Source organism: Mammaliicoccus sp. K-M42, from assembly GCF_022386375.1.
GTDB lineage: Bacteria > Bacillota > Bacilli > Staphylococcales > Staphylococcaceae > Mammaliicoccus > Mammaliicoccus fleurettii.
Genome location: NZ_JAJNIS010000019.1, coordinates 1 through 43051 on the forward strand (window position 1 = coordinate 1; position 43051 = coordinate 43051).

The window sequence follows — 43051 nt, forward strand, 5'->3', positions numbered from 1 at the left end:
AAGTAAAATTGCTGATAAGAGTAGTGTTAAAAGCAGTACTAAGTAAAATTGCTGATAAGAGTAGTGTTAAAAGCAGTACTAAGTAAAATTGTTGATAAGAGTAGTGTTAAAAGCAGTTCTAAGTAAAACTGCTGATAAGAGTAAACATAAAAGTAGATTTGATTACAAATTAGAGCTTAAGACATAAATATCCTAAAACTTTAAAAAGAGCAGAAATTCATTATTAAAATTGAATTTCTACTCTTATTTTTTTAAAATCATTCACACTACTTCCGACTAGTGTAAATATAGCTACTCATGCTTACACTTCTCTCAACTTGTGTAAATATAGATACCTTTGCTTACACTTCTCTCTACTTGTGTAAATATAGATACCTTTGCTTACACTTCTATAGAGATGTGTAAATATAGATACCCTTGCTTACACTTCTATAGAATTGTGTAAATATAGCTACTCATGCTTACACTTCTATAGAATTGTGTAAATATAGCTACTCATGCTTACACTTCTCTCAACTTGTGTAAATATAGATACCTTTGCTTACACTTCTATAGACTTGTGTAAATATAGCTGTTCTATAACTAAGAGGCTGAGACAATTAATTTGTCTCAGCCTCTTAGCATTGTATTAAAATAGATATTGTTAACGATTTTGTAAGTGCTGACGCCTGAGGGAAAAGTATGTGTGAGAGACTACAGGCTTGAGCCATACCCCTAGGCAAGCATGCACGAACAAAATCGTAAGATTTTATAAAAAAATAGGCTAGCATGCACATACAAAATCGTAAGATTGTTATAAAAATAATTATTAGTAATGATTTAAAAAATAAGCATATCACTGTAAATTTTAAAAATCAGTTAAGTGATATGCTTATTTATTTTGAGTTAGGAAATATGTTCCTGTTATATTGATTTTTTCTTTTTGTAATTCAAAGCAAAGTAAGTCCCATAGAATAATGCTAAGAATAAAAACATTAAACTAGATGCATAAATTGTATAATAGACATCTCTAAATACTTCTGATATTAAGCCACCTATAAGAGGCCCAATCATTGTACCGAAACCTTGAACACTATTGAATACGCCCCATGTTTCTTCTTGAACTTTACTATGAATATGTCCTGCCATAAAAGTGTTCCAAGCTGGTAAGAGTAAGCCGTATATTGTACCTATAAGCAATGCTATTAAAAGTACGATTAATAATTGAGTTAATAGGGTTAATCCAAAAATAAATGAACTATAAGCTAAGAAACCTACGAAAATTATAATATGCGTAAACGTCTTAGAGTGCTTATCCATTAATTTTGAGAAGAACAGCATTGATATCGTACAACCAATTCCACCAACAATGAGTATAATTGTATATTCTAAAGTAGTTACACCCATATGTTTTGTTGCATACGTAGGTAATATTGGTACAAGCATACCTATTGCAGATCCTTGCAAGAATATTCCTGGGAATAGTAGTAAATGACGTCTCGTTACTTGAACAATTTCTTTGAATTGTTTTTTGACTGATTTACTTTCGTAGTTAGTTAATTGAACTTTAACAAAATAGAACAAAATCCAAGCAACTAACACGCAAACAGCCATCATAAATGTGAATCGAGTCGGATGCAATTTGAATAGTAAGTTCATAAAGATCATACCTGAGAGCATACCGACTAACCAACTAAAATAAACATAGCCCATCTGTTTGCCTCGTGATGATTCACTTACACTTGATAACATAATGACCCATATGGGACTTACAGCGATACCAAGTAATATTGCACTTAATATAAATATCACTGGTGTTGGTATAAATATAATTAACGCTAAACTAGAAAAGGCTAGTAAAAATCCACAAGTTAAGATAACTGTTGGACCGAATCTTTTTAGAAGAAAACCAATAACAAAGTTTGTTAATGCGTCACTTATAAAATGTAAAGAGATTGCTAACGAAGTAATACCAACAGTCACTTTAGCAGTGGTTGTTGGTAAAATAGGTAAATAACTTAGAATATACATACCTCTAGCAAATTCCATCATGAATAATATGATAAGCATTAACCAAAAATCTTTTTTATAAAATGATTTATCTGATAAAGTATTTGGCATACATAGGAACCTTTCCATAAACTTCATTATATGAAAGTGAGTCACTTAATAATGATAGTAAATCGTTACAAATAGTTTCTGTTGATTTTTTTATATAATTCTCTTCTAGTAATTTAGTCATCTCTTTCAATTTGTTAGGTTGATTCGTAAGTGAAATAACCATTTTAGTGGCTTCTTCCGGTGTGGTTGCAATTTTTCCATAGCCCTTTTGTTCAAAATAATCAGCATTTTCTAATTCTTGACCTGGTGCTGGATTTAAGAATATGAGTGGTAAATGTCTTGAAAATGCTTCAGAAATCGTGATGCCACCTGGCTTAGTAATCATAAGTTGACTAGTTGCCATCCACTCATTCATATGTTTAGTATAACCAAGTATTAAGACATTCTTATTACCTTTAAAATGCGTGCTCAATTCATTCTTTAAAGATTTACTGTTACCACAAATCATCACAACTTGTGCATCTTTAGCATACATATCAATTTTACTTATCATGGTAGAAAATCCAGTAGATACACCAAATGCACCTGCAGACATTAATATAACCTTCTTGTCAGGATCTAATTTGTGTTTAGTTAACCATCGATATCGATCTATTGGTTCTTCAAATTGTTTCGAAATCGGAATGCCTGTAACTTTAATGTCTTTTTCATCAATACCAATAGAATGAATTTCATTTTTTAAATCTTTAGTAGCTACATAATAACGATTTGAGTGTGGTGTAACCCAGTTCTTGTGTAAACGGTAGTCTGTTATAACTGTTGCAATAGGTATATTTAAATTAAACTGTTCTGTTAAAACTGAAACGACTGGTGTCGGAAAAGTTAACAAAATTAAGTCGGGCTTTTCTTTTATAAGTAAGTTAAGTAATTTATTTAGTCCATAATATTTATAGAAACATTTATCAATTTGTTCTGGTCTACTATAGTAGAAGAATTTATACATGTTTCTAAAATATTTAAAGCTGTTTATATACCATTGTTTAGCGATGGAAGTCATAATAGGGTGTGCTTCTAAAAATAAATCATGTTCTATTACAGTCAAATGATTTAAATTCATTTCACCAAATTGTTTCACAATACTATTCGTAACTTGTAAATGACCGTTACCGAAAGAACCAGTAATAATCAATAATTTTTTGTTTTGAGAAACCATTAGACACACTCCGTATTTGTATTTAAATTCTATGATAGTTTAACGCATTTTTCCTCTTTTGTGAAAAGATATAGCATATTATTACAAAAACTACATAGAATCTTTAAACTAATTCAATGTTTCTTTAGTAATTCTTCATCAATTGGATTTTCATCATAATATCATCTATTTGTATATCGAGTAAATACTCATTTATTTTATAATTCTTTATACATATAGTCAAAGCTATAAAATCATTATCATAAAGTGTATAATAAACCTATTGAAAATAAAGGAGAAATAACGATGAACGTTGAGACGTTATTAAATAAAATTAAAATTAAAAAAATATATGGTAATGAAGACCAAGAAGTAGTAGATATTACTACAGATTCTAGAAATGCATTTGAAGGTACAATCTTTGTTGCTTCACAAGGTTATAATGTTGACAGCCATAAATTCATACCAAACGTTGTTGAACAAGGTTGTACAGTAGTTGTAAGTGAGAATTACATGGAACTACCAGATCATGTATTATTAATCGTTGTCAAAGATACATTAAAAGTAGCGAGTATCTTTAGTCATATCTTATACGACTTTCCAAGTCAAAAATTAACTACAATAGGTGTGACTGGTACAAATGGTAAAACAACAATTGCTACAATGATTCATCATTTAACAAGAGGACTTGGAAAAGGAAGTGCTTATTTAGGTACAAACGGTTTTCAAGTTAATGAAAAAATTACAAAAGGTGTGAATACCACACCAGAAACTGTAACTTTAACAAAACATATAGTAGAAGCAGTAAACGAAGAATGTGAAAGTATGACATTTGAAGTTTCAAGTCATGGTTTAGTTATCGGTAGGTTAAGAGGTTTAGAATTTGATATTGCGATTTTTTCTAATTTAACGCAAGATCATTTAGATTTTCATGGTACTATGGAAGCTTATGGACATGCGAAATCTTTATTATTTAGTCAATTAGGACAAGATTATAGAAAAGATAAATTTGTTATACTCAATGCAGATGATAAATTTACGAAAGAATTAATACCAGTGACACCATTTGAAATCTTTACATATGGTATTGATAATGAAGCTGATTTTATGGCTAAAAATATTAAAGAATCAATTAGTGGAGTAGCGTTTACACTTGTAACGTCTTTTGGTGAATATGAAATCGATTCTCCTTATTTAGGTAAATTTAATGTACTTAACTTATTGGCTAGTATTTTAGGTTTATGGGTGCAAGGTTATGATTTATCAAAAGTTGCTCAGGCTGTGCAAACTATGCCACCTGTTGAAGGTCGTTTAGAAGTGTTAGATAGAAAGCTTCCTATTGATTTGATTATAGATTATGCACATACACCAGATGGTATGGATAAATTAATTGATGCTGTTAAACCATTCGTAAAACAAAAACTTATATTTTTAGTTGGAATGGCTGGAGAAAGAGACTTAACAAAAACACCAGAAATGGGTAAAATAAGTTGTCGAGCAGATTATGTCATATTTACACCAGATAATCCTGCAAATGATGACCCTAAAATGTTAACAGCAGAATTAGCTAAAGGAGCGACACATAATAATTATGTAGAATTTGAAGATAGAGCAGAAGGTATTAGACACGCAATTGAAATATCTGAACCAGGTGATACAGTTGTACTAGCATCGAAAGGTAGAGAACCTTATCAAATTATGCCTGGCCATGTAAAAGTTCCTCATAGAGATGATTTAATAGGTCTAGAGGCTGCTTATGAGAAATATGGAGGAAAGCCAAGTGAAGATTAGAGAAAGTCATTCGCAAAATTTGAATTGTAAAGTTTATATATATGAAAATAAAAAAGAAGAATATTTTGTAATATCTATTCCTGATTTGTTTTGGTCTATAAAAGTAGACTATGATTTATACGGAGAATCATTAATTGAGCATCTGTACTTGCATTTATTTAATGTGCTTGATGAAGATGAAGCGAATGAATTAGCGAATAGAATTAGCCAATGGACATCCGAACTATAAGGAGAAATGAATTGTGACGATAAAACAAGAAGTAGAAAGTAGAAAGACATTTGCGATAATATCCCATCCAGATGCCGGTAAAACAACATTAACTGAGAAGTTATTACTTTTTGGTGGTGCTATTAGACAAGCAGGTACTGTTAAAGGTAAAAAGTCTGGGAAGTTTGCAACAAGTGACTGGATGAAAGTAGAACAAGAACGTGGTATTTCTGTAACAAGTTCAGTTATGCAATTTGATTATGACAACTATAATATTAATATTTTAGATACACCAGGGCATGAAGATTTCTCTGAAGATACTTATAGAACATTAATGGCAGTAGACAGTGCAGTTATGGTAATTGACTGTGCAAAAGGTATTGAGCCACAAACATTAAAGTTATTTAAAGTATGTAAAATGAGAGGTATCCCAATTTTTACTTTTATAAATAAATTAGACCGAATGGGTAAAGAGCCTTTTGAATTATTGGAAGAGATTGAAAAGACATTAGAAATAGAAACTTATCCAATGAACTGGCCTGTTGGTATGGGACAAAACTTTTTCGGCATTATTGACAGAGCTGAAAAGACTATTGAACCATTTAGAGACGAAGAAAATATATTACATTTAAATGATGATTATGAACTAGAAGAAGATCATCCAATTAAAAATGACTCACAGTTTGAACAAGCAATTGATGAATTAATGTTAGTTGATGAAGTAGGAGAGCAATTTGATGAAGAAATGCTATTAGCAGGAGAACTAACTCCAGTATTCTTCGGATCAGCTTTAGCGAACTTCGGTGTTCAAAACTTTTTAAATGCATATGTAGATTATGCTCCAATGCCTAGTGGACGTAAAACTGAAGAAGGAGATGTCGTTGATCCATTTGATCAAGACTTCTCAGGATTCATCTTTAAGATACAAGCAAACATGGATCCGAGACATAGAGACAGAATTGCATTTATGAGAATTGTAAGTGGTGCGTTTGAAAGAGGTATGGATGTAACACTGCAAAGAAATAAGAAAAAGCAAAAGATTACACGTTCAACTTCATTTATGGCTGATGATACTCAAACAGTCAATCATGCAGTAAGTGGTGATATTATCGGTTTATATGATACAGGAAACTATCAAATAGGCGATACACTTGTTGGAGGTAATCAAAAATTTCACTTTGAAACGTTACCACAGTTTACACCTGAAATATTTATGAAAGTTAGTGCCAAAAACGTAATGAAACAAAAGCATTTCCATAAAGGTATTGAGCAATTAGTTCAAGAAGGTGCTATACAACTTTATAAGACGCTTCATACTAATCAAATTCTTCTAGGAGCAGTTGGACAACTTCAATTTGAAGTCTTTGAACATCGTATGAAAAATGAATACAATGTTGATGTCGTAATGGAACAGGTTGGTAAGAAAATTGCGAGATGGATTGAAAATGAAAAAGATATAACAGACAACATGAATTCAAGTAGATCAATTTTAGTGAAAGATCGCTTTGATCAATATGTATTCTTGTTTGAAAATGAATTTGCAACGAGATGGTTTGAAGATAAATTCCCTGAAATCAAATTATTTAGTTTGTTATAATTCATAAAACATTGTATAATAATATAATAAAACTAAATAGACCTACGACTTTGTCGAAGGGGAGTAACTTTAGAACTTAAAAATTCTAGCATATTATCGTCATTACGAAACGGAAGTTTCCGGTAATATGGACATACTATAAATGTTAAGTGAGACCTTTGCCTTTAATTAGGCATGGTCTCTTTTGTTTTTTATTAGAAAAAAATGGAGAGTGAATAAGATGGATCCGAGTTTATTTTTGAGTTACGGTTGGGTATTAATCGTATTAATTTTTCTAGAAGGATTGTTGGCAGCAGATAATGCTGTTGTAATGGCGGTAATGGTTAAACATTTACCAGAAGATTTAAGGAAAAAAGCATTATTCTATGGCTTGTTAGGTGCTTTCGTATTCCGTTTAATATCATTATTCTTAATTAGTTTCTTAGCTAACTTTTGGCCAATACAAGCAGCAGGAGCTATATACTTAATTTACATGTCTATTAAGAACTTGATAGACTTCAAGAAACATAAAGACGAAAAAATTAAGACAGCAGATGATATCGAGGGACAAGAAGATTTTACAGAATCAGAATTTCCTTCAGATGGCAAAGGTCATCATAAGTTGAAAAAGAATTTCTGGATGACAGTATTAAAAGTAGAATTCGCAGATATAGCATTTGCTATTGATTCAATGTTAGCTGCATTTGCAATAGCAGTTACACTACCAGCATTAGGTGTAGACTTTGGAGGCATGGATGCCGGTCAATTCGGTGTTATGTTCGTAGGTGGTATGATTGGTGTAATCATCATGAGATTTGCAGCAACATACTTTGTAGAATTATTAAATAAATATCCGAACCTAGAAGCAGCAGCATTTGCTATCGTAGGTTGGGTAGGTATCAAATTATTAGTAATCGTACTAGCACATGATGAAATTAAAGTATTACCACATGACTTCCCACATGGTGTATTGTGGCAGTCAATATTCTGGACAGTATTATTATTGCTAGTTGTGATCGGCTGGATTACATCAGTCCGTAACAACAAAAAAACAACCGAATAACTAGAATGATTTGAGGCTGAGACAATTAATTTGTCTCAGCCTTTCATCTTTTCGAAAAATGAGGTAATTTCAACCTTAGCTAATTCTCAATTTATGATAGTAATTTCTTTAGTTTTCAAGTTATTTAGCTATTTAGTAAATATATGTAAAAATAGGTGTATAATGTAGAGAAATACAATGGTTTTGTGTTAATAATTTTAATATTATATGGCATAATAGATACATTAAGTGTTTAGATTGAGGAGGGCAATAAATGTCACGAAAAAAACATGTCATTCCTAGAAATGAATATAAGAGACAACGACGTGAATTTTTTCATAATGAAGAACGTGAGAAAAGAATTGAACAAGAGAGAAAAGAGAATGAGATAAAAAGAGCAAACGAGTTAGAGTTACAGAAGAAAAATGAATTGCGTGTTAAAGAAAATATGCAAAAAGCTCGTATTGAAAAATTAACTAAAGAAGAAATTAAAAAGCAAAAAGAAGAATCTAAATCACACCCAACGATTGATTTAGATGATGATAGATTAGCTGCTACACAACAAGATCATACGGAAGAAGATATAAAAGCTGATAATAAAAGTGAATTAGATAATGACAAAGTTGATGTAGATAATGAAGAAGATATTCAAGAAATAAATTATAAAAAAGTGAGAAATGAAAGTCATAATAAAGATAAAAAACATGTTGCTAAAGACAATGATTTTGAAACTAATAAGCAACTTGGTGCAATACATGATGAAAAGGTTGAAGAAAAATCTCAAAATAAAAATAATATTTTGAATACTATTTTATCTAAAATTGAAAAACATTGGCCAATAATTGCGATTATTTTAGCCATTATACTAATCTTTATTTTAGTTTGGAGTATCTTCCAAAATGTGAACCCTCCAAATGAAAGTAGAAAGACTATTGAAGAACAACAATCTCAAAAAGGATTCCAAAAACCTATTACAAATGTAATGGAAGCAGTAGAAAAATCTAAGCATTCAGTAGTTGGTGTTTCTCATGAAGATTCTGATATATCTAGCAAGACTGAATCTTCACAAAAAGAAAAAGAAGAAAATAGCGGCGTCGGTTCTGGCGTCGTTTATAAAGTTGATGATAATAAAGCATACATAGTAACAAACGCACATGTTGTTTCAAGCGATAAAAAACCGATTATCACAACTGCAAACGGTAAGAAATATGATGGTAAAGTTTTAGGTACTGATCAATGGTCAGATATAGCAGTGTTAAGTGTGCCTATTGAAAAAGATGATAAATTCAAATCTATTAAATTTGAAGACTCGGATAATTTAATATTAGGTGAAACAGCAATCGTGATTGGTAGTCCTCTAGGTGCAGAATTCCAAAATAGTATTTCTACTGGCGTAGTTTCTGGCTTAAATAGAAAAGTTCCTGTTGATTTTAATGGGGATGACGAGTATGATTGGGAAATTAAAGCAATTCAAACAGATGCTGCAGTCAATCCAGGTAATTCTGGTGGACCAATATTAGATTCACAAGGTAATCTTATTGGTATAGTATCATTGAAGATTGATATGCCAAATGTAGAAGGTATGGCATTTGCTATTCCATCAAACGAAGCAACTGATTACATTAATACTTTAGAAAAAGACGGTGAAATTAAACGTCCTGAACTAGGTATAATGGCTCAAAATTATACTAAATTAAGCTCTAACGAAAAATCTCAAATAACTTTACCTGATAAATATAAATCAGGTATGGCAATAACGGGTGTTACTAAAGATGGTAATGCTGATAAAGCTGGGATTAAGTTTAATGATGTAATTGTAGGCATTGATGATACAAAAATTGAAAATAATCTTGAATTTAGGAAAGAATTATATAATAATCATAAAATAGGTGAAAAAGTTGATTTGAAACTTATTAGAGATGGTAAAGAAACTACTAAAACATTAACATTGAAATAAATAGAGGTGACAATTTGTGTCCATTATAAAATACTTTTTTCAAAAAATGACTCCACAACAAGGTATTGTATTATATTATTTGGGCGCAATCATTGTCGCCTTTTTATTATTGAATTTACCTTATGTTGTTAAACCTGATGTGAAAATTGCACCTGTCGATACGCTATTTGTAGCGGTATCTGGCGTAAGTGTGACTGGACTTACACCCGTTATAATTGAAGATACATTTACAATGTTTGGACAGGCAATAATATTAATTATACTTAATATTGGCGGTATAGGTGTCATGGCGATTGGTACTTTACTTTGGGTAATACTAGGAAAGCATATTGGTTTAAGAGAGCGACAACTCATTATGCTAGATAGTAATTCAAATGCTATGAATGGCGTAGTTAAATTAATATTAGATATTGTTAGAACTATATTAATGATAGAAGTAATTGGAGCGATATTATTATCTTTTTATTTTTATAAAGATATCGGCTCTGTTAAAGATGCGATACATCATGGCATTTTTGCATCTGTATCTGCTACAACGAATGGTGGTTTAGATATCACCGGGGAATCGCTAGCACCATATGCAAATGATTATTTCGTCCAAACGATTATAATGTTACTTATCATGTTAGGTGCAATAGGATTTCCAGTATTGATTGAAGTAAAAACTTATATGCGAAATACGCATCCGAACTTTAGATTTTCATTATTTACTAAAATTGCAAGTGCGACTTATTTGTTCTTGTTCTTATTAGGAACAGTTGTAATATATTTATTTGAGTTTTCAAACTCATTTAAAGACATTTCGTGGCATAAAGGTATCTTTTATGCTATGTTCCAGTCTTCATCAACACGAAGCGCAGGATTATCTACAATAGATCTTGGACAGTTTACTGAAGCAACAAATTTCTTTCTAGGTGGATTGATGTTCATTGGTTCATCACCAAGCTCAGTAGGTGGAGGTATAAGAACAACAACATTTGCAATACTTGTTCTTTATTTAGTCAATTTTAGTAATGGTCGTACGACGATAAAAGCATTTAATAGAGAGATACATCCTTTAGATATACAAAGGTCGTTTGCCGTTATATCATTGGCTTTAGCTATCACATTTGTTGGTGTGTTATCTGTAGTACGATTTGAAGACGGTAAACATGATTTACTTTCAATATTTTTTGAAACAATGTCAGCATTTGGTACATGTGGGTTATCAATGGGGATAACCGATAATTTACAATTAGGTTCGAAAATAGTGATTATGATACTTATGTTCATTGGACGTGTTGGGCTACTATGTTTCGTAGTTATGTTAGGTGGTAAATCAACGCCTGATAAATTCCACTATCCAAAAGAACGAATTCAAATAGGTTAAAAAAACTGGGACAATTAACTTGTCCCAGTTTTTTATTTATATATTAAATATGCTTAACTACAGGTATCATAATAATAAAAGTTGTGCCTTCAGTATTGTTAGCCACGCTTATTGTGCCATCCCAATCTTCAATTAATTTTTTACTTAAATAAAGTCCTAGTCCACTGCCTGAATCTTTTGTAGTAAAGAAGGGGTCAAATACTTTTTGTTGAACTTCTTTTGACATACCTTTTCCATTATCTTTAAATACTAATTTTATTTGTTTTGTATTTGTCTTTAATAGTTGAATTTCTATTGAAGCATTATGTACGTCAGTTAATGCGTCTTTAGAATTTTGAATTAAATTGATCAGTATTTGTTTTAATTGGTCTTCAGATAAAAAGGCATAAATGGGTTCTTCTGGTAATGATAAAGAAATATTTATGTTGTTTTGTTCTAATTCATACTTTGAAAATTGCTCTATATCTTTGATTGTCTGGCTAATATTAACATTTGTGTAAGCTAAGTTTGTTGGTTTACCTAAATATAAGAATTGTGTAACGATGTTATTAATTCTATCTAATTCTTCTGTAATAATATTAAAATGGTTATCTTGCTGGTTTTGATCATATTTCATTCTAGTGAGTTCTATAAATCCATTAATACTCGTTAAAGGATTTTTTATTTCATGCGCGGTATTTGCAGCCAATGTTCCTATTAGTCGCAATTTTTCATTATTTGCTTGTTCGATTAACTTTTCATGTTCTAATCTATCGGAACGACTTTTAAATATTAAAGTTAAAATCGTTAATATTAAGAAAATAACTAAGAAAATAAATATACTTGGTAAAATTACGCGCGTTATAACACTATATTGTCCAGTAATGCTAATTGTGACAGGTAAGTTATTGTAAAAATAAGTGATTGTTTTTGTATGTTTATGTGATTTGCCGACTTGATAAATTTGAGTACCATCTATACCTTGTACTTGTATTTGGAATCTCTTAGCAATTAACTTTATTTCATTTTTAAATGAATTCATATTTATTTCTGCAGCAACAGTATAGTCTTGATTTTTAATCTTTAATCGATTTGTAAGTAATAATGTTTTAGGTCTATCTAGTGATCTCTTTTTGCTACTTAATGTGGATTTTTGAGTAAATGGGAAGTGATACTTATATTGATTAAAGTCTTCTATTGAAGTATAGTTTGGTCCTTTAGAGTCATAGACGATTTGATTTTTATTATTCAAAATATAAATATGATCTATCCAAGTATATCTAGTATGATTATCTTTTAAAAATTGATTAATAAATTTTTCATCGTTACTATTAGATAATATCGTCGTTAAAGATTCAGAAATACTGTTTGATTCGCTTATGAATGTATCGATTTTTAAGTTAATAATTTCTTTAGTAGTATCAAATCTTTGATTAATTCTATTATTATAGTTTTTACTAATGAGTGCACCAATTAATATAGAAACGATAAGTGCAAAAACAATATTTAGTATGATAATTTTATTAAAAGGTTTCATAATATTCTCCTATGTATATATACTCTTAATTGAGTATATTATGATTAACTAATATTGCCAACATAAAATAAAATTACATTATCATTATTCAAATTAGTTTAAAAAGACATATCATTTTTTAAAAATGGTAAAATATAAAAGAAAGAGGGGGAATAGCATTGAATACGAATGAAATCATTACGATTGATTTATTAGCTACTTCTGACTTACATGGTCGAATAAGTAGAAGTGGTATAAGTGGAAATATATTAAAGATGGCTACTTACGTAAAACATAAACGTAAAGCAAACCATCGTGTATTATTATTGGATAATGGTGGAATGTTGTCGGGTTCAATGTTTGCTTTTTATTATGCACAAATTGCACCATACAAAAGAAACCCAATGATTAAAATTATGAATGAAATGCAATTTGATGCAAGTGGTGTTAGCCCTGATGAATTTAATTTCGGCTTAGACTTCTTAAATAAGTCTATTGCCCTAAGTAGATTTCCATGGCTTGCAGCTAATATAGAACATAATAAAACAAAAGAACCATATTTTACGACACCTTACACAATCAAATACGTTGATGGTATTAAAATTGGTATAATTGGGTTTACTTCAAGTGGCTTAATGGAAAATAAAAATATAGAATTCGAAGATGAAGTTATTGTTGGAGAATCAATGGCATCAGCAAAACGTTGGGTAAGATATTTGCACGAAAAAGAAAGTCCTGACTTTTTAATTATGTTATATCATGGTGGGCTAAACACTTACACAGATAAAAATAATTATAGATCATATTATAGTAATAACGCTGAAAACATGATTAAAAGTACAGAAGGCGTTAACGTCATTATTACAGGTCACCAAGAACATGTCGTGGATTTAAAAGTTGCAGAAACTCAATTTATACAACCAGGTAAAGATGCGACTAATATTGTAGATATGTCGATTCAATTTAGAAAAAGAACTAATTCAGTTGAAATTATTGATACATCAATTAAACATGTTGAACTTTCTAGTTATCCAGAAGATAGGGATTTACTAGAGTTAACTTATTTCGACCAAAAAGCAGTACAACATTGGTCGGAACAAGATGTAACGGATATGCCTGTAGTACTAGATTATAAGCAATTAACTGACCTATATATTAAGCCACATAAATTTATTGAGTTAATTCAAAATAGTATGAGTAAAGCATTTACAGAAATAGACTTTATTTGTGCACATATTGGAAACCCATTAGGTAATGGTTTAAGAGGAGAACTCAAAGTAAAAGATATATATAAATCTTATGTTCATACAGATAAACCAGTCAAAATAAAACTGACTGGTATTGAAATTAAACGTATATTAGAAAGAACAGCAACAGCAATGTACAAAGAAGAAGGAACAATAAAGTATAACGAAGAAATTTTAGAGCCAACATTAATGACAGTTTGGAAAGGTTTCAAGTATAAAATTGACTTAAACAAACCTGTAGGAAATAGAGTTGAACTTTATAATATAAATCTAGAAGACAGTTTTAATGTAATCATGACAGATTACTTATTTAGACATGTTAATAAGATTATTTCAGAATCAACATATGAAAGATCTAAAAAAACTGTGATTGAATATATGGTAGAAGAAATAGGGGAAACTAAAGGTAAATTCGAGCTAGAACATGATTTTGAAATTGAATAATAAGACATGTCGAGTTCGAAAGAGCTAGTTGAATATTTCTTAATCGTTAACCGACAAAAAAATAAACAAAGTAAGTAAATAAATATAAAAATTGTTAATATTTGGTATTTTTTTGCGCTGACTCCTTCGGGAAAAGCATGATTCGAAGACTACAGGCTGAGAACATGCCCGCGGAAAGCATGCGCATAAAAAAATGCCGGCAAAGTCTAAGACTTTGTCGACACTCTGAATCCAAACACGGCTGTGTTTGGATTTTTTAACTAAATATTATTACAAGTATAATTATTGCTGCTACTTGAGCGATATATGAAGTTACGATTCTTTTAGTGTAGAAATATAAAGTAGATAATATTAATTGAGCTAAAAATATAAAAATGAATATAGCGAAATTACCTAAATATAAAAATAGTGAACTAGAAGCAAAAGCACTTACAACGATTGCAACAATAGGTCGTGACAATTTAAGTTGTAGTTGATTTTGTAATATCGTTCTAATATAAAGCTCGTGACAAGGTATCGCAATAACAATTGTTACTAACATTTGCCATTTATAAAAAACGCCTGCGTGCATTAATTCTTTTAATAATGATGCATACGATAAACCATTATAAATTTGGGATAATAAAAGTTGAAGTATAACTAATAATACTGCACCAATTAAACCATATCCTATTGATTGTAATAATCGTTTAGACTTAATCTCGCGTTGATAAAAGACATAGCTAATGCCTGCAATCATCATAATGCCAGTATATAAGTACCAGAATACTTCTTTTTCACCTTGCATTAAAAATAAAATAAAGTGAAAAATAATAAAACTCGATATGAACCATATTAATTGAGGATTAATTTGTTTTTTCACTATTATCCCTCTTCAGAAATTATAGTATAACGCTTGTGATTTACTACAGTTTTTTCAGGTAGTTCTAAACTTTCAAAGTTATCCATGATTGTTATGTCTACTATAACTGAGTTTTCATTAATCTTTTCAACTCTACCTCTTAAGCCATCTTGAAATTCTATGATATTTCCAACTTCTGCGATTGTCATGATATTCCTCCTAAATAATACTATGAAATATTATACTAAATAACGGTTCAATTATAAAGTAATAATAAGATATACATCTATTTTATCACAAACATATCATTCATATTATTATTTAAACATATGGTAATATTAAAGTAAGGCAACAAGGGGAAAAATAAGGAGGAAATATAAATGAAATTTGTAAGTAATAATGGAATAAACGATCCAATGATCAATTTAGCAATGGAAGAATATGTACTTACTTCTCTTCCTAAAGATGATAGTTATTTTTTATTCTATATTAATCAACCATCTATTATTGTTGGTAAAAATCAAAATACTATTGAAGAGGTAAATCAAGAGTATGTTGAAGCTAATAATATTAAAGTTGTACGAAGAATTTCTGGTGGTGGGGCAGTTTACCACGATTTAGGGAATTTGAATTTTAGTTTCGTTACGAAAGATGATGAAGATAGTTTCCATAACTTCGCAAAATTTACACAACCTATTGTAGATGCTTTAAATGAAATGGGTGTTAATGCTGAATTATCAGGTAGAAATGATATTCAAGTCGGAGAAAAGAAAATTTCTGGTAATGCAATGGTAAAACAAAAAGATAGAATGTTCTCACATGGTACTTTGATGTTAAATAGTGAAATTGAAGAAGTTGTAAATGCTTTAAGAGTTAATGAAGCAAAAATTAAATCTAAAGGTATTAAATCTATTAGATCAAGAGTTGCTAATATTCAAGAATTTTTAGAAGAACCAATGGATATTGAAACATTTAAACAACGCATACTAACTTCAATTTTCAAACAACAAGGTAGTGAAGAAGTAGAGGAGTACCATCTTACTGATGAAGACTGGGATAATATTAATGAATTGAGCAAAAATAAATATCAAAAATGGGAATGGAATTATGGGAAAAACCCTAAATACAACTTTGAAAGAAGCCATAAATTTGATAGAGGTTTAGTTCAAATAAAATTAGATGTCAAAAAAGGTATAATAGAACATGCAGCAATCTTTGGGGACTTCTTTGGAGTGGGAAATGTAAATGATATTGAAGAAGCTTTAATAGGCGTACAACATCAAAAGTCTTCTATAAAAGAAGCATTAAAAGATATTGATGCATATCATTACTTTGGAGATATAGATAAAGAAGAAATTATTAACTTAATGTTATAAAAAATAAAAGAGACGATTTTTGAATGTTTTCAAAAGTCGTCTCTTTTATGTGGTAATTTTTAAATGATAACTCACGATTGTAAATCCTCCAACTGTATTAATTCTGCACTATATTGTTCAAATAAAGTATTGTTACGATTCAAAAGTGCTTCATCGATTAAAGCCATCAATTCTCGTTTGCGATTTTCACGTAAAGCAGAATCTATAACTAGTTCTACAGATAAATCATTTAAGTTATTAACGAAAGTTTCTAAACTCTGATGCTTAACTTGAGAATATTGTTTCATTTTAAACAACCCCTTGACTTTATTTGTTAAAATTATAGCGTATTTATTTTCTAAATGCAATGAATATTCAGAAATTTTAAAAAAGTAATTCTTTTTAACGAATTTATTGATAAACTAACTTTATAATTACATTATAATTTAGTATTTATAATTTTCAAATTATTATGCTCATAGCCACATTAGTGGGGTGTGATTTATTGTGAAAATAATACTTTGAAAGTTAAACATGAGAATAAAAAGGAGATATTAATATGTATAAGCTAAAAATGTGGGACCATGTTCAGTTGTCAGCTCCAAAAGGATCAGAGGGGAAGGCGAGAAAGTTTTATGTAGATCAATTAGGATTTAATGAAGTTGAAAAACCGGAATCTTTAAAAGGTAATGGTGGAGTTTGGTTTAATATTAACAATATTGATTTGCATATCGGTATCGAAGAAGATTTTATACCTCTTAAAAAGGCACACCCTGCAATTAATGTTGAAAATCTAGAAGATTTAATTGAACACTTAACAGAAGAAAAAATAGATTTTAAGACAGATAATCGATTTCCTGGTGCTAAAAGACTACATTTATATGATCCTTTTAATAACAGGTTAGAATTTATAGAAAAACAATAGAATTTCATAAGAAAAATATTGACTAAGAATTAAATATATATTATATTTAATTCAGATAGATATAAAAGTAAAAAATTATCACTGAGAGGAGTTTGCGATGAAAAAGTATGTAATAAAACAGAATACAATGTATATAAGGGGTATTAAAGTAAATGAACACACTGTTCATACAGAGGTTTCTGAAGCAGGTAAATCACCCTTTATTATCGAACAGAGACCTCAAGAAATTATGAATCATTCCTGTCGCTTTTATGGAGAACATTTTCAAGAAAGGAAATTATTCACTAAGCGACTAACTAGTATTACTAGTAAACCTCCAATTTTAGTTTCTCCTGTAACATCCACTTATTTTTTCTGTACTCATTCCGAAAGATCTGCTGACAACACATGGATTAATTTACTCTATGTTAAACATTTCACGAAATTCAAAGGTAATAAAACTAAAATATTTCTAGAACAAGATCAGTCACTTGTATTCCCAATTTCTTTTCATGTAATTAATCATCAATATTTGAACTGTACATGTTTATATTATAAGAATCATAGAAATAATATTTTTATAAAACAGTTAAATACACCCAATATTGATTTGACGCAAGATGGTTATAGTGTGTTGGATGTTATAAAGATGTATCTTAAAAATCATCATTAGAGAGTCAAAGTGAACATTAACGGAACAAGTGCCACTAAAGTGTAAATGTTCCGTTATTTTTTTTTAAGTTTTCACTTGAAAATATTGTGATGGTTGATATAATAGTACTTGTGCTTGATTAAATCATATTAATCCACAGTAGCTCAGTGGTAGAGCTATCGGCTGTTAACCGATCGGTCGTAGGTTCGAGTCCTACCTGTGGAGCCATGGAGATGTACTCAAGTTGGCTGAAGAGGCGCCCCTGCTAAGGGTGTAGGTCGTTCTGCGGCGCGAGGGTTCGAATCCCTCCATCTCCGTAATTTTTAATAAGTTACATTAAGTAACATTACGAAAACCTTGTTAATTCAAGGTTTTTTATTTTGTCATTCTTTAATTGTGAGTGACATTTTGATATTTTTGGTCACGTCATGGTCACATTTGCACTGATTTTATATAATTGTGACTAAATATGTGTCCACTATAAGTTATTCATGGCATTTCTAAGTTTAATTGTTTCTTCTTTTTCTACTTCTTCTAATAAATGACTGTATATAGATAGGGTAGTAGTCACGTTAGCATGACCTAATCTTTTACTTATATAATGTATAGAAACCCCCTTTATGCAATAAGTAGGAACAATGAGTGTGTCTTATGCTATGCAACGTATAAGCACCAATTTGATTTTCTAAGCAAAATTTATTCAATACTTTTGTTACAGCGTTATTAGTTATTAATCCTTGTCCAGTATTGAAAATGTGACCGTCAATTTGAATTGGTCGTTCTTTTAAACTGTTAATCAAGTATTTCATTTCTTTATCGATAATAGGGATAGTCCTATCAGATGTTTCTGTTTTAGTACTGGGTAAATGTATCACATTATCTTTTGTCATTAGATCACTATATTTCAATTTTTGTACTTCCCCAAATCTCGCACCCGTAATTATCAAAATATATATGAACAAATATGACAATTCTTTTCTACCTGTTACATAATCTTTCAAATTAGCATAATTATCTACGGTCATAAATTTAGTACTTTCATGTTGTGATGATTTAATACCATATGGCTTAGCTTTATAAGTTGGGTCTTTAAATATTAGACCTTCATTAACTGCATCTTGTAATGCTGCTCTTAGACATAAATGTAATTTTTGAACGCTATTTGTAGTTCGTCCATTTTTTCTAGTGTTAAATATAAACCTTCACCATACTCTTTAAGTAATACTCTATATTTCAACTGCGTTAATTTATTAATAGGTAAGTCACCGAACTTTTCTTCAAATACTTCTATAGAAGATTTATAACGTAACATTGATTTCTCTGAAATATGCCCTTCTTTATTAACACTTAACCAACTATTATAGTAATCAACGAACGGAACGTCATTTGTTAAGTTGAAACCTTTTGTTAATTGATTATACAGTTCATTGCCTTTTTCATTTGCTCCCTTTTAGTCAAAAATCTGCCTTTTCGATAACGACTACCATTATATCTGAAATCTTATTTCCATTTTTTACCTCGTTTACTTATATTCATGTTATCTCTCCTCAAAAAATGTAAAAAATAATAAGGGTAGGATCACTACCCTAAATTTTTATTCTCCAGTTGCATATATATTCGTTGCCATCTTCGTCAATTTTAGGAACACCTTGTGATTCTTTAGGTATGGAAGGGTAGAAAGCTGAACCATGACCACCTATTCCTTTTTGAGGTTGTTCCTTTTGAGATTCATCATTAGTAGTTGTTTTAGTACGATCATATTCTTCTTTGCTAATGTCTTCTTGTTTAATTTCTTTGCTAATAGCTTCTTGCTTAACTTGGGATATTGATTGCTGACAACGTTGTTCTTCATATGCAGTATCATTCGTTGGTGTTCTGTGCATTTGGGTATTAAGTGTTTTGCATTTCTCAGATAGCCCTGTTGGTTCTTCTTGTGTAGTATTTTGATTATAAGAAGTTTGATTTTGTAAATCTTCTTCTGTTGAATGGTCAAATTTTTCTAAATCAGATAGTTTATAAATCTTATTGCCTAATTCATTACCAGTATTACCTTGTGTAGCTTTTAAAGTAATGTCGTTATTATCTTCTAGTACATAAGATACAACACCTTTAGCTTTACCATTCTTCTTAATCGTATCTGACATATTCTCGAAGTATTCTGCATATTTACAAGTTGTTGATGTTGGACCAACTTCTAATTTATTTTCAGTATTATCGTTCTCTTGATAAACTTCAATTGCAGCAATCCAAAATGCTTGAGCCGAAAAGTCTTCGTCAGTTTTGTTAGTAGCTTCATATGTGAATACAATATTTTCTTTACCGTTTGTTTCGTCACTTGCATTACGTAATTTAACATCAAGTATTTTTATGCTACCTATGTTCTCATTAACCACTTCATTTTTGAAACCTACCTTATTTTTAGTTGTTTGTAATTTTTCTTTATTTTTAGTTGTTGTTTCTTCTTTCTGTCCACAAACTGATAATGATAGTAATGATACAATTATTAATAATAAAACTTTTTTCATTACTTCCCAGGTATTAGGATAGGACACTTAGCAACATTAGATGTAACGACTAGTGATAATGGTAGAAAACAATTTATATATAGACATAACCATAATAATAGAATGTTTGTAGCCACTCTACACACTGGTGGTTCATGGGAAGAATTAACTCAAACTCAATCAGATACAGGTTGGATTCCATTTTTACTAATAAATGTTGCTGAAAGTAACACAGAATATAATGGTGAAACATCTAAAGGTTTTGATTGAGCTTATAGGATAGTCACAAATGGGAATGTGACAACTAAGACAATTAGATTAAATAGTAGAAAATTAGCACAAGGTCAAATCATTGCAAAATTACCAAGTAACTTATTCCAATATGGTCATTCATTCCCAGTGAGAGTACCGACATCAATTGTTTATTCAGGTGGGTACATTACAATTAGACCTGATGGTGAAGCTAGGTTTTATATAAATGGAGACTCATCAGGCTGGAACTCAGCTACAGGATATATCTATGGTGAATATTTATGGGTAGAATAGAAGGAAGAAAATGAAAATAGTATATTTATTTGACGGTACACCTTTTATAGCTGAGTTAAATAGCGAGGGTGAATATGTTTATCCAAATAATGAGTGGACTGAGGTAGCTCCACCTGAGGGGATATATCACACCTTAACTTTGTTAGTAAGTGGGTATTGGAAGTGTTTAATGACCAGTTTGAGAAGACTTTTGTTGTAATAGGCAATCATGATTATTATTTAATTAGCAACAGTCAGAAGAGAAAATATAAGAATTCTAGTATTTATAGGGCTGAAGAAATGGCTGAAATAATTGAAGATTTAAGCAATGTTATATTTTTTCATAGTGTATACGGAACTGGGGCACTGAAATATAACGGTAAGGTTTTTGCAGAAATTACTATGAAAAGTTTACCTAAGACTGAGGAAGAAAAATCATTCTACCAGATTATAATGAACGATAGTAAATATATAACCTCTACTCCAGAAGTTTATAATACATTTGATTTAACTTCTTACAATTATTTGAGTGATTTGAATATAGATGTGTTCATTAGTCACTATCCATTAATAAGAACATATAGCCATAATAAACATTTGAATGATGGATCATTAGGGAGTTATCTATGTGAAGTAAATGAAATGGCAGCACCAATTAATTTACTTGGTAATGTACATGAAAAAGATCAGTTATACGAAGTAGTTGGAACTAAACATTATACAAATACTTTAGGTTATCCCAATGAAAATTTGAGAAGTGTAATAAGAGAATTAAAGTGTAAATAATACGAAATATACTGTATAAAATTAAAAATCTATAATATTAATAGTTCTGAATTATAACAAATTATTCAATAAATATATGAAATTCACTATTTTTTGTTGAATTCTATCAAAATATATTGTAACGTAATATTATAAAATCGAAATATAAAATATGAATTCGATTTTACAATATTAAAAGGTTTAAAGCATAATAAAATTTCACTTATAAAGGAGGCAATATGTATAAAAAAATATGTTTGTTTTTAATTGTATTGTTAGTTAGTTTCTCTATTTTGTTTTATTCTGTAATAAACTCATTAGGACATAATGTTTTAAGTTTCGACACTAGATTAGACTCAGAATTAGAGGAGATTCTACCACAACAATGGGGGTTTTATAGCAAAAATCCTAGAACTACAGATTTGGTTTATTTTAAAGTAGATGGTAATGATTTACTATACCCTAATGCAAGACTTGGTAATTTATGGGGTATTGATAGGAAGGCAAGAGCTCAAGGTACAGAAGCAGGCGGAATATTTGAAAAACTATCTTCTAAAAATAAGATAAAGAAAACTGATGTTTTTTATAGTGATTTAAAAGAAGAAATTAAACATGAACCATACATACAAGTAAAAAATGATGACACTTTTCAATCGTTAAAAGGTAAATATATTTTCTTCACTGGAGAAATCACTCCATATGCATGGGCAAAGAATACAAATGACCGCTATATTGTTAAAAAATATGTGAAAGTGGATATACAATGAAAAAAATTTATTATGATTTGTACAACAAATTAAAAATTAGTCCATACTCTCCAATATTAGGAGTGGTTAGAAGTGTTATTGCTTTTTCTTTATTATTAACTTTAACTTTAAATTCTAGTAACACATTATTTAAACCGATTTCTCAAGAAACAGATATTATTAATTGCAACTATAAAGAATTTACAGCATTTTGCTCAATGAATCACGATACTTATTTTGATATTAATATAACAAAGTATGTTGTTATCATTTGCTTAATAATGATAATTATAGGATATCTTCCTCAATTAATGGGAATTCTCCATTTTTATATAGCATATAGTGTACAAAATACAATGTCTATTGTTGATGGTGGAGATCAAGTGGCTATGGTAATGACCTTTTGGTTAATGTTAATATCACTATTCGATAACAGAATTAATCATTGGCATAAGAAGTCAAATGGGTGGGAGAACAATAAAGTAATTGGTTGGGGTTTGATTACTGCGCTTAATGTTCAAATCTCATACTTATATTTAAATTCAGCAGTAACAAAAATGAAAAATAAAGAATGGTTAGATGGAAGTGCGGTATATTACTATTTAAATGATAATTTATATGGGCTACCTAGACCACTTTATAATTTATTTGACTTTGCTTTAGAAACTCCAATAGTGGGTCTTATAACTTGGGGTACTTTAATTTTACAGTTATTAATTTTTGCTTCTATATTTTCAAGTTATAGATTCAAAAAGATTGTTTTTTATTTAGCAATATTTATGCATGAAATTTTCGCACTATTTATGGGACTTGTTTCATTTTCAATTGTTATGTTAGCAGTCTTAATTTTTTATTTTCACATTTATGATGACAAAAGAAAAGAGGGAAAATATGAAAAATTATCTTAAATTAATAATAAGTTTAGTAGTTTGCTTGACATTTTGTTTACCAAAAGAAACGAATAAAATGGAAGCAGCTACCCAATATTCTGGTGAAGAACTGTTTTCTGGTATATATTTTGGTGATGGAGAAGTAGGGAAGCTTTTTCCAGAAGTTTGGGAAAAGTCTGACTTGAAAGATTTTAGTAAGAATCCAGAAGTTAAGGAAGCAATTAAGAGTATAATTAGCGAACTAGAAAAAAATGAAAAAGGATATTTTGAAAACTTTAGAAAAACAGTTACGAGTGGCAATCATATTAAAGTGAAAAATCAATTGAATAAAACTAACTCAGATATTCAAAAATTAGTTGAAGCTAGTAGTTCAAATGGAGAAGTTCAAACAGAAGCTATTAAACCGGGATTTGTAGTTGCTCTTGGATACGCATACGTTGGTGTTACTCATATTGCAGCTGCATTAGCCTTAACGGTAGTTGCGGCAGGTACAAAAGTTTATGTTGGGGCTAGTAAAAAAAGAAGTGCAAGTAGTGCAAGTGCTGAAAAAATTGATCAATTAACACAAGACGAGTATGTTAATTTAATTGTTGAGAGGGTTAAATGATTATGCTTGATATAGTAATTGCTATAATATGTATTATCGTTTCGTTATTGTTAGCTATCTATATATCATACTCAAAGAATCTGAAAATTATCGCCTCAATTGATCATGAAAAAATTAAGGCAGAAAATAAAAATAAAATAGCTTATATTTTTTCAATTTGTTTAGTGATAGGAACAATTTTTATTGCGATGGGTTATATAATTAACGATTTCAACTTTTATTTATCTATGTTAATGATTTTAATTGGTTTTGTAATATTAGCAATGTTCTACGTTATTTTCTTCAAATTTAATAAGTGATTTTTTTAGAATTATATTATTTGATATACCTAAAAAATGATAGTATGAAATAAAAAAGGAGTCTTAATTACGACTTCTTTTTTATTTATGATATAAGGAGAAAGAAATTAAATGAAAAACAAATTAATTCTATATGATGCTGATTGTCTAGTATGTAATAGATTTATAGATTTTGTTATAAAAAATGATAAAAGAAATGACTACTATATTATTGATAATTCAAAAGAAACAATTTCTTTTCTACATAATTTTGATATTAAAGTAAAAGATGTTGATTCGATAAGAGTGATTGATGATAATAAAATACTATATTATTCAGATGCTGTGATTGATATTGTTAGTAATGTTAAATATAAAAGATTTAGTTATTTTAAGTGCATACCAAGATTTTTAAGGAATGGTTTATATAAGCTATTTGCAAGAAATAGGAAATATTTTCAAAAAAGTGCATGTAATTTACCATTAGAAAAAGATTTAAGTAAAATTCTTTCTGTAAAAAATGACAGAGAAAAGTTTGAAAAAATACTAGGTAATGGCTCTAAAGCTTTTCAAAAGAACTCTATTTAGAGTAGAAATTTGAGTCATATTCTTTTATAAAAGAAATACATACTAGCCTATGTATGTGAGTTTTCAACGAGTTCGTACAAACTATACAAAACTCCAGTCTAACGGAAATTAGATTGGGGTTATTTTAATTAATTTCTATTAAACAATCTATGTTTATCTTAATTACTTCTTCATCTTTAATTATTTCTAGTTTATTTCGTTCACTATCAATCTTATTAATTTCACATTCGATTGTTTTATAATAATCATTATCCCAATATTTAATTGTTGCTGGTGGGTCATAAATTAATTTTTGTGCTAAGATATTATTTAAATCTCTCTTAGCCATTTCATCTAGTATTGGTTTATCTACTTTACTTTGGTTCTTAATATGCTGATTGATGATTTCATATTGTTGTGGAACACTAGCAAACGGTTGCCACTTAATAACTTTACGACCTTGAGGTATGTTTGATTTTAGATATTGTTTAGGAATCTTGCGATAGTCCGTTTCGTAGCAATAAGGCTCAGGCATACTGGGATTTATCACTTTCATTTTAAACACCTTCTATTTGTTAGTAGTTCTGTTATACGAACAAGTGTTCTATTTTGTGAAGTAATACTATTGATATTATTTTGGTCACAAGTAGGTCACAAAAACACTGTAACAATGGTTGATACAAGGTTTTGAGAATCCCTCCATCTCCGTCATATAGTCTGTAACCGTTATGGTTGCAGGCTTTTTTTGTATGTGTAATGATTTTATAAGTGTATAATGAAGCTAAATATAAACTGAAAAGGGGATTTTTATGAGTGTTAATTTAAAGTTAATGCAAGAGCATGAATTTAAAAATTTTTACGAAATTTCTCTTAAAGAGTATGCGGATGAACAGGTGAAGAATGGCACATGGGATAAAGATGAAGCTGACAGTAAAGGTAGAGCGTATTTTGAAAAATTATTACCAAAGGGTTTGAATACGGAAGGTCATAAAATTTTCAATGTACATTCAGATAATGAAAAAGTTGGTATTTTATGGTTACATATTTTTGAAAAAGATAATACATTGAAAAGTTTTATTTATGATATAAAAATAGAAGAAATACATAGAGGAAAAGGGTTAGGGAAAGAAACGATGCAAGCTTTAGATAAATATTGCAAAAGTCATAAAATTGAAAGCATAAAGTTACATGTGTTTGGCCACAATAAAATTGCTTATTCATTATATGAAAAAATGGGATTTGAAACAACGAACTATTATATGGAGAAAAAATTATAGAAAACAAGTAGCGGAGTGATTGTGTTGTTGAAGTTAAAAGAAGCGCGTAATGTGTATTTAAAAGGTGGAAGTGAAGCTGTATTGTTATTACATTCTTTTACTGGAACAGTACGAGATGTAAAAGAATTGGCGACCTCATTAAATGAAGTTGGATACACTTGCTATATACCAGCGTATAAAGGACATTGCTTAAGTGTCGAGTCATTAATGAAATATAATACAGATGATTGGTGGCAACAAGCTCAGGATAGTTATCAATTTTTAGTAGATGAAGGCTATAAAGATATAAATGTTCTCGGTGTGTCTTTAGGAGGATTAATGTCTCTTAGACTAGCTGAAACGTGTGATATTAAAAAATGTCTAGTCATGTCAGTACCTAATAATCGCACAAGTGCCGATATAAAACGAAGACTATACAGTTATGGGAAAAGAATTAATCAAATTCAAAATTTAGAAACTGAAGAAAGTGAAAGACAACTTGCTTTAATTGATGATTATAATGAAGGTGCACATGTTTTTACGGAATTTATTGAGAATACAATGAAAAATTTGAAATCTATTCAAATACCAATTTCTATAATGTATGGTGAACGAGATCAAATAACTTATCAAAAGAGTGCAGAACATATTTATCGAGAAGTAGGAACGCATAATAAATTGCTTACTTCTTATGAAAAAGCCACGCATCTTATGACACGTAGTGCTGATAAGGACAAAGTAGAAAAAGATATTATCCGATTTTTAAATAATTAATTAAATTATACGAAAATGCTTTATTTTTGTATAAAAAAAAGATTAGTAACGATTTTGTAAAGTGCTGACGCCTGAGGGAATAGTATGCGTGAGAGACTACAGGCTCGAACCATACCCTCTGGCAAATGCACGAACAAAATTGTAAGATAAAAAAATAAGCATATCACTGTAAACTTTAAAAAATCAGTTTAGTGATATGCTTATTTATTTTGAGTTAGTATTTTTGTCCGAGATCGTTTTTTAAATAATTATAAGCCGCCTAATATGCCACTAATATAAACACCAAGTGCTAATAATAAACCAAATATTGTATTTGTTTTACCTGTTGCTGCCATCGCAGGCATCATTGTTTGCGGTGTATCGTTCTTATTAAAGCGACGTACTGCTTTAATTGGGAATGGTGCTGAAATAAGCACTAATAACCATAATATTGATCCATAAGGCTTGAATAATGCTAAGTAAATGACAAACACATATGAGAAAATGTATAAAATAGCCATAGTCATAATTGAAATTCTTTTTCCGACTAAGATAGCATACGTTTTTCTACCACTTTGTTTATCTTTTTCTCGGTCTCTAATGTTGTTAGCTAAGTTGATTAATCCGATTGTGATAGATACAGGTATACTTAATAATGCTGGATAAAAACTTAATGTACCAGTTTGTATGTAGAATGAGATCATTACAATTACGAATCCCATAAAGAAACCGGCGAATATTTCTCCAAATGGTGTCCATGATATAGGATAAGGTCCACCAGTATAGAAATAACCAATAGCCATACAAACGAGTCCGATTGGTATTAATAACCATGTACTTTGCATGCAAATATATATACCTAAAATTACTGCGATTATATAAAATGCTATGGCTAAGTTATATACGGATTTTGGTGACATACCGTTTCGTACAATAGCACCACCAATACCAACAGATGTATGATCATCTAAGCCACGTTTATAGTCGAAATACTCATTAAACATGTTTGTTGCAGCTTGTATTAATATGCTTGCTAATAACATAGCTAATACTACTGAAATTTTAATGGATGCTTCAGCACCTGTTAAAAATATCTTTGATGCCGCTGTTCCTAGCAATACTGGTACAAATGAAGCAGTAAGCGTATGTGGCCTCATTAAATGATAATATTTTTTTATGCCTGAATGCTGTGATAAATTTTGTGACATTTATTTACCTCTTATTTATTAATATTTTTGACAGTATTAGTATATGCTTTCGACATCAATTGGTCAATCACTGTATTTGTGTAATATTTTAATATATATTCTATTTATAAAGTACAATATTAACGCATGTTATGTTAAAAAATGATAAAATAAGAAGATAGATATTTTTCGGAAAGAAGTGGAAATGTAATGGCCTTGAGGACCGATTTGAAGCAAAAAATGATTTCTGAAATCGATGGAAATAAAAATTATATTTCAGTTGAAATTGAGCTTCAATATCAACCAGATTTAATCCATTTATTAAGGGAAGAAATCAATTATATTGGACAACGTTTTTATTACAAGTCAAAAGATTTCAAATTAGAAATGTGTGGTATCGGCTATTTATTAGAAGCTAGATACTCACATTTAGAGCACGATGAAATTTATGAGTATTGGCAAAATATTAAAGAACAGTTAAATACGGTAATTATGCATGATGATAAACATCATTTGAAATTCTTTGGAGGATTTCAATTTTCAGAGCATTCTTTAACTAATGAGTGGAAAGATTATGGAATGAGTCATTTTGTTTTACCAAAATTTTTGATTACAAAAGAAAATGGTCGTTGTTACTTAACATATACTGACGATAACAATAAATTTGATATAGAAAATATTGAACGCATATTAAATGCTATCGATTCAAAAGCTCAAACGGGAGTATTATCAGAACCTTCAGTTGTAGAAAATAAAGACATTCAAAGTGAAGAATGGAAAGATTTAGTAACAAAAGTTGTATCATTGATGAATGAGTCAGTTGCATTGCAAAAAGTTGTATTATCTCGAAGAAGAAAAATTGAATTTCAAGATGATGTTAATGTTGAAGATGCTTTGCAAAGATCTCTTGATAGCAATGAATCTAGCTATTTATTATTATTTGAATCTGGTAAATCACAATTCATATCACAAACACCTGAACAACTTTGTCAAATAGATAATGGCAAATTATATACCAATGCAATAGCTGGAACAATTATTAGAACTGAAGATGAAAGTGAAAATAACAAATTAAAAGCTGAACTTTTAAATGATTCTAAAAATCAATTCGAACATCGTTATGTTGTGGATAGTATTATTCATGATATTCAATCGTTTACTAAACAATTGGAATACGATAAAAAGCCAACGATTTTAACAAATAAACATTTATATCATTTATATACAAAGATACAGGCAGATTTATTATCCGAAAATGTTTTAGAAATCGTAAATCAATTACATCCTACGCCTGCTCTTGGAGGATTTCCAAAGGTAGAAGCTATTAAATTTATTGAGCATGAAGAATTTGGCACTAGAGGTTTCTACGGTGCACCTTTAGGTTATATTGATTTAGATAATAATGGGGAATTTGTTGTTTCAATTCGCTCAATGCTTGTAAGAGGAAATGCAGCAACATTATATTCTGGTTGCGGCATCGTTAAAGATTCGAATGCAATTTCAGAATTTGAAGAAACAGATTTAAAATTCAAACCAATGTTAAAAGCGCTAGGAGTGATGTAGATTTGAGTACACATACTGAAAGTTTAACAAAACAAGTGTTTACATTTGTTTCTAAATTATACGAATATGGTGTTGATGATGTCGTAATTAGTCCAGGGTCAAGATCTACGCCACTTGCGATTGCTTGTGAGAGACACCCTCATATTAAAACGTGGATACATCCCGATGAAAGAAGTGCTGCTTTCTTCGCATTAGGTATAATCAAAGCAAGTCAGAAACCAGTTGCGATCATTTGTACTTCAGGTACAGCAGCTTCAAATTATACACCTGCAGTTTCAGAAGCATTTATAAGTAGGTTACCACTTGTCGTTGTGACGAGTGATAGACCACATGAACTTAGAAATGTTGGTGCACCACAAGCAATTAATCAAATTAATATGTTCCAAAATTTCACTAAGTTTCAATTTGATATGCCTATTGCAGATGAAACTGAAGGTACAATCAATGCAATAAACATGAATATGATAAAAGCTGAAAAACATTTCGTAGGACCACAAAGAGGTCCTGTACATTTTAATTTTCCATTTAGAGAACCGCTTATTCCTAATGTGAAACTTAGAAGATATTTATCTTCTAAGAGAAAAATAGCAACGAAATACCAAAAATCAATTGATTTTTCAAATATACAAACATATATTGAGAAACCACGTGGAATCGTCGTAGTAGGAGATACACAAGGGCAAGATTTATCACAAATTTTAACTTATTCAGCCATTCATAATATACCTATTTTGGCAGATCCATTGAGTAATTTAAGAAAGTTAAATCATCCAAATGTTATTGCTACTTATGATGCACTTTTTAAAGGTGGTTTAAGTATAGAGCCACAATTTATTATAAGAGTTGGACAACCAGTTGTTTCTAAACATTTAAATAATTGGTTAAAAGATGTTAAATGTCCACAAATACTCGTACAAAATAATGCTACACCAGATGCTTATCCAAAAGTACCAACACTTTCTGTAGAGTTAAGTCCAAATGACTTCTTTAGACAGGCACAAGATGTGACGCCAACTCAAAATAAAAATTGGTTAGAAAAATGGATCACTATGGATAAAGAAGCTAGAGCATTAATAGAAAAGTATATTCAAGAAGAAACTGACGAAGGTGCTGTTGTAGGCAGTTTATTGAAAAAAATGTCTTCAAAAGATACTGTTTTTGTTGGTAATAGTATGCCAGTTAGAGATGTAGACACATTCAATTTAGATTCTAAAGCTGAAATTGCAGCTAATAGGGGTGCTAATGGCATTGACGGTGTTGTATCAACTGCTTTAGGGATGTCTGTTTATAAAAAAGTAACATTAGTTATTGGAGACATTTCGTTCTTCCATGATATGAACGGATTAATAATGAGTAAGTTGCATGATTTAGATATTACCATCGTATGTTTGAATAATAATGGTGGGGGCATCTTTAATTATTTAGCACCGAAAGATGAAGCGCCAGAGCATTTTGAAAAATTATTTGGAACGCCTTTGGATTTAGATTTTCAACATGTTGCTCATTTATATGAATTAGGATATGAAAAATTTGAAGATGTGGCTGAGTATAAAAGACAAACTTTACCTCAATTTGGTTCATATTTATATGAAATTTTAACGAATAGAGAAGAAAATACAGAAACACATAGAGAACTATTTGAAAAGATGAAAGGTATACAATATGTTAACTCACCACGTTAAGCAGTTAGATATTGATAAACCTACAATTTTATTGTTACATGGATTTATTAGTGACCATACAACTTTTCATTTAGTTGAAGATGCAATTATCAAACAAGGTATTAATGTGATATCTATAGATTTACCAGGTCATGGTGATGATAAATCAAGTTATGATAAACAATGGTCTATGGAATTTATTGCAGATAAGATTAAAGAATTGATTGCACATCTAGAATTAAAGACGGTCTATTTACATGGATATTCAATGGGTGGACGTGTTGCATTAAGCTTTGCAATTCAATATCCTGAATGGTTAAATGGTCTTATTCTAGAAAGTGCAAGCCCTGGTATAGAAAATAATAAAGATAAGCTTAATCGAATAGAAGTAGATAAAACTAGAGCTGAATATATACAAAATATCGGGATGACAAAGTTTGTAGAAGAGTGGTCACAATTATCCTTATTTGAAAGTCAGTCCATTCTTTCCCATAAAGAAAGAAATCGGATAAAGAAAATGAGACTCTCTCAATCTCCCGGTGGATTGAGTAAAGCTTTAATTGATTATGGAACAGGTGCTCAACGATCTTATTGGGATAAATTAAATGATCTTGATTTACCTACATGTATTATAGTAGGTGAGAAAGATAAAAAGTTTATAGAAATAGGTAAACGAATGCACGAATGTATTAAAAATAGTAAATTTCAAATTGTTAATGATGCTGGGCACACAATTCATGTGGAACAACCAGAAAAGTTTGATACAATAATAATAGAATTTATTTTAGGAGGCAAATTATGTCAAGACAATGGGAAACTTTAAAAGAATATAAAGAAATTAAATATGAATTTTTCGAAGGTATCGCAAAAATCACAATAAATCGTCCAGAAGTACGTAATGCATTTACGCCATTAACAGTACAAGAAATGATTGATGCATTTTCTAGAGCAAGAGATGACCAAAGAGTTGGATCTATTATCTTAACAGGTGAAGGCGACTTAGCATTTTGTTCAGGTGGAGACCAATCAGTACGTGGACACGGTGGTTATGTGGGTGAAGATCAAATCCCTAGATTAAACGTATTAGACTTACAACGCTTGATTCGTGTTATTCCTAAACCAGTAGTAGCAATGGTTAGAGGATATGCAATCGGTGGTGGTCACGTATTGCATATCGTATGTGACTTAACAATCGCAGCTGAAAATGCAAGATTTGGACAAACTGGTCCTAAAGTAGGTTCATTTGATGCTGGATATGGTTCAGGTTATTTAGCAAGAATCGTTGGACATAAAAAAGCTCGTGAAATTTGGTTCTTATGTCGTCAATATGATGCAAAAGAAGCAATTGATATGGGACTTGTTAATACAGTAGTGCCATTAGACAAAATAGAAGACGAGACAGTGCAATGGTGTAAAGAAATGATGCAACACTCACCAACAGCATTACGCTTCTTAAAAGCGGCAATGAATGCAGATACAGATGGATTAGCAGGATTACAACAATTCGCTGGCGATGCAACATTGTTATATTATACTTCAGACGAAGCAAAAGAAGGTCGTGATGCATTTAAAGAAAAACGTCAACCAGACTTCGATCAATTTCCTAAGTTTCCTTAATATAGATAGGGAGTGGGACAGAAATCTAATTTTATAAAAAAGATTTCGTAGTCCCACCCCGGCAAGGATGACTAGGATTGAAAAAGCTTGATATAAGCGCATGTTCAATCCAGTCATCTACTGCCAATACAATGATAAGAGGCAGGGACAATTAATTTGTCCCTGCCTCTATTTTGTTATTATTGATCTTTATAATAAATGCTTCTTAATAACTTGTTCGATTATGGTTGGTATTTCTTCAAAGGCACTTTTCATATTGATTCTTTCAGTAACTTGATGTGCATCTTTTCCAATTGGACCGATATTAATAACAGGCGCACTTATCTCTTTAATATCGTTAAATGGAATAAAGTAAGATTCGTTAAATACGGGTGTTTGGTTAATATAACTTTCAAAGCCTAAATCATCTAGTCGATATTTTGCATAGCTTAAATCACTAATACCATTAAAGAAATATTGTCTTTTAGAAACTCTATTAAATTTAGATAATGAAAGATCACTAACAGTTTCTACTATTTCATCTATGAATGGATCTTCTGATGAGTGTGCAGCTGGATAATAAGGTGGTGCAAAGAATGTAATAACACTAGGGCCGAGTCCTTTTAACATATGCATGAAGCGGTCAGTAATTTCTATTGATTGCGCTCTTTCATCATGAATTTGCTCAATGACTTCTTTTATTAGATATTTAATATGTGCTTCACCAAATTCTTTAATTGCTAAATCTTTTAATTCTTTATAGCTTAAAACATTTATAGATATATTTTTATTGAAACCTTCAGATTTTAATTTATCTTGAAAGGTTTTTTCGCAAATTGATACAGCATCTTTTACTACATCATTAAATATTGTGAAGACATCTTCTGCATTTCTATTAAATAAAAATACATTATATAAAGCAACTGTTCGAAATGGTGTTTGTACATCATAATGGTCTTTAATATCTCGACTCATTAGTGATACTGGAAGTGGTGTCACTTCGTTTTTATAATGTTCTTTAAAAAGATTGCTATATTCCATCTTACTATTGATAAAGCTTTGTATATAATTTGAACTGATGCCATTTAAAGGCTGTCCTACATGTGTTTCTTTACCATAACAAAGTGCAGATGGCATAATTTTACCTATTGTGCCTGAATAAACATAATGGTTATCATCATGTTCTGCTTGTGAAAATGTAGGCTCACTGTTTAAATGTAAAGCTATTTCTAAATTATCTTCTTTTCTAATTTGATTGATTCTTTCAACAGCTTTATGCATGCCTAAAGATTCAACTTCTTCATCTGGAACTGAAACAACGATAATATTGATGTCCCATGACTCTTGTATTGCTTTTTCAATTAAAGACATATGTATCATTAGACCAGGTTTCATATCCATAGAGCCACGGCCAAACAAATAATTATCCGAACTGAGATCTTCTTTAGCATTTGAAGATAAATATTTACCATCTTCACGAAAAATATCTGTTATATTATCCATATCAAATGCTTCACTTTTATATTCACTATAATCGTCTATGCCAACAGTATCAAAATGACTAATACATATGAGCGCTTTTTTAGTTTTTGGTGCTTTATAATATGCAAGTACTGCATGTCGACCATCCCCAGTCGGTTGCAAAATCACTTGTTCATTATTATTTTTGAAATAATCGAGTTTTAAATATTGTTCTTTTAAAAAGTATGGAAATGTTCTTTCGCCTTCTGAATGTGTAATGGAATCATGTTTAACCAAGCTTTTTAATAAATTTCTTCGAGTTTCAAATGTTTGCCATAAAAAGTTCATTGAAATTCATCCCCTTTAAAATAGTTCTTGAATCATTCTTTCCAATCTATTTAAGCCTTCTTCAAGCGCTTTAATGTTGTATGCATAAGAAATTCTTATATATCCTTCACCAATATGAGTGAAAGCTGAACCAGGCACAATTGCAACGTGATAATCTTCAAGTGCTTTCATACAAAATTCATAATCACTTATACCAAATTGAGAAATTTTAGGAAAAATATAAAAAGCTCCTTGAGGCTTTTCGTTCAGAATAAATCCCATATCAATTAAACGTTTATATATGTAATCGCGACGTTCAATATATGCTGAGTTCATTTCTTTAGGTGAGTCAACAGCATTAGTAAGTGCTTCTATTGCAGCGTATTGACTCGGTACATTTGCACAAATACAGTTATATGCATGCACAAATGTCAGTTGTTTCATCACATACTCAGGTCCTAGTAGAAATCCGATTCGTAAACCAGTCATAGAGTGAGATTTGCTTAATCCGCCTAACAATATACACTGGTCTTTAATAGCATCATATGAAGCAAATGAGGTATGTTGTTGACCAAACGTATTTTCAGCATAAATTTCATCACTTACTACATAGATTGGATAATCTTTGAACACATTAACCAGTGATTCAACTTCATATTGATTTAACGTAATACCAGTAGGATTGTTTGGATAATTCAATAAAATGGCTTTAGTTTTATCTGTAATATGAGATTTTACTAATTCAGGTGTTATTTTTAAACCGCTTTGGGTAGTATCTATGTATATAGGTTTAGCTCCTAATAATTCAATTAATGGAACATAGCCAGCGTATACAGGTGAGGGAATTAACACTTCATCTCCTTGTTCAAGTATACCTCTCAACGTAGTATCAAGCGCTTCACTAGCACCATTAGTAATTAATATTTCATTCGTATTAAAATTTGAACTGAATCGGTTTTTATAATAAGATTGGACGACTTTCCTTAGTTCTAACAATCCGGCATTATGAGAATAAGTCGTAAAGTTACGATCAATAGCTTGTTTCATTGCATCTTTAACACTTGTTGGCACTTTGAAATCAGGCTGACCAACTGTTAAGTTAATGACATCATCAATTTCAGGTATACGGTTGGAGATAGCTCTTATTCCAGATACTTGAAGTTGAGATGCAAATTTATTTAATGGTAATTGCATTTTTTTCACCTCTTCAAAACGATAATTTTATTATAACGATAAAAAGAGAACAAATAAATGAATATAGCAAAAATTTTGAAAACGTATTACAATAAGAGAAACATTACAATAATAGGGGATGTTTATATGGTGAACTTAACAAATATGAATCAACGATTAAAGTTATTACTTTCATTAAATATTTTTGAATGGTTACCACATCCAACTTTTGTACTTATACAAAATAATGATGAACAATGGATGATATCGTTTGAAGAAGATTCAATACATATATGTAGAGCAGAAGCTCAGTTACCACATTTTCATCGATATTACTTTGGACAAGATAATCGCCTTATTAAAAATGCACAATTTCATATTAAATTTAAATCAAAAGAAGAGCTCTCACTTGATGAAAGAAAATTTGTTTCAGATTTTATGCAACCAACAGCTAAAAAAGAAAATCCTATATTGTTTATACAATCAGACACACCTTATACTCAAGAGTGGATTGATTATTTAACTTATTTATTAAGTGCGAGTTATGAAGTGTTAGAAAACTTATATAATAATAATCACGAACTAGCACCCGTAACGCATAAACATGTTCAAATACCAGCATATCTATTAAATCAAGAAGATAAATATATCGGAACTATTTCATATGAATCATTACTTAGGTAAAAATTGAATATAGTTTTAACTATAAAAGAGGGTAGGACAAATTAATTTGTCCTATCCTCTTAGTCATTAGGAGCCCCATATTCACACAAGTCAGTAGAAGTGTAAGCAAGGGTAGCCATATTTACATAAGTTGAGAGAAGTGTAAGCAAGGGTAGGTATATTCATACAAGTTGAGAGAAGTGTAAACAAGGGTATCTATATTCACACAAGTTGAGGAAAGTGTAAGTGATTTTTATAAGAAAAAAGAGCAGAAATTCATTTTTAAAAATGAATTTCTGCTCTCAGAGTGTCGACAAAGTCTTAGACTTTGTCGGCATTTTTTTATGCGCATGCTTTCCGCGGGCATGTTCTCAGCCTGTAGTCTTCGAAACATGCTTTTCCCGCAGGAGTCAGCGCAAAAAAATACCAAATATTAACAAATTATTTTATAATATAGATGAAATTTTATTTAGGAGTTGATTCTATGTTAAATAAATCTACTGATAAGCGCGACCAATATGAAATGATTTCTGTTTCTGAATTGGTACCTAAAAATCATTTGTTAAGAAAAGTTGATAAAGTATTAGATTTAAACTTCGTTTATGACCTTGTAGAAGATAAATACTGTTTAGATAACGGGCGCCCTTCTATTGATCCCGTAATATTAGTCAAGATATTACTTATTCAAAGATTATTTGGCATAAAATCAATGAGACAGACTATCAAAGAAATTGAGACAAACGTAGCTTACCGTTGGTATTTAGGCTTCAGCTTTCTTGATAAAGTACCACACTATGGTACTTTCAGTAAAAATTATACAAGACGATTCCATGATACTGACTTGTTTGAACAAATATTCGAGAGAATATTACAAATTGCGATTAAGCATAATTTAATTGACCACTCAACATTATTCATTGATTCAACGCATATAAAAGCTAATGCGAATAAAAATAAATATATTAATCAAGTTGTGAAGAAAGATACATTACATTTCCAAGAAGAACTTAATAATGAAATCAATCAACAAAGGTTATCACAAGGAAAAAAGCCTTTAAAAAGTAAGAAGAAGGAGGAATTTAAAAACAAGAAAGTCAGTACTACAGATCCAGATGCTGGCTATTATGTTAAAGGTGAAAGAGAGAAACAATTTGCGTATAGCCTACATAGTTGTGTAGATAGAAATGGTTTTATAATTGATCAACATGTGACACCTGGAAATGTTCATGATAGTACACAGTTGAAACCTATGGTTGAAAGATTAGAAGAAAAAAATATGTTACCAATCACATTAGCAGTAGATTCCGGATACAAAACACCATTCAATGCTCATTATTTACTTGGAAAATCAATTGTACCTGCAATGCCATATACAAGACCAAAAGGAAAACCAGGAATATTTAAGTCTAAAGAATTTATTTATGATGAATATTACGATAATTATATTTGCCCGAATGATGAAGTACTTACTTTTAAAAGAACGATGCCAACAGGTCATAGATTATACAAATCGAATCCGATTAAATGTAAATCATGTCCACTATTAAATAAATGTACGGAAAGCAAAACCTATATTAGAGAAATCCGTAGACATGTTTGGCAAGATGATTTAGACATAATCGAAGATTTAAGGTTTATAGATACAATTAAAAAAGCATATAAATTAAGAAGTCAAACAGTAGAAAGACGATTTGGCGATGCAAAAGAACAGCATGGTATGAGATGGACTAGATATAGAGGTATTAAAAAAGTATCCATGGACACCACGCTTATTTGTGCTGCCATGAATCTTAAAAAGTTGGCGATGTGGCTCGTAAAAGAGCCACAAACAGCCTAGTTTAAACGCAGTTTAAGCTTAAATTTAATAAAACATACTTATTAAAACAAAAAAACAAACTGAACTTATAAATTTAAGTTCAGTTTGTCCACAGTCTGAGAGCAGAAATTCATTTTTAAAAATGAATTTCTGCTCTTTTACTTATTTATTTTTTTTAGGTGGTTTTTTTAAATTAACAACTGGATTAGCATAATGTCTAACTATATCACTACTGAAGAAGTACACAATTGTTATTGTAATAAGCACAATTGCTACCCATACATACGGTTGATCTAATAACATTCTATCCCAATCTTTAGAACGGAATAATCCAACGAATAGTCCATGAAGTAAGTAAATAAACATTGTTCTTGAACCAATATAAGTTAATGGTAATTTTCGTTCTGGTATTAAATTCATAAAACTTAAAGTTGAAACAAAGATAACAACGTAAATAAATAATCTCTTCAATGCACTGTAAACATCAACATCGCCTTCGAGTGCTGAATATGGTTTACTTCCGAATAACCATTCAAAGTTATAGTCAGTTAATAAATAAGCAATAAAAATAACTAATAAACTTAATGTAGAAAGCCATAAGTATTTTTTATTTCTTAAAATAAATGACTGTTCTTTATTGATATAATAACCTAATAAGAAAATAGGGAAGAATACAAATGTTCTTGATAGACTAAGTTTTGCATTAATAAAATCAAAGTAGCCAACTATCAAACCTACTAATATAGCAACTGCAAATGTTATATATGGATTGAAGTTTCGTACAAAATGTAAAATAACATGCCATGAAAATAAGCTGACTAGGAACCACATAGCCCATTGTGGGTCAAACGGACTAATGTTTAAAGTATCATCTCTATCTATATAGTAATAATATAACCCATAAAACAATTGGAATATCAGATAAGGTAACAATAGCTTAATGGTAACTTTTTTTATGTAACCAGGTTTACCAACACTTTTTGCGAAAAATCCTGATATTAGAACAAAAGCGGGCATATGGAAACTATAAATAAACATATATAATGCTTTAAATAAATGACTGTCATTAACATATGATCTTGTTAAGTGGCCAAATACAACTAGTACTATTAAGAAAAACCTAGCGTTGTCAAAATAATGATCTCTTTCTTTACCGTTTGCCATGAAAAGTACTCCTCTAAATCGATTGTCTACAGTTTTCTTGAAACGTAGATTATAAATTAAAACTTCTGAAAGTACAAATAAAATTATTTAGAAATAATAAAAAAATCAAACCAATGCCTTAAAAGACATTGGTTTATTCAGTATTCATTTAAGAATTATGATTTATATTGATCAACATCATAGAATTGACCATCAGTTTGAATTTGTTGATAGAAGTCACTAATACGTTTTGCGTTAGATTTTGAAAAATCTACGCCAGTTGCATATTGGTGTACGCCTGGTTTTTGTGGATTAAATCTCATTTTATAAAGTGTATTTTGTCCTGCTTTAATATAATTGTTTGCTATAAATTGAGCGCCACCGAATATAGCTTTTTCTGGTGTGTTCCATCCAGCTTGTTGTGCATATTTGATACCACCGTATAATGCATTCTTATCGATCGCACCTACACCAAACATATTATAGTATTTAGTTTTTGAGTTTAAATCAACTTTTCCATTTTTATCAATATTTCCACCATTTGCTAATTGACTTGTTCCATTACCAGTCTCTAATAGTGCATGTGAGATTAAATAGATTTCATTAATACCAACAGCTTTTGATGCTTGACTAAATGCATTACCTTGGTTTTCTAAAATGCCTTTACCTCGAAGTAATTCATTTAATTTAGATGGAGAAATATTTTGTGATTTATTTAAATCTAAGAATTGATACTTTTGAACTGGATCATTCACATACTTGCTTGTATCCATTGCATCTTTAACTTCTGCTCTAGTAGCATTTCTAATACCACTTGGTAATACTTTTTTAGGCTCAGATCCATTTCTTAACGCCATTTGAATATCAACAGCTTGATCAAGAGTATATGGACTAGTAGAAATATTTGTAGCCTCTGTTGCTAGTTGTAAATATTTAGAATTAATCCATACTGTTTTACCATTAAGTAAACCTTTATACCAAAGTTCATTTCCAACTTTTTGTGAAGAAATAACTTTAAAGTACGCATATTGATAATTTTGTAGTGACCCTAATAATGTAGATTTAGACTCATTCGGTTGACTATAGAAATAACCAGTATTATCAAAGATTAAATAATTAGTATAATTTTCTTTTAAATTCATTGGTTGATTGTTTACAACATTGGATTTAATAGCATTAGTCTTTTTAGGTTGAGCAGGCGTAACTTGTTTTACTGGTTTAGGTTGAACTCTGTTAGTTTGTAATTGTACATCGTTAGCTTTAACCCATCCTAAAGGAATTGCATTGTTATCTTGTAATAAATAATATGTTTGATTATTGTATGTTGATTGTTTACCAATCTTAAATGTTCTACCAGCTTTATTCATAGCAGGTACTGTTTTTTGATCATAAACAGAAGTATAAACACCAGAAATATTGTTATTAACCTTACCAACATAATTAACTCTAACCGTTTTCGCAACAGGTTTCGTTGTAGGCTTCGCAACAGGTCTAGTTGCAGGTTTCGCAACAGGCTTAGTTGCAGGTTTCGCAACAGGTTTAGTTGCAGGTTTTGCAACAGGCTTAGTTGCAGGTTTTGCAACAGGCTTAGTTGCAGGTTTCACAACAGGCTTAGTTGCAGGTTTTGCAACAGGCTTAGTTGCAGGTTTCACAACAGGCTTAGTTGTATTCTGTAATTGAATATCACTAGATTTAACCCAACCTAATGGAGTACCTTTAGTATCTTGTAATAAGTAGAACACTTGGTTATTATATGTTGATTGTTTACCGATATTAAATGTTTTACCAGCTTTATTCACAGCAGGTTTAGTTGTTTTGTCATAAACAGAACTGTAAACGCCAGACGCATTTGTATTAACTTTACCTTTATAGCTAACAGCAACAGTTTTAGCTGTGCTTGCAACAGGTTTAGTTGCAGGTTTTGCAACAGGCTTAGTTGCAGGTTTCGCAACAGGTTTAGTTGTTGGTTTCGCAACAGGTTTAGTTGTTGGTTTCGCAACAGGTTTAGTTGTTGGTTTCGCAACAGGTTTAGTTGTTGGTTTCACAACAGGTTTAGGCGTTGGTTTAGTTACAGTCTGTAATTGAATGTCGCTAGATTTAACCCAACCTAATGGAGTACCGTTATTGTCTTGTAATAAGTAAAACACTTGGTTATTGAATGTTGATTGTTTACCAATATTGAATATTTTACCAGCTTTATTCGTCGCTGGTTTTGTTGTTGTGTCATATACAGAACTATATACACCAGATGCATTAATGTTCACTTTACCTTTATAGTTAACAGCAACAGTTTTAGCTGTGCCTACAACAGGCTTAGTTGGTTTAGGTTTAGTGACTACTGGTTTAGTAGGTTTAGGCGTTGGTTTCACAACAGGCTTAGTTGGTTTAGGTTTAGTGACTACTGGTTTAGTAGGTTTAGGCGTTGGTTTCACAACAGGCTTAGTTGGCTTTGGTTTAGTTACTATTGGTTTACTTGGTGCAGTTAGAGTACCTGTTTTGTACTGATACTTCTCATGCACTAAATCTACAAGTTCATTAAATGTATAGTTGTTTTCAGCAAACCAGCCGTATGGATCACTATGATTTGTACCACCTAAATATTTTGATACAGCATCATGTGACCATAAAGTACCATTACCATCGTATTCAGCACTATCAAATGGTAATCCATAATAAGCTAAATTAGTGGCAATATAATCAGCATAATTATTGATAGAACGTGCGAAGCGATCACCGCCATAAACACGAACAAGTTCAACATGTATGAAACGTTGGTTAGCAACACCACCAGCACCCCAAGCAAGATAGTCTGTTGGAGCAACTTCAATAATGTTATTGTCATCAATGAAAGCATGTACAAATGCATTTTCATAATTATTTTTCATGTATGCAATTTCACCATGAATAGTTGAATTAGGATTTGCCGTTTCATGAGCAATAACACCTTCAGGTTTGCCAACACCATTACGATAAGGAATTTTAGGAATATGGCTAGAAAAGTCTTCAACATAATTAGGTACAGCATAATTATTACTTCTAATTTGATTATTAATCGTTGAGCTAACAGCGGCGTTGTAAGTACTTCTATATGTTGAAGTAGGAATACTGCGTGCTGATCTAGCTGCAAAAGTTCTAACTTGTGGCTTAACATTAGCACTTTCAAGTTGAACATTTTGATTATTATCAATACTATTTGATTCTATATCGTTAGAAGTGTCATCTTGGTCATCAAAATCAAAATTATATTCATCGTCAGAAGTGTTCTCTTCTGTATCTTGAGCAACTTCAGAGCTATCTTGATCATCAACATCTTGAGAAGAAGTTTCGTCAGAATCTACAACATCTGTAGTATCTTCAGAAGTATTGTCTTCTGTATCTTGAGCAACTTCAGAGCTATCTTGATCATCAACATCTTGAGAAGAAGTTTCGTCAGAATCTACAACATCTGTAGTATCTT

40 protein-coding genes and 2 tRNA genes are annotated in these 43051 nt (G+C 30.4%); 27 read left to right on the forward strand and 15 right to left on the reverse strand.

The annotated features are described in order from the left end of the window. Window positions 1-903 precede the first annotated feature (903 nt). Together ltaA and LQ668_RS09620 are read right to left on the reverse strand one after the other, a co-directional pair. Entirely contained in the window at window positions 904-2100 is a 1197-nt protein-coding gene (gene ltaA, locus LQ668_RS09615; protein WP_078356705.1) for a lipoteichoic acid biosynthesis MFS flippase LtaA, read from the reverse strand. Further along, window positions 2078-3253, reverse strand: coding sequence for a diglucosyl diacylglycerol synthase (locus LQ668_RS09620; RefSeq protein WP_078356706.1), 1176 nt, complete (start codon window positions 3251-3253; stop codon window positions 2078-2080). Before LQ668_RS09620 ends, ltaA begins: the two co-directional genes overlap by 23 nt. A gap of 285 nt (window positions 3254-3538) precedes the next feature. On the opposite strand from LQ668_RS09620, the gene LQ668_RS09625 reads away from it, so the two are divergent. The 6 genes from LQ668_RS09625 (at window position 3539) to LQ668_RS09650 (ending at window position 11175) form a co-directional block, all read left to right on the forward strand. Next, window positions 3539-5023 (forward strand): UDP-N-acetylmuramoyl-L-alanyl-D-glutamate--L-lysine ligase, encoded by a 1485-nt coding sequence (locus LQ668_RS09625; protein WP_107509699.1) that lies wholly within the window; start codon window positions 3539-3541, stop codon window positions 5021-5023. Beyond that, on the forward strand, window positions 5013-5252 hold the full coding sequence (locus LQ668_RS09630) for a YueH family protein (protein ID WP_078356708.1): 240 nt from the start codon (window positions 5013-5015) through the stop codon (window positions 5250-5252). Before LQ668_RS09625 ends, LQ668_RS09630 begins: the two co-directional genes overlap by 11 nt. A gap of 13 nt (window positions 5253-5265) precedes the next feature. Further along, a complete protein-coding gene (locus LQ668_RS09635) occupies window positions 5266-6828 on the forward strand; it encodes a peptide chain release factor 3 (protein WP_078356709.1) in 1563 nt (520 codons plus the stop codon). 220 nt (window positions 6829-7048) lie between these two features. Beyond that, window positions 7049-7870: a TerC family protein gene (locus tag LQ668_RS09640; RefSeq protein WP_078356710.1), complete on the forward strand. Its 822-nt coding sequence runs from the start codon at window positions 7049-7051 to the stop codon at window positions 7868-7870. A gap of 253 nt (window positions 7871-8123) precedes the next feature. Further along, complete coding sequence (locus LQ668_RS09645; RefSeq protein ID WP_078356711.1) at window positions 8124-9806, forward strand: S1C family serine protease; 1683 nt, start codon at window positions 8124-8126, stop codon at window positions 9804-9806. 16 nt (window positions 9807-9822) lie between these two features. Beyond that, entirely contained in the window at window positions 9823-11175 is a 1353-nt protein-coding gene (locus LQ668_RS09650; protein WP_107509698.1) for a TrkH family potassium uptake protein, read from the forward strand. 43 nt (window positions 11176-11218) lie between these two features. Here the strand turns inward: LQ668_RS09650 and LQ668_RS09655 are convergent, their stop codons facing one another. Further along, a complete protein-coding gene (locus LQ668_RS09655) occupies window positions 11219-12691 on the reverse strand; it encodes an ATP-binding protein (protein WP_078356713.1) in 1473 nt (490 codons plus the stop codon). 158 nt (window positions 12692-12849) lie between these two features. On the opposite strand from LQ668_RS09655, the gene LQ668_RS09660 reads away from it, so the two are divergent. Continuing rightward, a complete protein-coding gene (locus LQ668_RS09660; RefSeq protein WP_078356714.1) occupies window positions 12850-14361 on the forward strand; it encodes a bifunctional metallophosphatase/5'-nucleotidase in 1512 nt (503 codons plus the stop codon). A gap of 256 nt (window positions 14362-14617) precedes the next feature. Here the strand turns inward: LQ668_RS09660 and LQ668_RS09665 are convergent, their stop codons facing one another. Together LQ668_RS09665 and LQ668_RS09670 are read right to left on the reverse strand one after the other, a co-directional pair. After that, window positions 14618-15223: a CPBP family glutamic-type intramembrane protease gene (locus LQ668_RS09665; protein ID WP_078356715.1), complete on the reverse strand. Its 606-nt coding sequence runs from the start codon at window positions 15221-15223 to the stop codon at window positions 14618-14620. Between the two features lie 2 nt (window positions 15224-15225). Next, complete coding sequence (locus tag LQ668_RS09670) at window positions 15226-15411, reverse strand: YkvS family protein (RefSeq protein ID WP_025905642.1); 186 nt, start codon at window positions 15409-15411, stop codon at window positions 15226-15228. Between the two features lie 171 nt (window positions 15412-15582). On the opposite strand from LQ668_RS09670, the gene lplA reads away from it, so the two are divergent. Further along, a complete protein-coding gene (gene lplA / locus LQ668_RS09675; RefSeq protein WP_078356716.1) occupies window positions 15583-16578 on the forward strand; it encodes a lipoate--protein ligase in 996 nt (331 codons plus the stop codon). A gap of 71 nt (window positions 16579-16649) precedes the next feature. Here lplA and LQ668_RS09680 read toward each other — a convergent pair whose 3' ends face one another. Beyond that, a complete protein-coding gene (locus tag LQ668_RS09680) occupies window positions 16650-16865 on the reverse strand; it encodes an IDEAL domain-containing protein (protein WP_078356717.1) in 216 nt (71 codons plus the stop codon). A gap of 251 nt (window positions 16866-17116) precedes the next feature. Between LQ668_RS09680 and LQ668_RS09685 the strand changes: the two genes are divergently transcribed. The 4 genes from LQ668_RS09685 (at window position 17117) to LQ668_RS09700 (ending at window position 18430) form a co-directional block, all read left to right on the forward strand. Further along, on the forward strand, window positions 17117-17482 hold the full coding sequence (locus LQ668_RS09685; RefSeq protein WP_107510160.1) for a VOC family protein: 366 nt from the start codon (window positions 17117-17119) through the stop codon (window positions 17480-17482). A gap of 97 nt (window positions 17483-17579) precedes the next feature. Then, window positions 17580-18134, forward strand: coding sequence for a competence protein ComK (locus LQ668_RS09690; protein WP_078356719.1), 555 nt, complete (start codon window positions 17580-17582; stop codon window positions 18132-18134). A gap of 132 nt (window positions 18135-18266) precedes the next feature. Further along, a tRNA-Asn gene (locus LQ668_RS09695) sits at window positions 18267-18341 on the forward strand. 1 nt (window position 18342) lies between these two features. Continuing rightward, window positions 18343-18430: transfer RNA gene (locus LQ668_RS09700), tRNA-Ser, on the forward strand. Between the two features lie 273 nt (window positions 18431-18703). Here the strand turns inward: LQ668_RS09700 and LQ668_RS09705 are convergent. From LQ668_RS09705 to LQ668_RS09715, 3 genes are all read right to left on the reverse strand, one after another. After that, complete coding sequence (locus LQ668_RS09705) at window positions 18704-19138, reverse strand: tyrosine-type recombinase/integrase (RefSeq protein ID WP_239700477.1); 435 nt, start codon at window positions 19136-19138, stop codon at window positions 18704-18706. Between the two features lie 107 nt (window positions 19139-19245). Continuing rightward, window positions 19246-19536 carry a tyrosine-type recombinase/integrase gene (locus LQ668_RS09710; protein WP_107510159.1) on the reverse strand — a complete coding sequence of 97 codons (291 nt, stop codon included), beginning with the start codon at window positions 19534-19536 and terminating at the stop codon, window positions 19246-19248. A 163-nt stretch (window positions 19537-19699) separates the two neighbouring features. Then, a complete protein-coding gene (locus tag LQ668_RS09715; RefSeq protein WP_107510158.1) occupies window positions 19700-20638 on the reverse strand; it encodes a DUF5067 domain-containing protein in 939 nt (312 codons plus the stop codon). Between the two features lie 102 nt (window positions 20639-20740). On the opposite strand from LQ668_RS09715, the gene LQ668_RS09720 reads away from it, so the two are divergent. The 7 genes from LQ668_RS09720 to LQ668_RS09750 all read left to right on the forward strand — a co-directional run bounded on the left by LQ668_RS09720 (window position 20741) and on the right by LQ668_RS09750 (window position 25016). Beyond that, window positions 20741-20887 (forward strand): hypothetical protein, encoded by a 147-nt coding sequence (locus tag LQ668_RS09720; protein ID WP_157946516.1) that lies wholly within the window; start codon window positions 20741-20743, stop codon window positions 20885-20887. 27 nt (window positions 20888-20914) lie between these two features. Beyond that, entirely contained in the window at window positions 20915-21163 is a 249-nt protein-coding gene (locus LQ668_RS09725) for a hypothetical protein (RefSeq protein ID WP_107510157.1), read from the forward strand. A 123-nt stretch (window positions 21164-21286) separates the two neighbouring features. Further along, complete coding sequence (locus LQ668_RS09730; RefSeq protein ID WP_338108293.1) at window positions 21287-21928, forward strand: serine/threonine protein phosphatase; 642 nt, start codon at window positions 21287-21289, stop codon at window positions 21926-21928. Between the two features lie 218 nt (window positions 21929-22146). Continuing rightward, window positions 22147-22674: an SdpA family antimicrobial peptide system protein gene (locus LQ668_RS09735; RefSeq protein ID WP_107510154.1), complete on the forward strand. Its 528-nt coding sequence runs from the start codon at window positions 22147-22149 to the stop codon at window positions 22672-22674. Beyond that, window positions 22671-23561 (forward strand): sporulation-delaying protein SdpB family protein, encoded by an 891-nt coding sequence (locus tag LQ668_RS09740; protein WP_239700479.1) that lies wholly within the window; start codon window positions 22671-22673, stop codon window positions 23559-23561. The genes LQ668_RS09735 and LQ668_RS09740 overlap by 4 nt, the downstream gene beginning before the upstream one ends. Then, window positions 23545-24150, forward strand: a complete 606-nt coding sequence (locus LQ668_RS09745) for a sporulation delaying protein family toxin (protein WP_157946497.1) — start codon at window positions 23545-23547, stop codon at window positions 24148-24150. The genes LQ668_RS09740 and LQ668_RS09745 overlap by 17 nt, the downstream gene beginning before the upstream one ends. A gap of 410 nt (window positions 24151-24560) precedes the next feature. Further along, the gene (locus LQ668_RS09750; protein ID WP_107509596.1) at window positions 24561-25016 is read left to right on the forward strand and encodes a thiol-disulfide oxidoreductase DCC family protein; all 456 of its coding nucleotides are present in this window, start codon (window positions 24561-24563) and stop codon (window positions 25014-25016) included. 124 nt (window positions 25017-25140) lie between these two features. Here the strand turns inward: LQ668_RS09750 and LQ668_RS09755 are convergent, their stop codons facing one another. Further along, window positions 25141-25551, reverse strand: a complete 411-nt coding sequence (locus LQ668_RS09755) for a YolD-like family protein (protein ID WP_107509597.1) — start codon at window positions 25549-25551, stop codon at window positions 25141-25143. 253 nt (window positions 25552-25804) lie between these two features. On the opposite strand from LQ668_RS09755, the gene LQ668_RS09760 reads away from it, so the two are divergent. Then, a complete protein-coding gene (locus LQ668_RS09760; RefSeq protein ID WP_107509598.1) occupies window positions 25805-26272 on the forward strand; it encodes a GNAT family N-acetyltransferase in 468 nt (155 codons plus the stop codon). A 24-nt stretch (window positions 26273-26296) separates the two neighbouring features. Next, window positions 26297-27025, forward strand: coding sequence for an alpha/beta hydrolase (locus LQ668_RS09765; protein ID WP_107509599.1), 729 nt, complete (start codon window positions 26297-26299; stop codon window positions 27023-27025). A gap of 248 nt (window positions 27026-27273) precedes the next feature. Here LQ668_RS09765 and LQ668_RS09770 read toward each other — a convergent pair whose 3' ends face one another. Beyond that, on the reverse strand, window positions 27274-28212 hold the full coding sequence (locus LQ668_RS09770) for a 1,4-dihydroxy-2-naphthoate polyprenyltransferase (RefSeq protein ID WP_107509600.1): 939 nt from the start codon (window positions 28210-28212) through the stop codon (window positions 27274-27276). 189 nt (window positions 28213-28401) lie between these two features. Between LQ668_RS09770 and LQ668_RS09775 the strand changes: the two genes are divergently transcribed. Genes LQ668_RS09775 through menB form a run of 4 tightly spaced genes read left to right on the forward strand, consistent with a single transcriptional unit; the run spans window position 28402 to window position 33032 of the window. Then, a complete protein-coding gene (locus LQ668_RS09775) occupies window positions 28402-29754 on the forward strand; it encodes an isochorismate synthase (protein WP_078356723.1) in 1353 nt (450 codons plus the stop codon). 2 nt (window positions 29755-29756) lie between these two features. After that, window positions 29757-31436, forward strand: coding sequence for a 2-succinyl-5-enolpyruvyl-6-hydroxy-3-cyclohexene-1-carboxylic-acid synthase (gene menD, locus LQ668_RS09780; RefSeq protein WP_078356724.1), 1680 nt, complete (start codon window positions 29757-29759; stop codon window positions 31434-31436). Further along, window positions 31417-32238 (forward strand): 2-succinyl-6-hydroxy-2,4-cyclohexadiene-1-carboxylate synthase, encoded by an 822-nt coding sequence (gene menH / locus LQ668_RS09785; RefSeq protein ID WP_107509601.1) that lies wholly within the window; start codon window positions 31417-31419, stop codon window positions 32236-32238. Before menD ends, menH begins: the two co-directional genes overlap by 20 nt. After that, window positions 32211-33032 carry a 1,4-dihydroxy-2-naphthoyl-CoA synthase gene (gene menB / locus LQ668_RS09790; protein WP_174221881.1) on the forward strand — a complete coding sequence of 274 codons (822 nt, stop codon included), beginning with the start codon at window positions 32211-32213 and terminating at the stop codon, window positions 33030-33032. Before menH ends, menB begins: the two co-directional genes overlap by 28 nt. A 189-nt stretch (window positions 33033-33221) precedes the next feature. Here menB and LQ668_RS09795 read toward each other — a convergent pair whose 3' ends face one another. Together LQ668_RS09795 and LQ668_RS09800 are read right to left on the reverse strand one after the other, a co-directional pair. Then, on the reverse strand, window positions 33222-34820 hold the full coding sequence (locus LQ668_RS09795; RefSeq protein ID WP_119634457.1) for a M20/M25/M40 family metallo-hydrolase: 1599 nt from the start codon (window positions 34818-34820) through the stop codon (window positions 33222-33224). Between the two features lie 15 nt (window positions 34821-34835). After that, window positions 34836-35993: an aminotransferase class I/II-fold pyridoxal phosphate-dependent enzyme gene (locus LQ668_RS09800; protein WP_078356728.1), complete on the reverse strand. Its 1158-nt coding sequence runs from the start codon at window positions 35991-35993 to the stop codon at window positions 34836-34838. A gap of 126 nt (window positions 35994-36119) precedes the next feature. Between LQ668_RS09800 and LQ668_RS09805 the strand changes: the two genes are divergently transcribed. Both LQ668_RS09805 and LQ668_RS09810 read left to right on the forward strand, forming a co-directional pair. Beyond that, window positions 36120-36656 carry a hypothetical protein gene (locus tag LQ668_RS09805; RefSeq protein ID WP_078356729.1) on the forward strand — a complete coding sequence of 179 codons (537 nt, stop codon included), beginning with the start codon at window positions 36120-36122 and terminating at the stop codon, window positions 36654-36656. A 463-nt stretch (window positions 36657-37119) separates the two neighbouring features. Further along, entirely contained in the window at window positions 37120-38472 is a 1353-nt protein-coding gene (locus LQ668_RS09810) for an IS1182 family transposase (RefSeq protein WP_218702794.1), read from the forward strand. Window positions 38473-38613: 141 nt separating this feature from the next. On the opposite strand, the gene LQ668_RS09815 is transcribed toward LQ668_RS09810, so the two are convergent. Next, a complete protein-coding gene (locus LQ668_RS09815) occupies window positions 38614-39615 on the reverse strand; it encodes an acyltransferase family protein (protein ID WP_078356730.1) in 1002 nt (333 codons plus the stop codon). A gap of 155 nt (window positions 39616-39770) precedes the next feature. Next, window positions 39771-43051: GW dipeptide domain-containing protein (locus tag LQ668_RS09820; protein ID WP_239738373.1), on the reverse strand; the 3281-nt coding region annotated here is incomplete at its 5' end.

Excerpts from the sequence above, each read along its gene's own strand:
- LQ668_RS09640 (WP_078356710.1), top strand. The coding sequence starts at position 7,049 with ATGGATCCGAGTTTATTTTTGAGTTACGGTTGGGTATTAATCGTATTA.
- LQ668_RS09705 (WP_239700477.1), bottom strand. The coding sequence starts at position 19,138 with ATGACCGTAGATAATTATGCTAATTTGAAAGATTATGTAACAGGTAGA.
- LQ668_RS09745 (WP_157946497.1), top strand. The coding sequence starts at position 23,545 with ATGAAAAATTATCTTAAATTAATAATAAGTTTAGTAGTTTGCTTGACA.
- lplA (WP_078356716.1), top strand. The coding sequence starts at position 15,583 with ATGAAATTTGTAAGTAATAATGGAATAAACGATCCAATGATCAATTTA.
- LQ668_RS09670 (WP_025905642.1), bottom strand. The coding sequence starts at position 15,411 with ATGACAATCGCAGAAGTTGGAAATATCATAGAATTTCAAGATGGCTTA.
- LQ668_RS09775 (WP_078356723.1), top strand. The coding sequence starts at position 28,402 with ATGGCCTTGAGGACCGATTTGAAGCAAAAAATGATTTCTGAAATCGAT.
- LQ668_RS09645 (WP_078356711.1), top strand. The coding sequence starts at position 8,124 with ATGTCACGAAAAAAACATGTCATTCCTAGAAATGAATATAAGAGACAA.
- LQ668_RS09680 (WP_078356717.1), bottom strand. The coding sequence starts at position 16,865 with ATGAAACAATATTCTCAAGTTAAGCATCAGAGTTTAGAAACTTTCGTT.
- LQ668_RS09800 (WP_078356728.1), bottom strand. The coding sequence starts at position 35,993 with ATGCAATTACCATTAAATAAATTTGCATCTCAACTTCAAGTATCTGGA.
- LQ668_RS09720 (WP_157946516.1), top strand. The coding sequence starts at position 20,741 with ATGTTTGTAGCCACTCTACACACTGGTGGTTCATGGGAAGAATTAACT.
- LQ668_RS09740 (WP_239700479.1), top strand. The coding sequence starts at position 22,671 with ATGAAAAAAATTTATTATGATTTGTACAACAAATTAAAAATTAGTCCA.
- LQ668_RS09760 (WP_107509598.1), top strand. The coding sequence starts at position 25,805 with ATGAGTGTTAATTTAAAGTTAATGCAAGAGCATGAATTTAAAAATTTT.
- LQ668_RS09625 (WP_107509699.1), top strand. The coding sequence starts at position 3,539 with ATGAACGTTGAGACGTTATTAAATAAAATTAAAATTAAAAAAATATAT.
- LQ668_RS09620 (WP_078356706.1), bottom strand. The coding sequence starts at position 3,253 with ATGGTTTCTCAAAACAAAAAATTATTGATTATTACTGGTTCTTTCGGT.
- LQ668_RS09810 (WP_218702794.1), top strand. The coding sequence starts at position 37,120 with ATGTTAAATAAATCTACTGATAAGCGCGACCAATATGAAATGATTTCT.
- menH (WP_107509601.1), top strand. The coding sequence starts at position 31,417 with ATGTTAACTCACCACGTTAAGCAGTTAGATATTGATAAACCTACAATT.
- LQ668_RS09750 (WP_107509596.1), top strand. The coding sequence starts at position 24,561 with ATGAAAAACAAATTAATTCTATATGATGCTGATTGTCTAGTATGTAAT.
- LQ668_RS09815 (WP_078356730.1), bottom strand. The coding sequence starts at position 39,615 with ATGGCAAACGGTAAAGAAAGAGATCATTATTTTGACAACGCTAGGTTT.
- LQ668_RS09805 (WP_078356729.1), top strand. The coding sequence starts at position 36,120 with ATGGTGAACTTAACAAATATGAATCAACGATTAAAGTTATTACTTTCA.
- LQ668_RS09755 (WP_107509597.1), bottom strand. The coding sequence starts at position 25,551 with ATGAAAGTGATAAATCCCAGTATGCCTGAGCCTTATTGCTACGAAACG.
- LQ668_RS09690 (WP_078356719.1), top strand. The coding sequence starts at position 17,580 with ATGAAAAAGTATGTAATAAAACAGAATACAATGTATATAAGGGGTATT.
- ltaA (WP_078356705.1), bottom strand. The coding sequence starts at position 2,100 with ATGCCAAATACTTTATCAGATAAATCATTTTATAAAAAAGATTTTTGG.
- LQ668_RS09685 (WP_107510160.1), top strand. The coding sequence starts at position 17,117 with ATGTATAAGCTAAAAATGTGGGACCATGTTCAGTTGTCAGCTCCAAAA.
- LQ668_RS09735 (WP_107510154.1), top strand. The coding sequence starts at position 22,147 with ATGTATAAAAAAATATGTTTGTTTTTAATTGTATTGTTAGTTAGTTTC.
- LQ668_RS09655 (WP_078356713.1), bottom strand. The coding sequence starts at position 12,691 with ATGAAACCTTTTAATAAAATTATCATACTAAATATTGTTTTTGCACTT.
- LQ668_RS09715 (WP_107510158.1), bottom strand. The coding sequence starts at position 20,638 with ATGAAAAAAGTTTTATTATTAATAATTGTATCATTACTATCATTATCA.
- LQ668_RS09770 (WP_107509600.1), bottom strand. The coding sequence starts at position 28,212 with ATGTCACAAAATTTATCACAGCATTCAGGCATAAAAAAATATTATCAT.
- LQ668_RS09795 (WP_119634457.1), bottom strand. The coding sequence starts at position 34,820 with ATGAACTTTTTATGGCAAACATTTGAAACTCGAAGAAATTTATTAAAA.